The organism is Bradyrhizobium quebecense, from assembly GCF_013373795.3.
Taxonomy (GTDB): Bacteria; Pseudomonadota; Alphaproteobacteria; order Rhizobiales; family Xanthobacteraceae; genus Bradyrhizobium; species Bradyrhizobium quebecense.
Genome location: NZ_CP088022.1, coordinates 3,790,861 through 3,846,568, shown reverse-complemented (window position 1 = coordinate 3,846,568; position 55,708 = coordinate 3,790,861). Strand labels below are relative to the sequence as shown.

The following is a 55,708-nucleotide window of genomic DNA, read 5'->3' as shown; positions in this document are numbered from 1 at the left end:
CGGCAGGCCGTTCCCGGTCTCGTGGGATCAATTCCATCGGGATTGCCGGGCGCTGACCTGGCGGCTCAACGAAGTCGGCCCGTTCCACGCGGTGATCGCGATCACCCGCGGCGGGCTGGTGCCGGCGGCGATCGTGGCACGCGAGCTCGGCTTGCGGGTGATCGATACCGTCTGCGTCGCCAGCTACGACCATGACAAGCAAGGCGACCTGAAAGTGCTCAAGGGCATTTCGGAGCAGACCGCCAAGCTCGGCGGCGGCACCGGCAAGGGGCTGCTGATCGTCGACGACCTCGTCGATACCGGCAAGACCGGCAAGCTGGTGCGCGAGATGCTGCCCGATGCGCATTTCGCAACGGTGTACGCAAAGCCCAAGGGCCGCCCGCTGGTCGACACCTACATCACCGAGGTGTCGCAGGACACCTGGATCTTCTTTCCCTGGGACACCGCGCTGTCGTTCCAGCCGCCGATCCGCGACGGGGCGGCCTAAAGAGTCACCTCGCCCCGCCTGCTGGGAGAGGTCGGATCGCATGCAGCGCAGCGCAATGCGATCCGGGTGAGGGGGACTCACCGCGAGTTCATCTCTCACTATCTTTGCGGACACAGCCCCTCACCCCGACCCTCTCCCCGCAAGAGCGGGGCGAGGGGGAAGTCAGAAGCATGCCCCTGCAAAACCGCGTCACGCCCACCGGCGACATCGTTGCGACCGAACACCGCGGCACCTTCACCGGCAATCGCGGCATCATCCACGATCCGGCGACCCGCACACTGCTGAACAAGCGCTGGTCGAGCCCGGCCTGGCTCACCTGCGTCTGCGAGTTCAGGGGACGGCGACGCAAGGTGATGAGCCGGCAGAGCTGGACCGAGCTGTTCTTCCTCGATGAAGCGACCGCATTCGCCGCCGGCCACCGGCCCTGCTTCTACTGTCGCCGCGACGACGCCAAGCGGTTTCGTGCCGCGTGGGAGCAGGGCAACGGCGTCAGCGATCTCAGCGCCAAGGCGATGGATGCAGGGCTGCATGCCGAGCGGCTCGACCGCGGCAAGAAGCGGCTGCATCCGCTGCCGATGCCGCTCGCCGCGCTACCTGACGGCGCGATGGTGCAGGCGAACGGCGAGAGCTACCTCGTTGCCGGTGGCGAGACCTTGCGCTGGTCGTTCGCGGGTTACGAGCGGTCCGATGCGACCGCTCCCGCCATGTTGCTGACGCCGCCATCGACCGTCCGTGCGTTTCAGGCCGGCTACCGGCCGGTGTTGCATCCGAGCGCGATGGCCGTTTTGGGGTGATTTGTGGGCGTAGTCCCTACGCCAGCCGCTGCCTTGCCAGTTTCGCGCCGTCGCCGAGCGCGATCAGCTTGGCTTCGGCGATGTCCCGCCGCATCGGGGCCATGCCGCAATTGGTGGTCGCAATGATGTTGCCCTTCGGCACGTGTTTCGCGACGGCCTCGATTACCTTGACGACATCTTCCGCGGTCTCGACCTCGTCGCTGGCGACGTCGATCACGCCGGCCTGCACGATCTTGCCGGGGAGCGCGGCGAGCAGCTCGATCGGCACCTTCGAGTTGCGGCATTCGATCGCGACCTGCTGGATCGTGCTCTTGTCGATCACCGGGAAGGTCTCCTCATATTGCCGCCATTCGCCGCCGAGCGTCTGCTTCCAGTCGGTGTTGGCCTTGATGCCGTAGCCGTAGCAGATATGCACGGCGGTGGCGCAGGTCAGGCCTTCGGCGGCGCACTCCAAAGCCTTGATGCCCCAGTCGCGGACCTCGTCCATGTAGACGTTGAAGGCAGGCTCGTCGAACTGGATCATGTCGACGCCGTCGGCCTGCAAAGCCTTGGCTTCCTGGTTCAACAGCTCGGCGAAGGCGAACGCCATCTTCACGCGGTCGCCATAATATTTGTCGGCGATGGTGTCGATGATCGTCATCGGGCCGGGCAGGGTGAATTTCAGCCTGTTCCTGGTGTGGGCGCGCGCCGCGCGCGCCTCGCTTTCATGGACGCGGCCCTTGAGCTGCAGCGGCGCGACCACCTGCGGGACCATGGCCTTATAGCGGTCCTTGCGGATGCCCATCTCGACCTTGTGGGCGAAATCGATGCCCTCGATCCGCTCCAGAAAACCGTGCACGAAGTGCTGGCGCGCCTGCTCGCCCTCGGTGACGATGTCGACGCCGGCATCTTCCTGCAGTTTCACCGCAAGCACCGTGGCATCGCGCTTGGCGCGGGCGAGTTCGGCGCCTTCCGATTTCCAGGGCGCCCACAGCATGTTCGGCTCGGCGAGCCATTCCGGCTTCGGCAGGGAGCCTGCGATCGTCGTTGGAAACAGCATGGGTGCCTCCCGGTGGGTTCTGATTGAGCGCCTGTGTGCCATGTCCTAAGGTGGACGTACAGAACAACAAAAGTCTTTGTGACGGGGAAGTGGACGCCGATGATCGACCTGCACCACGCGCCGACGCCGAACGGCTGGAAGATCTCGATCATGCTGGAGGAACTGGGGCTGCCCTACACGGTGATCCCGGTGAACATCCGCGCCGGCGAGCAGTTCCGGCCCGAATTCCTGGCGATCAGCCCAAACAATCGTATCCCTGCGATCGTCGACCATGCGCCCGCCGACGGCGGCGGTCCGTTCTCGGTGTTCGAGACCGGCGCGATCCTGATCTATCTCGCCGACAAGACCGGCCGTTTCCTGTCGCGGGAGCTGCGTGCGCGGTCGAACGTCATCCAATGGGTGATGTGGCAGATGGGCGGCCTCGGGCCGATGCTCGGCCAGCACGGCCATTTCGCGCTCTATGCCGCTGAGAAGATTCCCTACGCGATCGAGCGCTACCGCGACGAGACCGCGCGGCTCTATGGCGTGCTCGACCGCCAGCTCGGCAAGACCGGCGCCTATATCGCCGGAGATGATTATTCGATCGCGGACATCGCCTGCTTCCCCTGGACCATGACCCACAAGGCGCAGGGCTTTACCCTCGACGATTACCCGAACATCAAGCGCTGGTACGCTACCGTGCGCGCCCGCCCGCAGGTGCAGGCGGGCCTTGCGATCGGAAAATTCGTCAAGGAGCCGTTTGACGAGGAATCACGCAAGAACATGTTCGGCCAGCGTGCGAAGGAGTTGGTCGAGAAGAAGTAGGTATCGTCATCCTGAGGTGCGAGCTCTTGCGAGCCTCGAAGGATGCGGAGCCGGAGGCCCTCCATCCTTCGAGGGCCGCTGAAGAAGCGGCCACCTCAGGATGACGGGAAAATACAGCGCTGCAAACACGATAACAAAAGGAAACGCCAATGATCGAATTCTTCTTCGACTGTTCCAGCCCGTGGACCTATCTGGCCTGGCACAACATCCAGCCGATCGCGAAGGAGTTCGGTGCGCCGATCACCTGGCGGCCGATCCTGGTCGGCGGCATCTTCAACACCGTCAATCCGTCGGTCTACGCGCAGCGCGAGAAGCCGGTGCCGCTGAAGGCGCGCTACATGAAAAAGGATCTCGCCGACTGGGCGCGCTCGGCCGGCCTTGCGATCAAGATGCCGCCGACCGTGTTCCCGGTGAACAGCGTCAAGGCGATGCGCGGCTGCATCTGGCTCGGCAACGAGAAGATGGTGCCATTCGTCCGCGCCGTGTTCGAGGCCTATTGGGGTGACGACAAGGACATCTCGCAGGATGCGGTGCTGACCGGGATCTGCAGCAAGGTCGGGATCGATCCGGCGCAATTCCTGGCCGGCATCGGCGACCAGGCGATCAAGGACGAGCTAAAGGCCAACACCGAGGAGGTGATGGCGCGCGGCGGCTTCGGCTCGCCCACGATCTATCTCGACAAGACCGACATGTATTTCGGCAACGATCGCCTGCCGCTGATCCGCGAGGCGCTGGGCCGCCTCAAGGCACGAGCCGCCTGATGCCGAAAGCCGTCGTTTGCCGTGAGCTCGGCCCGCCGGAGCGCCTTCAGCTCGAGAATTTTGCCTCGGTGCCTTTGCAGCCGGGGCAGGTGCGCGTCGCGATCCGTGCCGCCGGGATCAATTTTCCCGACATCCTGATGGCCGCCGGCGAGTACCAGCTCAAGCCGCCGCTGCCGTTCACGCCGGGCTCGGAGGCTGCCGGCGATGTCGTTGAGGTCAATGAAGCTGCCGGCGTCGCCGTCGGCGCCAAGGTAATCGTCAAGATGCGCTTTGGCGCCTATTGCGATGAGACCGTCGCGACGCCATCGCAGCTCGTGCCGGTGCCGTCGACCTTCGACTATGCGGAAGGCGCGACCTTCCTTGCCGCGCACGGCACGGCGTATCATGCGCTGATCGACCGTGGGCAGATCAAGCCGGGCGAGGTGCTGCTGGTGCATGGCGCCGGCGGCGGCGTCGGGCTTGCCGCGGTCGAGATCGGCAAGCTGCTCGGCGCCACCGTGATCGCTGCGGCCTCTTCCGAGGAGAAGCTTGCGATTGCTAAAGAACGTGGCGCGGAACATCTTGTGCTCTACGCGCGTGAGCCGTTCCGCGATGCGGTCAAGCGTCTCACCGACGGCCGCGGCGCCGATGTCGTGTTCGATCCCGTCGGCGGCGAGGTGTTCGAGAACTCGATGCGCTGCATCAACTGGGGCGCGCGGATTCTCGTCGTCGGCTTCACCGGCGGCATCGGCCTTGCCCGCACCAACCTCCTGATGATCAAGGGGGCGAGCGTGCTCGGCGTTCGCGCCGGCGAGGCAGTGCGGAAGGACCCCGCGCTCGGCGAGGTCAGGGTCAAGGCGCTGAGCGAATGGGCCGAGGCCGGCCGGGTGCGGCCAAATATCTCGCACCGGCTGCCGCTGGAGGACTACGCGAAGGCGATGCGGCTCCTGATTGAGCGCAAGGCGATCGGCCGTGTGGCGTTGATGATGTAGTAGTTCGTCATTGCAAGCCAACGGGTCGCGCGAACGCGCGCCCGATGACAGGCTCCACGAAGCAATCCATGCTCACCGTGTGGAAGGCATGGATTGCTTCGTCGCGGAGTTTATCATCGGGCCGGCCGAAGGCCGGACCCGTTGGCTCCTCGCAATGACGGTTACGCCTTTGCGAACTTCCCATTCCGCAAAAACACAAGCGTCTGCGCGATCGCCTCGCGGTTGCGTACCAGCCAGGGATGCGAGGTGCGGATCACGATGTGATCGGCCATGCCGTCGAGCCGGGTGTTGGCAATCGACACGCGGCCGTCATGCGGCCGCGGCAGTCCCATCGACGTGATAGGATAGACCGAGCGGTTGCCGGCGATGATGCCGGCGCAATAATCGATCGTCGGCAGCAGCGCGCTGGTCGCGGCATCGCGGCGGGTGACGAGCTGCTGGCCGGCCGGGCCGAAGAAGGCGCGATAGGCCGCGAGGTGCTTCAGGCGGTCGGCGATCTCGCTGCCGCCGTTCGGCGTGCCCAGCATTACGACGCGGCCGAGCCGCGCCGGGCGATGTCGTGCGAGGTAGACGCGTGCGAGCAGGCCGCCCATCGAATGGCAGACGAAGTGCACGGAGCCGTCGAGGCTCTGCGCGAAGCGATCGAGCGGAGGATGGATATCTTCGGCCAGCGCATCGAGTCCTTTGCGCCGGCTGTCATAGTCGAGATTGAGGGTGGCAAAACCGGCATCCCTGAGCGCCAGCTCCATCCTGCGAAACGAGCGCGCCGTCCTGCTGATGCCGTGCAGCAGGACGACGCCGTCAGGAGTGGACGCCGCGGGACGCCGTTCGCTCACTTATAGTCGCGCTCTTGCCACCACGGGAAATAGTCGGGCATGTCCGACGACACCTTGTTCTTGAACTGCGCCGGGCGCTTTTCCAGGAACGACACCACGCCTTCCTTGACGTCCTCGGAGCGGCCGCGGGCATAGATGCCGCGGCTGTCGACCTTGTGCGCCTCCATCGGATCGTCGGCGCCCATCATGCGCCACATCATCTGGCGGATCAGCGCCACCGACACCGGCGCGGTCTTGGCCGCGAACTCCTTGGCGAGCGAGCGCGCGGTCGGCAGCAGATCCTCCGGCGGCACCACCTTGCTGACGAGCCGACCGGCAAGCGCTTCCTGCGCCGGGAAGACGCGGCCTGAGTAGCACCACTCCAGCGCCTGCGAGATGCCGACGATGCGCGGCAGGAACCAGCTCGAGGCGGCTTCCGGCACGATGCCGCGCTGGGAGAACACGAAGCCGAAGCGCGCGGCCTCCGACGCGATGCGGATATCCATCGCAAGCTGCATGGTGACGCCGATGCCGACCGCGGGACCGTTCACCGCGGCGATCACAGGCTTCAGGCACTTGAATATGCGCAGCGTCACCTGGCCGCCACCGTCGCGCACCTGCGGATCGCTGTAGTCGACGCTGCCGTCGGCATTACGCTTGACCGGACCGCGCCGCGCATCGCGGTCGAAGGTGTTGGCGCCGGGCGACAGATCCGCGCCGGCGCAGAAACCGCGGCCTTCACCGGTCACGATGATGGCCCTGACGTCGTCGTCCTTGTCGGCCTTGTCGAACGCGTCGATCAGCTCCTGCTGCATCGTGGCGTTGAAGGCGTTGAGCTTGTCGGGCCGGTTCAGCGTGATGGTCAGGATCTGCTCGGCGACCTCGTACTTGATCGTCTCATACGCCATGGGGATGATTTCCTCTCGGTTTTCTTAAATGAACGGCGCTGGCGCGCGTCTCCATCCAGTTAACCCGGCAATCATCCCTTGTGAAGAAGTCGGATGCGCAGGCTTGGCTCCGCGCATCCTGACTTGCGTTGAGGCGCTACTTCTTCGGCGGCGTGGGCCACGGTCTCTGCGGGCCGCGCAGGCCCTCGAACGCCTTGCCGATGCCGAGCACGCCGATGTCGTCGAAGCGGCGGCCGATGATCTGGACGCCGATCGGAAAGCCCTTCTTGTCGTAGCCGCCGTTGATCGACAGCGCCGGGTTCTCCGACATATTCCACGGCACGGTAAAGCAGATGTGCTCGAACGGCTTTGCGGGGTCGTTGAGGGGTGCTGCGAATTCAGCCGGGAAGTTCACGACCGGCGACACCGGCGAGATCACGTAGTCGACCTCGCAGAACAGTTTTGCAGTGGCCGCGCGGATCGCCATCGTCTGGTTGAAGCCGCGCACCACATCGACGCCGGAGAGCTTGGCGCCGGCCTCGGCCCAGTTGAGGATGTAGGGCAGGGTCTTGCCGCGGTCGGCCTGCGACAGTTTCGACAGTTCGTCCCAGGTCCGCGCACGCCAGAAATTGTCGAGCCCCTCGAGCATCTCAGGCGTCAGGATGCCGTCGATCTCGGTGATGACGGCACCGGCGGATTCGAACGCCTTCGCTGCCTCGACGGCGACCTCGCGAACCTCCTTCTCGACCTTCTGGCCGGATCCGGCATCGAGCATCAGCCCGATGCGCAGCTTGCGCGGCGACTTCTCCAGCGCCTTCCAGTTCACCTCGAGTGCCGGCAGGCTCATGCCGTCGCGGCGATCAGGGCGCGACAGCACGCTCATCATCAGCGCAGCGTCGTCGACGGTGCGGGTCATCGGCCCCGCCACGCGGCCGACATAGGGCGGATCGATCGGCACGCGGCCGAGACTTGGCTTCAGGGCGACGAGGCCGCACCAGGAGGCCGGCAGCCGCACCGAGCCGCCGATGTCGGTGCCGAGATGCAGCGGGCCGTAGCCGGCCGCACCGGCCGCGCCGGCGCCTGCGCTCGAGCCGCCAGGGTTCTTGCTGACATCCCAGGGATTGCGGGTGAGCGGATGGAACGACGACAGCCCCGACGACAGCATGCCGTAATCCGGCATCGTGGTCTTGGAGAAGATCACGCAGCCGGCTTCGCGCAGCCGCGCGGCAGGCGGCGCATCCTTTTCCGCAGGCGCGAGCTTGACGCTGGCCGCGCCCAGCGGCACCGGCTGGCCCTTGGTCGCGACGTTGTCCTTGATGGTGACGGGCACGCCGTCGAGCGTGCCGACCGGCTCGCTCTGCTGCCAACGCTCGGTCGCAGCTCTCGCGACCTTCCGCGCGCCTTCGGGGTCGTGCAGATACAGCGCCTTGATGTGCGGCTCCCAGGTCGCGACCTGGGAGATGATGTCCTCGAGCACCTCGGACGGCGAGAACTGCTTTCCACGGTAGCCGGCGAGCAGGTCGACGGCCGAGAGATCGTGCAGCGACGTGATGGCGTCCCCTTTCGGCTTATGCATGCGCACCTGCCGGCATACGTTTCTCGATGATGCGGGCGAACATGCTGGCGCCGATCGGCAGGATCTTGTCGTCGAGAACGTAACCGGGATTGTGCACGGGCACCGAACCGTCATGGCCGACCCAGAAATAGGCGCCGGGAATGGCCTGCATCATGTCGGCGAAATCCTCGCTGCCCATCTTCGGCGTCGAGCGGGTGATGACCTTGGCAGGATCGACGACGGTGCGCGCGACTTCCTCGACGACGCGGGACTGCTCTTCCTGATTCACCAGTACGCTGAAGCCGTCGCGGATCTCGACCGAGATTTCGGCGTCATATGCCGCCGCAAAGCCGGCGGCGATTTCGCGCATCCGCTTGCGGATCAGCTCACGGATCTCGTCGGAGAAGCAGCGCACCGTGCCGCACATCCAGGCTTCGCCGGGAATGACGTTGTACGCCGACCCGGAATGGATCTGCGTGATCGACAGCACCGCAGCCTGCAGCGGATCGACGTTGCGGCTGACGATCGACTGCAACGCTTGTCCGAGCGTCATTGCGATCACGACCGCGTCCTTGGAGCGCTCCGGCATCGCGCCATGCGCGCCGTAGCCCTGGATCCTGATGTCGAAGAAGTCGGCTGCGGCCATTGCCGGGCCCGGCAGGATCGCGATCTCGCCATGGTTGAGGTCGGGCGCGTTGTGCAGGCCGTAGACCTCGTCGCAGGGGAACTGCTTGAACAGGCCGTCCTTGATCATGGCGCGCGCGCCGCCGAGGCCTTCCTCGGCCGGCTGGAAGATGAAGTGCACGGTGCCGTCGAAATTGCGGGTCTCGGCGAGATAGCGCGCCGAGCCGAGCAGCATCGTGGTGTGGCCGTCATGGCCGCAGCCGTGGAAGCGGCCGGGGATCGTCGAGCGCCACTTCAGATTGGTGTTCTCTTCCATCGGCAGCGCATCCATATCGGCGCGCAAGCCGATCTTCCTTGAGCTACTGCCCTTGCCCTTGAGCACACCGACCACGCCGGTGCCGCCGAGGCCGCGATGCACCTCGATGCCCCAGCTCGTGAGCTTGTCGGCGACGATGCCGGAGGTGCGGACCTCCTCGAAGCCGATCTCGGGATGCGCATGCAGATCCCGTCTGATGGCGGTGAGTTCGTCGGCAAAACTGTCGATGCGCTCAATGGTCGGCATGATCTCTCTATCCGTTTGTGCGTGATGGGGAGGAGGGGGTGAAAGTGGGGCCGTTAGGCTTGATACGAATGCCAGGACGCAAATGTTTCCACGGCAGTGTGGCGGTATCGGCCGGCATTGCGCCGGGCGCGGCGCAGATCAGCAGTTTCTCGGCGATCGGCTCGAAATCGGCGCGGAAATGCACCGAGCTCTTGTTGACCAGGATTTTCTGCGCGGTCGGCTCGATGCCGACATAGCGGTACATCGACTGGTCGGCAAGCTGGGCCTTGTAGGAGCCGACGACGACGCGGACGTCGCCGACCCGCAGGCAGGCCGAGGGCCCCATATCCATGTCGCGGCCGCCGAAATACGGGCCCGGTGCAACGAACTTGCCGTCCGAGAGCTGCTCGACGACGAAAGTCTCCCGGTACGGCGCGTCGCCGGGAATGCCGGACTTGCCGCCGAGCTCGAGCGTGACGGTGGCGCCGACGCCGGCCGTGTGCGCAGCCTTCGCCGATTGCGGGTCGTAGATCACGCCGGTTGCGGCGCTCGCTCTGTTGCGCACCAGCGCGCGCAGCATGCCCGTGGTATCGGAATCGCCGCCGGCGCCGGGATTGTCCTGGGTGTCGGCGATGATGATCGGCTTGCTGGCCGACTTCGCCAGCTCCATCGCCAGCTGCACGCCTTCGTCCGGCGAATAGATCCGGCCGTCGAAATCGTCCTCATGGCTCTCGACCAGGGCGACGACCTTGTCGGCGGCCGCATCTGCGTCGGCTTGCGTCCGGCCATAGGCGAACACGCTCGGCCCGCAATCCCTGAAATCGGCGGCCGGGAAGCCCGGCGCAAACGACAGCGTCGGCACGGCATCGCTCTCGAGGGCCGCGAGCTTCTGATAGATGCCCTTGGTGGGCTGGTCGTTGGTGCATTGCCAGCTGATCGGGATCAGGAACGGCAATTGCCGGAATGCCTTGGCAAAGCGCTGTCCGGACTTGAGCATCAGCGCCAGATGCCGGGCGCAGGCGCGGCCGGTGTCGGCCATGTCGATATGCGGATAGGTGCGGTAGGCGATCAGTGCATCGGCATGTTCGATCATCTTGGGCGAGACGTTCGCATGCAGATCGAGGCTCACCACCAGCGGCAGGTCGTTGCCGATGGCCTTGCGCACGCGAGCGAGGGTTTCGCCTTCGCCGTCGTCATAATGCTCGGTGACCATGGCGCCGTGCAGGTCGAGATAGACGGCATCGATCGGGCCGGCCGCGACAATGCCGTCGACCATTTCCGTCACGATCCGCTCGAACGCGTCCCTGCTCACATGCGCCGATGGGCTCGCCGCCGCGAAAATCGTCGGCACCAGCTCCCAGCCATTGGCTTCCGCGGCCTCGACAAAGCCGGCGAGGCCGACATTGATCTTGCGCATGACCTTGAGCACCTCGGTGCCATGGGTCATCGACGGCCAGCCGCCGCCGTGCACGAAGTCGTCATAGGTTGCCTTCGTCGGTGCGAAGGTGTTGGTCTCGTGCAGGAAGCCGCCAACGGCAATGCGGGTCATCAAGTTGGTCTCGATACGTTTCTTCGATCATGGTGCGAACGGAACGGTTCGCGCCACGATCTCGTTGGTTTGAGCGTGTTCTTTCGGGAAGACCGGCGTCCACCTTCCAGGCCATGCCCTAGCGCGCGACGTTAAGCGTGTCGTCGCGCCAAGCGCAAGCCAGGGAGCACCTCCGGATTTGCATGCCCTATGGGCGTATTGAAAGACCCAAAGGTACGTCGCGAGGTTAAGTCTAAAGACCTAGGCCGTTGCCACGAGGCCTTCCGAAACGGGGCGGAAATTTGCAAAATCCCAGCCACGCCCGGGCGCAGCCTCGAGCAGCGCACGGGTGTAGGCCTGCTGCGGATTGGTCAGCACCTCCGCCGCCGGTCCCTGTTCCACGACGCGGCCACGTTGCATCACGGCGACGTCGTCGCAGATCTGTGCAGCGACGCGCAAATCATGCGTGATGAACAACAGCGCGATGCCGAGCCGTCGCTGGATTTCGTCAAGCAGATTCAGAACCTGCGCCTGCACCGAGACGTCGAGCGCGGACACGGCCTCATCTGCCACCAGCACGTCAGGATCGAGTGCCAGCGCGCGCGCGATCGCGATGCGCTGGCGCTGGCCGCCGGAGAACTGGTGCGGATAGCGCGAGATCGCGTCGGGCGGCAGATGGACGAGCTCGAGCAGCTCGCGGGCCCGCGCCAGCGCATCCTTGCGCGGCATGCCGTAATTGACTGGGCCTTCCGCGATGCTCTCGCCGACGGTGACGCGTGGATTGAGCGAGCGGTAGGGGTCCTGGAAGATGATCTGGATCTTCTGGCGATGCGGCTGCAACAGCCGGCGCGACAGGTCGGAGATCTCGCGGCCGACGAGGCGCACCCCGCCCGAGGTCGGATCGATCAGGCGGACGATGCAGCGCGCCACCGTCGATTTGCCGGAGCCGCTTTCGCCGACGATACCGAGTGTGCGGCCCTTGCGCAGAGTGAGCGTGACGTTGCTGGCGGCGGCGACCTCCCGGGCTTTGCCGTACAGCGACCGCTCCCGGTAGACCTTGCTGAGCTCGTTGGCTTCCAGCACCACCGGCTCGTTCGTCTCCGGGCGTGGCGCGCGCGGCACGAGGCTCGGCACCGCGGACAGCAGGTTGCGGGTGTATTCCATCGTCGGGTTGCGCAGCACATCTTGCAGCTGGCCGGTCTCGACCAGCCGGCCGTGCCGCATCACCGCGACGCGGTCGGCGATCTCGGCCACCACGCCCATGTCGTGGGTGATGAACAGGACGGCTGTGCCGTGGTCGCGTTGCAGGTCGCGGATCAACGTGAGGATCTGCTTCTGGGTGGTGACGTCGAGCGCGGTGGTCGGCTCGTCCGCGATCAGGAGCTTCGGTTCCAGCACGAGCGCCATCGCGATCATGATGCGCTGGCGCTGTCCGCCCGACAGGCGGTGCGGGTAGGACGAGAAGATGCGCTCCACATCGGGCAGCCGCACATGCTCCATCATCGCCAGGATCTTCTGACGCCGCGCGCGGGAGTCGAGATCGGTATGGGCGCGCAGCACCTCGTCGATCTGGCGGCCGACCGGCACCACCGGATTGAGCGCGGTCATCGGCTCCTGAAAGATCATCGCCATCCGCGTCGCGCGCAGCTGGCGCAGCCGCCGGTCGGTCGCGGTGAGCAGTTCCTCGCCGACCAGCTTGACGCTGCCGCCGGACGGCACCAGCGTGCCCTTCTGCAGCAGGCCCATCGTGGTCAAAGAGGTCACCGACTTGCCCGAGCCGCTTTCGCCGACAAGGCAGAGCGTCTCGCCCTCACGCACCTGCAGCGACAGGTCGTCGATGATGCGGTGGGCGTCAGCCTTGCGGCCGAGACCGACGACGAGATTGTTGATGTCGAGGACGACGTTGGTCATGTCAGGGTCTCGTGTTGCGAGGGGGCACGATGGGTCCGTCACCGTCATTCCGGGATGGTGCGCAAGCACCAGACCCGGAATCTCGAGATCCCGGGTTCGGTGCTTCGCACCGCCCCGGGGTGATGGCTTCAATTGGCATTGGAGCCATCACTTGCCCTCACGCTGTTTCATGCGGGGATCGAGCGCGTCGCGCGCGGCGTCGCCGATCAGGTTGACGCTGAGAATGGCGATCGAGAGCAGCAGCCCCGGCCAGAAGATCAGCGACGGCTTGACCTGGAAATAGGCACGGCCCTCGGCCATGATGTTGCCCCAGGTCGGCGTTTCCGGCGAGATGCCGGCGCCGAGGAACGACAGGATCGCCTCGGTCAGGATCGCGGATGCGCAGACGTAAGTGCCTTGCACGATCAGCGGCGCGATCGTGTTCGGCATCAAATGCCGCCACATGATCTTCGGCAGGCTCGAGCCGAGCGAGATCGCGGCCTCGACATAGGGCTCCTCGCGCGCGGTCAGCACCACCGAGCGCACCAGCCGCGCCACGCGCGGGATCTCGGGGATGGTGATCGCGACCATCACGGTCCAGATGCTGGCGCCGGACAGCGACACCACGGCGATCGCGAGCAGGATGGCGGGGATCGCCATCAAGCCGTCCATCACGCGCATCATCACGGCATCGACCCAGCGGAAGAATCCGGCGACGAGGCCGATCAGGAGCCCGATGGCGATCGAGCAGACGGCGGCGCCGAGCCCGATCAACAGCGAGATCCGTGCGCCATAGATGACGCGCGACAGCAGGTCGCGTCCATACGCATCGGTGCCGAGCAGGTATTGCGCGCTCGACGGCTTCAGCCGCTGCGACGGCGTCAGCAACAACGGATCGTGCGGCGCGAGCAGCGGCGCGAAGATCGCCATCAGGATGATCAGGACGAGGCAGATCGTCGCAACCGCGATGATCGGCGTCGACGCCAGGAAGCCGAACTTGACGCGGAACGGCCGGGTGACGGGGATGGAGGATTCGGGAAGGGTTTCGATCGCCATTGCTCAGTACCGGATACGAGGATCGAGCAGGGTGTAAGCGAGGTCGATCAAGAGATTGACCGCGACATAGATACCCGACGTCAGGAGGATCATGGCCTGGATCACCGGATAGTCGCGCGCCAGCACCGCGTCGACGGTGAGACGGCCGATGCCGGGCAGGTTGAACACGCTCTCGGTAACGACCACGCCCGAGATCAGCAGCGCGAAACCGGAACCGATCACGGTGATGACCGGGACCGCAGCGTTGCGCAGCGCATGGCGCAGCAGCACGCCGGTCTCGCCGATGCCCTTGGCGCGCGCGGTGCGCACGTAGTCCTCACCCAGCACGTCGAGCATCGAGGCCCGTGTCATGCGCGCGATCAACGCGACATAGATGAAGGAGAGGGTGCAGGTCGGCAGGATGATGCGCTCGAAGAACGGACCGAAGCCGGCCGAGATGCTCTTGAAGCCCTGCACCGGAACCCAGCGCAGATCGATCGCAAACACCTGGATCAGCACATAGCCGATCACGAACACCGGCACCGAGAAGCCGAGCACCGAAAGCCCCATCACGCACCGGTCGATCCAGGTGCCGTGCTTCCACGCCGCGATCACGCCGAGCGGCACCGCCACCAGGATCGAGAGGACGATGGTGGCCAGCGCGACCGAGATCGAGGGCTCGAGGCGCGGACCGATCATCTCGAGGATCGGCTTGTTCGAGATCAGGGAGACGCCGAGGTCGCCGTGCAGGAGCTTGGCGACCCAGGTGTAGAACTGGATGTAGATCGGCTCGTTGAGACCAAGCGAGGTGCGGATGCGGTCGAGCTGTTCGGGTGTCGCATTGTCGCCGGCGAGAATGGCGGCCGGGTCGCCCGGCGTCAGCCGTAGCAACAGGAACACGAACAGAGCCACCACGCCCATTACGGGAATGGCGGCGAGGATGCGGCGGAGGAGATAGCCGAGCATCGTTGCTATCTCCTGCCGCCAGATAGTGCGAAGCGAAGGCTGGGCCGCATCATACTCATGGTGTCCCCGTGATGTGTCTCATGCGCTTCTGCGTCTTGTCTCAAGGCTAGCGCGAACGTGATGAATTTGCAGGCAAATACTGTGCCAATGGCGGCGTTATATCAAGGCGCGGTTCAGGCCGTTGGAAGCCTCCCTTGGTCTGAAGCTGCTATTTCGAATTGCACATGTCGTCATGCGCCACCGACCTGAAACGACAAGTCCATTCACGCTCGCATCACGCCGCACCAGTTGGCAACGAACAGTGCGATGCTCTGCGTCGTCTTGCGAAGGCTGTCGAGCTCGACACGTTCGTTGAACGCATGCGGGCCGATACCGTAAGGACCATAGCAAAGTGCGGGGATGCCGTAGTCGACGCAATAGTAGCGGGTGTCGTTGACGGCGGTAGACAGGCGCTCCTGCATTGGAGCCTGGAAGACGGAGTGATGGGCGGCAGACAGAGCTGCTTCCGCTTCGCTGCCGGGCTCGCACACCGCCGGGTCTGCCTGAAAACCACTCCACACCAGCTCGGCCGGATTGTCGGACAGGAAGTCGTCGGCCTTGTGCGCCTCAGTCAGGCATTCCTCGATGCCACGCATCGCCTGCTGCGGTGTTTCGCCCGGCAAGAGGCCGAGCCGGCAATCCAGCTCGCACCAGGCCGCGGTCGAACTGGCCCAATCGCCGCCTTTGATGATCCCGACGTTGAACTTGATCGGATTCTTGACGCTGCGGAACCAGCTGTTGTCGAGCGCCCGGGCATTGAGTGCCTTGGTGTAATCCTGAAACGCGCGCACCAGATGCATCGCCGACAGGATCGCGCTCGTACCGGCCTCGGAATAGGCGACATGCACCGGCGTGCCGCGGACGCGCAGGCGAAACCAGACGGCGCCGACCTGGGCGCGCGTGAGCGTGTGTCCGGTCGGCTCTGGAATGAGGCAGGCGTCGGCGCGATAGCCGCGCATCAACGTCGACAGTGCGCCGTTGCCGGTGCTCTCTTCCTCGGTCACGGTCTGCAGATGGACGCGCCCGGCCGGGGCATAGCCGGCATCGCTGAAAGCATCGAGCGCGAAGATCATGGCCGAGACACCGGCCTTCATGTCTTGCGCGCCACGCCCGAACATCCAGCCGTCATGCACGGCACCCGCGAACGGCGGCCGGTCCCAAAGGTCAGCGGGCCCCTCCGGCACCACGTCGATATGACCTTGCAGGATCAGGCTGCGTCCGCTGCCTTTGCTGTTGAGCGTCGCAACGACCTGCTGCGATCCGGCAAGATCGATGCCGTCCATTGGCGCAGCCTTCGGATGGCTCATCAGGTTGACGTCGGCAAGGCTGAACGCATCGACGTCGTAGCGGCGCTTTGCGAATTGCTCGGCCAACCAGCGTTGTTGCGGCGCTTCCTGTCCGCGCAAGCTGCGGAACTGCACCATGCGCGACAGGAACGCGATCTGATCGTCGAAGTTTCGATCGACGGCCGCGCACAGCTCCGCGGCAATCTGATCCGGCCTGGTCAACGTCTCGGTTGTCATGTCGCGCCTTTCGTGGAGCCCAGTGCAGAGACCTGAGCGTTGACCGTTTCGGAAAGGCGGCGCACCGAGTTGGTGCGCGTGCCGGCGGCGAGGTTACGTATCGGTCCGCCGAAGAGATTGCCGCCGGCACACCTGCCGTCCGGAATCCCGCACCGGACCGCAATGCCATGCGTGTCCGCTACCCCAATGCGCATTGTCCCCTCCCGCGCTGAAGCGCTTTTCCCCAATATCACGCTAGTCGTTGTCATGCGGTGTTTCTCAGCGAATTCCGACTTGGCCACACGCAAATACGCTCATATTCTTCCTCGTCGGCTGGATAATTAGGGGAAAGCTGCGCGGGCGGTCTCGGTCGCATCGACCTGCGACGGCACCATCGAAGGCGTGTCGAGGTCGCGCCAGTCATCGATCGCGCCTGCCACCATCTGCGCCGTCGCAGCCGACAGCGTCCAGCCGAGATGACCGTGGCCGGTGTTGTAGAACACGCCCGGAAACCGTCCGGCGCGCACCACCGGCATCATGTTCGGCATCATCGGGCGCAGGCCGGCCCAAGGCACGATCCTCGACGTGTCGATGCCGGGAAAATGCTGCCGCACCCAATCCACCAGCGGCTGGATGCGGTCGGCGCGAATGTCGCGGTTGAAGCCGTTGAACTCGGCGGTGCCGGCGACGCGGAAGCGGTCGGCGCCGAGCCGGCTGGTGACGATCTTCGCGGCCTCATCGAGCAGGCTGACGGTTGGCGCAGCGTCCCGGCTTTGCGGCGCATCGAGCTGCACGGTGATCGAATAGCCCTTCACCGGATAGACGTTGACGCGGTCGTTGAGCAGGCCTGCGAAGTGCCGGCTCGCGACGCCGGCGCAAATGACGATGCCGTCCGCCTGCAACTCATGTCGCGTCGCGACGCCAGCATCGTGCGAAGCGGCTTCGTTCCAGCCGATGCGGAAACCGTCGTCGCCGCGCGCGATCGCATCGACGTCGGCCTCATGGACGAAGCTCGCGCCGCGACGGATGCAGGCGTCGGCGAGCCCGCGCGTAAACTTGTGGATATCGCCGGTCGCGTCCGACGGCGTGAAGAAGCCGCCATAGCAGGTCGTCTGCAGCGCGGGTTCGATGCTGCGGATTTCGTCCGCCGTCACCGGCCGGCGGTCGAGCCCGCCTTGTTGCAGCAGCGTGTTGACGCGCAGGCCCGCGTCGAAGCCGGCCTTGTCGTGATAGACGTGCAGGATGCCGCGGCGTTCGAGATCGAAGGCGATGTTCTCGCGCTGTGCGATCGAGAACAGATGCTTGCGCGCTTCGATCGCGAGTCGCGTGGTCTCGATGGTGTTGGTGCGATAGCGGCCGATGTGGCCGACGAACTCGCCGATCCAGGAATATTTGTGCCAGCTCGGCTTCGGATTCATCAGCAGCGGCGCGTCGCTTCGAAGCATCCAGCGCAACCCCTTGAGAATGGTCGCGGCGCTGTTCCACACTTCCGCGTTGCTAGCGGAAAGCTGTCCGCCATTGGCGAACGAGGTTTCCATCGCGGCGTATCGATGCCTGTCGAGGACAGTCACGCGATAGCCGCGTTCGAGCAGGGCATAGGCCGTCGTCACGCCGGTGATGCCGGCGCCAATGATTGCGATGTGAGGCATGGTGGTCTTCAGGCTCCCGTGGGTTAGAGTCGCCGAACCACCGGTGAAACCGGCGTCGGCGCCCCATCTGTCACGGTACCTGAGAGCTTGATCCGCATCGGGCCTGGGCCCGATGGCAGACTATCCCCTTCGGTGGACGTCACGGCCCTTGATGCGGTCGTGTCCGTCTCTCTCCAGATCGTCCTGACGATACAGTCCTTTTGCCTGAGAGTTTCCGGGGCGGTTGCTCCGTCGGCGCCGAAGCAACAACACGAATGTTGTGACTTCGATCTCTCCCGCATCGTCGCGTTGGACGGCTGGACCGTAGGCGAAGCCTCAAAATTGGACAAGGCTAAATTTCGGTCCGGCATTGCCAACGTGTTGTGCAGTGCAAATCGGTGTCAGTCCAGCGTCGCCAGCAGCGCCGCCATCAGGCGGCCGCGCTCGGCAAGGCTCTCGATCTCGATATGCTCGTTGAGCGTATGCGCATCGGCGCCGCGAACGCCGAGGCCGTCGAGGGTCGGGATGCCCATCGCACCGGTGAAGTTGCCGTCCGATCCGCCGCCGGCGCTGCCGTGCGGCAGATCGAGGCCCATCGCCGCCGCGAGGCCCTTGGCCTTTTCATAGAGCGCCATGGTGCCGGCATCCGGCTCCCATACCGGGCGGGTGACGCCGCGCGTCACCTTGAAGGTCACGTCGTTGGCGGTGCCCGACAGCGCCAGCATGCGCTCGACGCCGCGGTCGAGATCGGCCTGGCGCTTGGCCATGCTGAGCGCTTCGCCGGTGCAGGTCGTTGCGACGCAATTGACCCATTGCCCGCCATGCACGATGCCGACCGAGAAGGTGCAGTCTTCGGTGGTCATGCCGTCGATGGCAATGATTTGCCGGGCCATTTCGCGGATCGCGGAACGGCCCGAGGAGAGTGTCGCGCCGGCATGGCTCGGCTTGCCGACAGCTTCCAGATTGAAGCGCGCGATCGCGTAGCGGCCGGTGACGACGCCGTTGTTCGGCCGGCCGGGCTCCGGCACCAGCACGTATTTGTTGCGCGCGGCTTCGGCCTCGATGATGTCGCGCGTCGACGGCGTGCCGACCTCTTCATCGGGCGTGAACAGCACGGTGATCGGCAGCGGCGTCGTAAAGGACGCGCGTGCCAACTGCCGGATCGCCTCGATCGACAGATAGTTGCCGCCCTTCATGTCGAAGATACCGGGCCCGAAGCACTTGTTGCCTTCGCGCCGCCACGCCAGCTTTTCGATGGTGCCGACCGGGTGCACGGTGTCCAGATGGCCGGCGATGAGGATGCCCGGCTGGCCTTGTTTCGGATGGGGAAAACGGGCGCGGACGCAGCCGGCGAAGCCCTGGCGTCCTGCGATGCGTTCGATCGTCGCACCCATGACCGCCATCTCGCGCGCGGCGAGGTCGAGCATGCGCTCGACTGCGGCCGCATCCCATGTCGGGCTCTCGCATTCCACCCAGCTGCGCAGCCCCTGCAGCATCGCTTCGGAATCAAAAGGAAGATTGGCGGGGTTCATGTCTTTTCTCTCTTGTTGTTTGTGCGCGCCGATACGCGTTCGCGTGCCGTACGAAAAGCTCGGAAGATGAGTTTGTAAAGTCAAATGCGCTGCACCAGCGGTTCATTCGTTCGTATACATTCGATCCTGCCGGAAACCGATTGACGCGCATTGCGCTTGATGCAAGTCTCGATTTCACAAGCCATACAGCATGTTAGTTCGCCTAAATAACGAACCGCATGCATAACGAATAAGCCGGCTTTGACCAGTTACACGTCAGGAGAAATTGCATGTTCCCTATCTCGCGTTGGAAGCACCGCACGCTAGCGGCTGCGTTGACGGCGCTCGCGCTGTCGTTCGCGCCGCAGGAATTGTCCTTTGCGCCGCAGGCCATGGCCGCGGGCAAGACCATCACCGCGGTGATGCATTCGGATCTGCGCGTCATCGATCCGATCCTGACCACCGCCTATATCACGCGAGACCATGGCTACATGGTCTACGACACGCTGGTCGCAACCGACTCCAACTTCAAGATCCAGCCGCAGATGGCCGACTGGAAGGTGTCCGACGACAAGCTCACTTACACATTCACGCTGCGCGACGGCCTCAAGTGGCACGATGGAACGCCGGTGACCGCGGAAGACTGCGTTGCTTCGCTGAAGCGCTGGGCCAAGGTCGACGGCATGGGCCAGAAGCTGATGGACTTTACGGCGAGCTTAGAGGCCACCGACGCGAAGACGATCACGCTGAAGCTGAAGGAGCCCTACGGCCTGGTGCTGGATTCGATCGGCAAGCCGTCGTCGCGCGTCGCCTTCATGATGCCGAAGCGGCTGGCCGAAACGCCGCCGGACAAGCCGATCCCGGAGCAGATCGGCTCGGGTCCGTTCAAGTTCGTCCAGGCCGAATTCCAGCCGGGCGTGAAGGCGGTCTATGTCAAGAACAACGACTACGTGCCGCGCAAGGAGCCGGCGAGCTGGACCGCGGGCGGCAAGGTCGTGAAGGTTGACCGCGTCGAGTGGGTCACGATGGCCGACGCGCAGACTGCGATGAACGCGCTGCAGTCCGGCGACATCGATTTTCTGGAGAACCCGTCGTTCGACACGTTGTCGATCCTGGAAGGCGACAAGGACCTGAAGGTCGAGACGCTGAACAAGTTCGGCTTCCAGACGCTCGGCCGCATGAACTTCCTCTATCCGCCGTTCGACAACATCAAGGTTCGCCAGGCGGCGCTGATGGCGATCAACCAGAAGCAGGTGCTCGACGCGCTGGTCGGCAATCCCAAGTATTACAAGACCTGCGTCTCCTTCTTCATCTGCGACACACCGTTCGCGTCCGAGGTCGGCGGCGAGACCTTGTTGAAGGGCGGCGACATGGCGGCGGCCAAGAAGGCGCTTGCCGAGTCGGGCTATGATGGCACGCCGGTCGTCATCATGGCGCCGGGCGACGTCACCACGCTCAAGGCGCAGCCGGTTGTTGTCGCCCAGCAGCTGCGCGACGCCGGCTTCAAGGTCGACCTGCAGGCCACCGACTGGCAGACCGTGGTGACTCGCCGCGCCAGCCAGAAGGCGCCGAAGGATGGCGGCTGGAACATGTTCTTCACGAACTGGGTCAGTGCCGACGTCTCCAACCCGATCGCCAACCTCTCGATCGGCGGCCAGGGCAAGAATGGCGGATGGTTCGGCTGGGCCGACGATCCGAAGATCGAACAGCTGAAGGACGCCTTCGTTCGCGCGCCGTCGCTCGACGAGCAGAAGAAGATCGCGGCCGATATCCAGAAGGAAGCCTACGAGCAGGTCATCTACATTCCGCTCGGTCAGTATCAGGGTCCAAGCGCCTGGCGGAAGTCGCTGTCCGGTGTGCTCGATGGTCCGGCAACGCCGATCTTCTGGAATATCGACAAATCCGAGTAGGCTTCAGGCTGCACGCAACACAAATGGCCGGGACCTGTCCCGGCCATTTTCGTTTCGCGCCGTCGCTCCGCGACGGCGGCTAATCTAGTGACCTGATTTCGCGTTGCTCGTGCTCGACAGGCTCGTGAGCTCTGTCTGTCCGACGCCGGCGCCGTTCATCCAGACCATCGCTCCCGCGGCAAACGCCAACAATCCGTAGAGCACGATCGCGCTGCGAATCCAGCGCCGGTAGATCGCGCGCTCGTCGGGGGGCGCATCAAGGAATTTCTGTGCGTTGAGCCCGTTGCTGCAATGGGCTGCGTCGTCGCCGTGCTCGAGGACGGAAGCGCCATGATCGGGCGCGGTATTGCCGACAATCCGATTGCAACCGGCAATCCGATTGCGATCCGCAATCGTCATCGCCTATCTCCAACTCATTGATCTCGAAATCTGAGGGCCGCGAAATGTGCGGCCGGAATTTCCAATGCGACGACCTTACACCACGTGACGATCTCGGCATGTGAACCCTGCCACACCCGCAAAACACGATGCGGTGATGCAAGCATCGTGACGCCTCGGCTGCCTGCTCAAGCCGTGGGCGGGCGCGTGGCATACCAATTTGGATAGCGGCGGCTTTAAGGTTCCCGTCAGTATTGCATCGTAGTCTGACCGCCGACTTGAGTACCTTCCGCGACGGGCCCATGGCCGACGACCATAGCAGGCCCGCACCGGCCAGCGCGCAACAGCCAATGCCGACCGAGAAGCGCCGTGCCGGCGCACGCCGCCGCGTCCTCAAGTCGGGAGCGATCGAATTCGGCAATGAAGCGATCGCCTGCACGGTCCGGAATCTCTCGCCTCAGGGCGCCTGCATCGAAGTCAATTCTCCGCTGTGGTTTCCCGACCGCTTCACTCTCGCCGTCGACGGCCAGCGGTGGCCGTGCCGCATCGTATGGAAGAAGCAGAAGCGGCTGGGACTGGCGTTCGATTAGGGCTCGATGCCCGGCGCGCCGCGTCGCGCCGATTTGCACGAACAGTTGTCGTCTATTTCACAAACTACCCAAGGTTACCGGCGTATTGTCCGACGGGCCGATATCGGTGCCGCTCCAGGATGCACGTTCTCACCGTGCAAGGGTGGCGTCCATTGTTTCGCTCCTGCGGATTCACCCAGCCTCGGGGAAATTGTGATGACCATCAATGTCAAGGCCTACGCCAACGCCGATGATGTTCTGATCGCCTGGCAGCCGGACACCTGGTCGAACGACTGGGTCGGATTCCAGCTCGAGCGGCGCAACAACATCACGCAGCAGACGACCGTGCTCTCCAACCGCATTCCGCCGAAGCCCGGCGAGAAACCGGTCGCGGACGCGGGCATTTCCTCGACGCAATCGCCGTTCCGGCGCTGCATCTGGACCGATCACAGCGTCGTCGACACCGACAACATCTCGTATCGCGTCACCGCGATGAAGAGCGGTGCGAACGGGACATTCACGCCCGATTCAGCCTCGGTGTCGGCCTGGACGACGCCGGCGGTCGCTTCGGGCGATGCGGGCGGCGGCTTGTCGGCCTATTTCAACCGCGGCACCCTGATGTCGCAGATCGTCAGCCGTTTCGTGCAGGGCGATACCTCCGACGACTCGCTGCGCAATTTCGTCAAGAGCCTGTCCGACCCGGCCAATCAGGCGCGCCGCTACCTGTCAGGCGATGCTCTGCACGAGATCCTGGCCTTCTTGCACGATGCCGATCTCCGCGGCAGCCAGATCCATGCCGCCATCTACGAGATGAATGACGAGGAGCTGGTCGGCGCGCTGAAACCGTTCGGCAGCCGCGGCAACGTCCTGCTCGGCAATGGCAGTGCGACCAAGCCGAACATCGCGGGCGAGCTCGGTGGCGCCGGCCTGACGGTCAAGCATCGCGATCTGTCGAATGCAGGCAGGTCGTCGCCCAGCGTCCACAACAAGTTCGTGGTCGAGAGCGACGCGCATGGCAACGCGATCCGCGTGCTGACCGGCAGCACGAACTGGACTACGACCGGGCTGTGCACGCAGCTCAACAACGTGCTGATCATCGAGAATGCGGTGATCGCCAAGCGCTATCTCGATCAGTGGGGCAAGCTGGTCGCCGCGGGCAATGCCATGCCGCCCGCGCTGAAGACGTCGAATTCCAGTCCGACCAGCGACAGCAACATTTCGGTGTTCTTCGCCGCGACCAACGGCGAAGCCGAGTTCAAGCCGGTGCTGGACCTGATCAAGAACGCCAAGGACGGCGCGCTCTTCCTGATGTTCATGCCGGGTCAATCGCCGCTGCTGGATGCCCTGTTGGTCCGCGCACAGCAGAACGACATCTATGTCCGCGGCGTGGTGTCGACCATGATGGCCAGCAAGAACGGCAACATCGTTTCGGTCGGCGGGGAGGTCGTCAAATCGGGCGCACCGAAGCAATCCTTCCATGACGACGTCCAGCTGCCGCATGGCGTGAGCGCGACCAACGAACCCTCATGGGCCGACGTCGAATTCAGCGTCCAGCAGATCCGCAACGCGGGGATGATTGCGATCGTTCACTCCAAGACCATCGTGATCGATCCGTTCTCCGACAATTGCGCCGTCATCACCGGATCGCACAATTTCTCGGTTGCCGCCTCGGAGAAGAATGACGAGAATCTCGTGATCATCCGCGGCAACAAGCAGCTTGCCCAGGCCTATGCGCTGCATATCAACGGCGTCTACGACCACTACTCCTGGCGCGGTTATCTCGGCAGCGGCGGCAATCCGGATCAGATCTATTCGCTCGACGGCTGGAAGCCGGGCGGCGGCAAGGAGCAGGAGCTGGATTTCTGGATGGAGGAGCCGGTGCCGCCGCGCCCGACGCGTAGTGGCGGCAGCGCGGCGCAACAGCCAAGTGTGGCTAGCGGGGCGTCGGCGAGGACAGCCGTCAAGAAGACCCCCAAGAAGGCCCCGAAGAAATCGGCCAAGAAAGTCGCCAAGACGTCAGCCAAGAAATCGGCGAAGAAGGCGAGGAAGCCGGCTAAGGCCGCAAAGGCCAAGAAAACAAAGGCCGGGTCGACGAAGAAGGCTAAGGCAAAGAAGGCGAAGGCCAAGAAGTAAGAGTGGTGCGCAACAGACTGGTGCGGGCGGTGGGACTCGAACCCACATGACGTTGCCGTCGAGGGATTTTAAGTCCCTTGCGTCTACCAGTTCCGCCACGTCCGCATCTTGAATTTATTGAGTTTTCGCAATTTAGACCGAGAGGCTTTCCAAGATCCCTCGGCGGTTTTCCAAATCTGGTTTCGTTCCGTTCCGGACAAAACCCCGGCGGGCGCATCTTCTAGCTCTTCGTCGTCAGCCGGGCAAACGCCGGGATAACGTATCGCAGGTGTGAACGGCGCGGTTTGTCCGTTAGTCCGTTCCCGATTTCGTCAATGCGTTGCGAAGCGCCTGGACGCGCTTGTTGAGTGAGACGAGTTCGTCGATGGTCAGGCCGGACCGCTCCAGCAAGGTATCGGTCAGGCAGCCGGTGCGCGATTGCATCGCCTTGCCGCTGTCGGTCAGGTGGACGCCGACCTGCCGTTCGTCCTCCACACTGCGCCGGCGCACCACGAAGCCGGCATTTTCGAGCCGCTTGACCAGCGGCGTGATGGTGCTGGGCTCGAGGGCGAGCCGGTCGGCGATTGCGGAAATCATCTGCCCGTCCTTTTCCCAGAGCACGCTGAGAACGAGGTATTGCGGATAGGTGATGCCGAGGCCGTCGAGCAGGGGCTTGTAGGCACGGTTGATCGCAATGGTGGTCCCGTAAAGAGAGAAGCAAAGCTGGCTATCCAGCGGAATCGGTCCCGGATTTGGCATGAGAGGAGCCCTTTCGATGTGTTTTGCCCAGCGTACCACGAAAATCATTATCGCGATAAAAAATATCTGGACAAGCAAATTGAAGACAGTTATACGATGATTATCGCGATAAAGATTATCGCGAAATAAACATCCAGGAGAACTTCAATGTCTGTTGCCACCAAATTGTTCGCCGCCGCAGCATCGCTGGGCCTCGCCACCGCGACGATCCCCGCGGCCCAGGCCCAGTCCGCCCCGATCAAATCAATCGTCCTCGTCCACGGCGGTTTCGTCGACGGTTCGGGATGGGAAGGCGTCTACAAGATCCTGAAGAAGGACGGCTACAAGGTCAGCATCGTCCAGAACCCGACCACCACGCTGGCGGACGACGTCGCCGTCACCAAGCGCGCCATCGCCGCCGCCGACGGCAATGTCATTCTGGTCGGTCATTCCTATGGTGGCGTCGTCGTCACCGAGGCGGGCACCGATCCGAAGGTCGCGGGGCTGGTCTACATCACGGCGTTCGCGCCCGACCAGGGCGAATCCGTCGGCAAGCTGATCGCCAATCCTCCTCCCGGCGCGCCTGTGCCGCCGATCCTGCCGCCGAAGGACGGCTTCCTGTCGCTCGATCACGCGAAGTTCGCCGCCGCGTTCGCAGCCGATGTGAAGCCCGAAGTCGCGGCATTCATGGCTGACTCGCAGGTGCCCTGGGGTGTCGCCGCCTTGAATGGCGAGGTGAGCGCGCCGGCCTGGAAGAGCAAGCCGAGCTGGTACCTGGTGGCGACCAACGACAAGATGATCCCGGTCGATGCGCAGCGGATGATGGCCAAGCGCGCCGGTGCCAAGACCGTCGATCAGGCCGGCAGCCACGCCGTGTATGTCTCGAAGCCGGAGGCAGTGGCAAAGGTCATCGAGCAAGCCGCCAAGGGCGTCGGCGACAAGCAGAAGTAACGCAGCCGTCCGCGACCGAGCTTCCCGATCGGGCTCAAGCGATGCCCGATCAGGCTCCCGGTCGCAGTACGACGCGGTTGCGCGATGATCCGATCACGGCGGTGTAGGCCGCCTTCGTCTCAGCAAGCGGGTAGATCGAGGACGGGATGATCGGATAGGGGCGCAGGAAGCCGCCGGCGAACCCAGATAGCACGCTGCGCAGCAGCTCTGCGCTTTCGATCGTAGAAAACGCAAGCGTGTCGACGCCGAGATAAGTGTGCCGTCCGCGATAGAATTCCAGGATGTTGAATTTGACCGTCTGGTCGGTCGTGGCGATCAGGATCTGCCGCCCGGCCTTGGCAAGCGAATGGTGCGCATCGTCGAAGTAGGGGTCACCGACCGTGTTGAAGACGATATCGGCTCCGTGGCCGTCGGTCAGTTCGCGCACGCGTCCCGCGACGTCGGTCGCCGAGGAATTGATGATCTGGATCGGGGCGTTGGCGTGGCCTTCGTAGGGTTCGTCCTTGCGCACCACGCCGATCACCCTGGCGCCTTGCCAGGTCGCAAGCTGGACCGCAGCCTGCCCGACCTTGCCGTTGACGCCCATGACGAGGACATGTTCGCCGGGTCTCGGCGCGCCGGCTCGTCGAAAGCCTTCGATGGCTGTCACGAACGGTACGCCGATCCCTGCAGCCTCATCCATTGAAATTCCGTCCGGCTTTTCGACCAGGGCCGCGGCCTCGACGACGACATGGCTGGCGTGCGTACCGTCACGGCGGATTCCGAGGTCGCCGGACGAACCGAACACAGCTTTTCCGATCAATGCGTCCGGCCCTTCGACCACCCGCCCGGAAAAATCACGGCCCGGGGTTCTTGGGAACACCGCATACGGCATCAATCCCGTGGCGGCCTTGACGTCCGACGGGTTGACGCCCGCGGCTTCGACCGCAACCACGACTTCGTGCGGTTGCCGCGTGAGCGAATGTTTCTCGATGGACGGCGCGATCGCCGCCGCATTGGCAGCTTTGGCATTGAGCCGCACGCAGGTCGCCTCGACGACGACATCGGTCCCCGATCTGGTGATGGCATTCATAGCTCGCTCCTAAGCCTTGATTGTCTTTGTGGGCGAGGGCAGGCCGACGATCCGCCTGCTGTCCTCGATCGTCGCGACGGCGCCTCCGAGATCCTCGACGATGCGGCGTGCCTTCGTGACCATCTCCGCGTTTGAGGTCGCGAGCTGGCCGCGTGTGAGATAGACTGCATCTTCCAGGCCGATCCGTACGTGACCGCCCGCAAGATAAGATTGTGCAACCGTCGTGAATGCGGCCTTGCCGATGCCGACCGCGGTGAATTCCGCGTCCGACGGCAGCAGGCCGCGCGCGTACAATACGGTTTCCGGGGAAGGCTGAAAGCCGTAACGAACGCCCATCACGAAGGAACACAGGACTGGCCCTTGCAGGGAGCCGTCGGCCAAGAGATCGCGCATCAAGGCGATATCGCCGGAATCGAACAGTTCGATCTCCGGTTTGACGCCGGCGTCCGCGATCACTTTCGCCATCCGGCGAACGTTTGCCGGCGTATTGATCACGACCTCGCCTCCGGAGTTCATGGTGTTGAGATCGAGCGTGCAGATGTCCGGTCGCAGCGCGGCGATGTGCTCGACCCGCTTCTCCGGCGCCATCAGGGTCGTGCCTTCGGCGGCCACCTTCGGATCGTCCCTCGATGGAACAAAGCGTCCGCCCGGTCCGGTCGTGATGTTGAGGATCAACGCGGGGTTGCGCGCGCGAATGCGCTCGACGATGTCGACATAGTGGTCGAGCAGCATCGAGGGACGGCCGGTAAGCGGGTCTCGAACGTGGATGTGGACGATGGCGGCGCCGGCATCGGCGGCGTAGAGACAGGCGTCAGCGATCTGTGCGGGCGTGATGGGAAGATGGGGGGTCTGCTCGGGCGTCGTCAGGTTGCCGGTCACGGCGCAGGTGATGATGACCTTTTCGCGGGGAGATCGCATAGACTTGTTCCTTCAAAGCGAGCGGCCGCCGTCGACCACGAAAGTCGTTCCGGTCGCGAAGCCGAGTTGGGTTGCACAGGCGAGAATGGCCGAGGCGATGTCCTCTGCGGTCGCGATCCGCTTCAGCGGTGTCGTCGTCGCGGTCTTGGCGTTGAAGTCCGCGCCGCGGCCCGGAACGAAGCCGGTGTCGACCACGCCGGGGGCGACCGCGAGCACCCGCACCTCGGGGGCGAGCACGCGGGCGAGCGATTTCGTCATGACGTCGATGCCGGCCTTGACGGCACAATAGGCAATCGAGGACCCGATCCCGTTGGTGCCCGCGATCGATGATATCGAAACGATGAGGCCGTCACCGGATGCCTTCAGGAGCGGAGCGAAGGTGCGGATCGCCGCAAACTGTCCACGCCAGTTGACCGCGAACATCCGGTCAATCAGGTCGTCGTCCAGCGCGTCGAGATCGGCGTGAGGCACCGGCTTGGTAAAGCCGGCGGCGTTGACGAGGATATCGAGCCGGCCGAAGCGCCGCTCGATCTCGGCGCGCAGCGCTTTCAGGGTTGCGGTCTGGGCGACGTCGGCGATCAACGCGACGTGGCCGTCCCCAGGCAGGGATTGCACCACGGTTGCCGCGGCGGCGGTCTCGTCCGGAACGTCGCGGTGGCTGATGGCGATGCGGGCACCGAGTTCGGCGAAGCGCTTGGCGGACACGGCCCCGATGCTGCCGGCGCCGCCGACGACGAGCACGACCTTGTCCTTCATGGATTGGTTCATCGTCAGCTTCACCTGATCGGTGGCTTGGGGAGGATCGCTTCACCGTTTTCCATGGTGAAGCGATAGTTCAGCGTGTACCAGGGAGCGCGGACCCCGGGCGCCGGTGGATCGCCGTCGTCATGCCGGCGATAATCGCCGACCAGCGCGCGCGTCACCCCGAACACCACGTCGCTGTCCAGGTGCTTGTCGTGGTCGACGAAGACCTGCGTGATCAGCGTCTTGTAGCCGGGCTTGAAGCCCAGGAAGTGCATGTGAGCCGGCCGGTAGGGATGCCTGTTCTGGGCGCGCAGCATGTCGCCGACCGGGCCATCCGTCGGCACGGGATAGCCGGCGGGCTTGACCGACCTGAATGAGAATCGACCCGAGGCGTCGGTGGTGAACTTGCCGCGCAGGTTCATGTCGGCCTGCGTTTCGTCCTGGTTCTCGTAGAGGCCGACAGGCGAGGATTGCCAGACGTCGACCTCGACATTGGCGAGGGGCTTGCCCGCGATGTCGACGACCTCGCACGCGACGAAGAGTTCGGGGCCGGGTGTCGCAGAACGGACGATCGATGCTCCGTTCTCCGTTCGGGGAGAATTGGCCCGCCAGAACGGGCCCAGCAATGCCGCCGCGGTTTCGGTCGCACCGGCGTTGCCGTTATTCAGCAGGCAGACCAGCGTCGAGAAGCCGGTCGCATCCGCGAAGAGGATGCCCTCGTTGTGGCTGTCGTGGGTGGCCTGTCCGATCCGGTTCAGAAAATCGATGCCGAGATCGTATTCCGCCTCGCTGAGTTTCACCTCGCGGGCGAAGGCATGGAGGTGCCTGACGAAGGCTTCCATCACCGTTCGAAGCCGCGCGTTGTCGGTCGACGCCATCGCCCGCAACACGGTCGGCGTCACGTCCTCGAGCTTTTCGATAATGCCGTGAGACATCGGTGGGCTCTCAATTGGTTGAGTGCAATCGTTTGCATGAAATATTGCAATCGATTGCAATGAGTCAAGGGAACCGCTATGCTCATTTCGCAAACGAGCTAAGCAGCAGGAATCGCTGGGTGAATCGAGCCGTCACGACAATCAAGCAGATCGCGGACGCCGTTGGCGTTCACCCTTCGACGGTGTCGCGGGCCCTCGATCCCAAGAAACGGCATTTGGTCGCGGACGACGTCGCCAGGAGGATCTCCGCCCAGGCGGCGGCGCTGGGCTACCAACCGAACCGGCTGGCCGCCAACCTGCGACTGGGGCGATCCGATCTCGTCGGTGTGCTGCTGCCCGACATCACCAATCCGGTGTTCGCTCCGATCCTTGGCGGCATTACGGAGGTTCTCTCTGCGGAAGGCTACGCACCGATCGTCGCGGACGCCGGGAATATATCGTCGCAGCAGATCTCCTTTGTCGAGCGACTGCTCAGCCAGCGGGTCGACGGTCTGATCCTGGCGACGGTTTCGCAGGATGACGAACTCGTCGGTTTCTGTATCCGTCGCGGCGTTCCCGTGATCCTGGTCAACCGATCGGAAGCGCGCGATCGCGTCTCTTCAGTCGTCTCGGACGACGAAATGGGAATGCGCCTCGCCGTCGATCATCTCGTCGATATCGGACACCGCCGCATTGCGCATATCGCAGGGCCGCTGTCGACTTCAACCGGCGCGCTGCGGCGTGACGGCTTCGAGCGCGCGATGGCGCGGCACGGATTGACCGGGGTCGTACGTGAAGCCGCGGGATACACGCGCGAAGGCGGTGCGTTGGCGGCGGCGTATCTCGTCGGTGGGCCGCATCAGGTGACTGCGATCGTTGCCGCGAACGACCTGCTGGCGATCGGTGCCCTTGACGCTCTGAAGGAGCGGCACCTGCGGTGCCCGGAGGATCTCTCGCTCGTCGGTCACAACGACATGCCATTCATGGATGTCGTCTCGCCGCCTCTCACCACCGTGCGCATCGAGCACCGCGAGATGGGGCGGATCGCTGCCAGGATGCTGATCGAAATGCTCCAGAGCAGGTCGGCCGAGATCCGGCACGTCGTACTTCCTCCCGAGTTGGTCGTCAGGAAATCCACGCAACCGGCGGCCTAGACATGCGCACGTCTTCAACGCGGTCGTACGCTTGTGTCCGGTCCGCGACCTCAGGCCTAACCTGCGGCTTGCAATTCCATTTGCTTCAGCGGCCGAGCATTGGGATAAGCAGCGCGCCGCCGCGATTGAGCCTCAATCCGGACACCGGCGGCTGCTTTAGGCAATCTCAACACTGTCGGACTAAGAAAGCTGAATGTCTGTTCGTCTCCCACGCCGCCCAAATCTGTCGCGCGCGGCAGCCATCGTTGCGCTGTTCGCCTCGGCCGCGGGCGTTTCCGGCTGCGCGCAGATCGGCGACAGCGTGCCGTCGGCATTCGCCGATCCCGCCAAATACGATCTGTATGATTGCAAGCAGCTCGAGACCGAGCGCAAGAATCTCACGTCTCGCGCGACGGATCAGGAAAAGTTGATGGCCAAGGCGGAGACCGGCGTCGGCGGTACCGTGGTCTCCGAGATGGTCTATCGCAACGAGCTGATCTCGATCCACGCCCAGCAGAGGCTTGCGGATCAGGCCTGGCGCGCCAACAAGTGCCATGAGAGCCCGCCGGATACGCCGGCGGCGGCCGCACCCGCGGCGCCTGCGCCGGGGGCAACGGGCCCGCGCGCGCCGCGAGGCCTCGTTCACTGAACAAGCGCTTCGCGATGAGCCGATTGCTGGTCGCGCACGCAAGCCGAGTTCACCTGATCTCTCAGGCGCGCCAGTCGTAGATCCAGTCCTGCCGCGCCAGCATGCGCTGCGGACCGATGGCGCGGATCGCGAGATCGCGGGCGATCGCCAGGGGTCCGCTCAAGTGATAGATGCGGCCCTGCTGCCTCGCCATGCGCTGCACCTTCAGCACGCGCCCGCGCCGCATCTCGGCGTAGCGCTTCAACGCGGCGGGAATGCCTGCAGTGTTTTCGCCGGTGCAGTCGGCCAGGGCCTTGGCGAGCACGGCCGCATCCTCGATCGCCATGCCGGCGCCTTGCGCGGCAAACGGCAGCATCGCATGCGCGGCGTCGCCGAGCAGCGTCACCGCGCCTTCGCTCCAGCGGCCGATGTCGGGCAGGGTGAACAGCGCCCATTTGCGCCAGCCATCGACCGCGCCGATCAGCATCCGCGCCGTGGCGGGCCAGCGCGCGGTAGCGAACGCACCCTTGATCTCGTTGATGTCGCCGGGCGCGCTCCAGCCCGGCCGGTTCCAGGTGCCGGACACGATCGCAACCACGTTGAGCTGGCGGCCGGCCGAGATCGGATAGGCCACGAGATGCGCGTCCGGCCCCATCCACAGCTGCACGCGCGGCGCGGTGTATTCACGCGGCAGGGCGGTCGCGTCGAGCGTGCCGCGCCAGGCGATCAGGCCGGAGAATTGCGGTTGTACATCCGGAAACAAATGTCCGCGGACCGACGACCAGATGCCATCCGCGCCGATCAGCGCAACCGCCAATTCCTCTTGCCGTGCGTTGCCGCGGCGCTGCACCACCGTCAGCCCCTTGGCGTGCTTGGTCACATCCTCGAACTGGCAGCCGAGCCGCAGATCGATATCGGGATGGTCGTTGACGGCGGCCTGCAACGCGGCCTGCAGATCGGCGCGGTGGATCACCCAATAGGGGGCACCGGCGCGGAACTCGGCGGCCCGGCCGAGCGGCATCCGCGCGATCTCGCCACCGGCCCGCGTGCTCAGGATGTTGACGGATTCCGGCGTGACCGCACGCCGCGCAAGCGGTTCCTTGAGCCCGAGCTCGACCAGGATGCGGCTGGCATTGGGAGAGAGCTGGATGCCGGCCCCGGCTTCCTCGAGCCGCTCGGCCTTTTCCAGCACGACGACGCGAAAGCCCTGTGACGCCAAGGTCAGCGACGCCGTCAGTCCTCCGATCCCGGCGCCGGCAACGATGACGGTTCGCGTCAGCGCCACGGAGCGGTCAGGCGACCTTGTCTTTCAGCACGCATTCCGGCGGCCGCGCTTCGCCGGCCGCGAGGTCGGACGCGAAGCGATAGAGCGTCGAGCAATACGGGCAGATGATCTCGCTGTCGTTGCCGAGGTCGAGGAACACGTGCGGATGATCGAACGGAGGGTTGGCGCCCACGCACATGAACTCCTGCGACCCGATCTCGATCACCGAGACACCGGCATCGTTATGGAAGTGCGGGACGACGTGGTCGGACATAATCTCACCTTGGTGGCAACGATGGGCAGACGCAATCAACAGCATGCGGCATCGCGAAATGCCGCGCACCATACTGGCGGGAACAGTTGATTCCTAGAGCCCCGATGGCTCATGTGCTCATGCAAATTCGACACAATCTTGTCGTCCCAGAGAAGCCCTTCTTTGGTCGGAGCCGTTGTGTCGCAAAAACGGCACACTATTTCCAAGGCCAACTGAACAAGGCGAATAAAACTAGAGGTTTTCAGCGGAATGAACGGGGTGCGCCTCAGTTTTGCGGTGGCCGGCCTGGCAGCGAGCGCTGCCGTGGGCGCGGCCATTTGGCCGCACGCCCGGAACGCCGGCACGGTGCTGTCAGCGCGGAACGATCCGGCTGCGCTCGCCGACCTCAGGCTCAATTCCGTCCTGCGCAACAACCCGGCGTTGATATCGGACAATATCGAGGCGGCGCTCGCCTCCGGAGATGCCGATCTTGCGACCAGCTTTGTCGCGCTCGCAAGCGAGAAGAACATCGCCCTCAATGATGAACTTACAAGGCGCGTCGATGACGCGCAGGCCGAGCAGTCGTCCACCACGCATTTCGCCAAGGGATTTGCCGCCGGTCTCGTGACCGGCAATGCCGACGATGTCGCAAGCCTGTCCGGCATTGTCGCCGGCGACCTGTTCGTGTTCGGTGACGTCAGGGACGTCGTGCGTGAGGGCAAGCACCTCGTGATGGGCGAGGACACTGACCGACTGGTGCTTGGCCTTGCGGCTGCCGGGCTCGCCGTGACTGCGGCCACCTATGTGTCGGTCGGCGGCGCCGCGCCGCTGCGCGCCGGACTGACGCTGGTCAAGGATACGCGCAAGGCCGGACGGCTGAGCGAGGGGATGATCGAATGGGCCGGGCGCTCGACCCGCGAGGTGGTCGATCAGCCGGCGCTGCGTGAAGCGGTCGCGTCCGGCTCGGTGCTGCGGCCGGCGGAAACTGCAACCGCGATCCGCGCGGCATTCCGCGCCGAGAAAGCCGGCGCGCTGGTGCGCGTCGCCAAGGACGTCGGGCGTATCGGCGAGGCGGCCGGGGTTCGTGCCGCGCGAGACACGCTGAAGGTCGCGGAGAACCCGCAGGAGATCGCGCGCGCGGCCCGCATCGCGGACGTGAAGGGCGGCCAGACCCGCGCGATCATCAAGCTGCTCGGCCGCGGCGCGCTGCTGCTCGTGGCCGGCACATTCAATCTCACCATGTGGCTGTTCGGCGCGCTGCTTGCGCTGTTCGGCTTCCTGTCGTCGATCAAGGCCGCCACCGAGCGAACCACGGCGTGGTGGCTCAGACGAAGCAAGGCGCTGCGCCTGAAGCGGCAGATGACCGCGCAGGCCGCGCTGGCGAGTATGCCCGCCCAGGGCTAAGGTTGCGGTCGCCGGTCGATCGCCAATCCAAAATCCCAAGTCGCAAGAAAAAACGGAATCGATGATGCCGAGTTTCCATCACGGCGATGTTGAAATTGCCTATATCGACGAAGGCGCGGGCGAGCCGATCGTGCTCGTGCACGGCTTTGCGTCGAGCAAGAACGTCAACTGGATCTATCCAACCTGGGTGTCGGAGCTCGTCAAGGCCGGCCGTCGCGTCATCGCGCTCGACAATCGCGGCCACGGTGAATCCGCCAAGCTCTACGACGCCGCGCAGTACGAGATCGCGACCATGGCAAGCGACGTGATCGCGCTGATGGATCATCTCGGAATCGCGCGCGCCGACATCATGGGCTATTCGCTGGGCTCGCGGATGACGGCGATCCTGGCGCGTGAGAATTCCGATCGGGTGCGTTCGGCGATCCTCGGCGGCATCGGCATCGGGCTGATCGAGGGCGGCGGTCCCGGCGAGGCCGTCGCGCTGGCGCTGGAGGTGCCGTCGCTCGACGACGTCACCGATCCGGTCGGCCGCACGTTCCGCGCCTTCGCCGATCAGACCCGCTCCGACCGCCGCGCGCTCGCCGCCTGCCTGCGTGGCTCGCGCCGCCTGATGACGCGCGAGGAGGCCGCCGGCATGCGCGTGCCGGTTCTGATCGCGGTCGGCAGCAAGGACGAGATCGCGGGCTCGGCGTCAGCGCTCGGCCGGATCATTCCGGGATCGCAGGTGCTCGACATTCCGAACCGCGACCACATGCGGGCGGTCGGTGACAAGGTCTACAAGACCGGCGTCATCGACTTCCTGTCGCGGCGAAAATAGCTCGTCGGCATCGTCCTCGGCATCGTCCCTGGCGAAGGCGCGCGCCGCCGCGATCAGCACCACGAAGGTCGCGACCCACACCATGCGCGCGCCGTAGCGGTCGTGGGGCCCCGAGATCACGCCACAGACGGCGGCATTGCCGAGCAGAGCGAGCGTCACCGTGCCGGCCAGCAGCGTCAAATCGTCGAGCCGCCGCTGCCACAGTCCGCGGCCGAACAGGATCACGACCAGGAGCATCGAGGCCAGCGCGACCGGCACGTGGATGCGATTGATCGCGGTGAAGTCGAGGGCCCATTGTTGTTGCCGCGCGGCGCGCATCGGCGCGACCTGCTTGGGAATATAGCGCTCGATGATGCCGTAGGTATGCGGGATCCAGCCCGAGGAGCCTTCTCCGGTCGCGACATCCAACAGCTGGTCGGCGGTTGCTTTCAGCGCCGCCCTGGCCTGCCATCCCGGATATTCGGCCAGCGAACGCACCACGATGTGGCCCATCTCGTCATTCAGTCCCTGAAAGCGGCCGAGCGTGTCGAACATGCTGTGACCCCACAGGAAGTCGTCGGCGGTCGGTGGCAACTCGTCGCGATAGGGGCAGAGCTTCAGGTTCTCCTTGGCGCAATGATCGCGCAGATATTGCGAGACGATGCCATCCTGCAGCATGCGGCCGAAGGCGACGCCATAGCCGCCGGGTGTCCAGGCAAGCTGTCCCGACAGCGCGAAGTTCGCCGCCAGTAGCATCACGGCGCCGGTGACGATGGTCAGGCTGCCTTGCACGAGCCCCGCGACCGGGACGCGACGGCCGAGCCACGGACGCAGCATCCAGCCGACGCAGCAGAGCCCAAGCAGCACCGCGAGCGTCGCGCTGTGCGTGGCAGCGGAAAACGCGATGAACCCGAACAGCACCGCCTTCTCCAGGGTCGAGATCCTGTCGCTATGCAGGATGAGGACGTAGAGCGCGAGCACCGCAAGGCCGGCAAAGATGTCGGTCAGCAGCATGCTGGCTAGCCAGGGCAGGGCGGTGGTTGCGATCAGCGCAAGGCTGATCGCGATCAGCCGGACCGGCCGGGCGAGCTCGAGCATGCGCAGGGTCAGTTGCAGGATCCACAGCGTCGCCAGGGTCTGGATGCCGAGGTTGAGCCAGAACCCCGATATCTCGCCGACATGCAGGTAGATGCCGAACACCGTGGACCGGCTCGGCACCAGATAGCCCTCGTACCAGCGCGCCAGATAGCCGCCGGTATCCCATTGGAGCAGCGGATAGCCGTTCCAGAAGGCAGGCGCGAGCAGGAGGAGGGGAATGGCAATGGTGACAATCCAGACCGACCGTGCATCGGTCAGGCGCCCACGTAACGTCTGGGTATTTATGATGTTTCCCCTTTTTATTGGGGCCGACCATGCCCAAAACCACACTCGGGACGAAATCCGCCAATAGTTGCAGAAGCACGGCTTGATTTCGGCAAAATCCCGACCAACTCCCCTAGACATCGGCCCGGAGGGCGTTCGGCTCGGGTTTACCGTACCGAGCCTTCCCGGGACGCGCTGGGGTCACCGTGCTATAACGCACATCAGAACAACCGAATTGCGAGAGCAGCTATGGCAGTTCATCAGGTCAATCCGCAGGGGGCAAAGCTGGCGGCGCTCGATCCGATCTGGGATCGAATTCGCGGTGAGGCGGAAGACATCCTGCGGCGCGAGCCGGAGCTCGCATCCTTCATCTATGCGACCGTGCTGCATCATGAGCGCCTGGAAGACTCCGTGGTCCATCGCATTGCCGAGCGGCTCGATCACGCCGCGCTGTCGGGCGACCTGATCCGCCAGACCTTTGGCGAGGCATTGCGCGATGAGCCCGATATCGGCAACGCCTTCCGCGCCGATCTCGTCGCCGTTTATGACCGCGATCCCGCGACCTCGCGCTTCATCGATCCCTTGCTCTACTTCAAGGGCTTCCACGCGCTGCAGACCCATCGTCTCGCGCACTGGCTCTATCAGAAGGGCCGCAAGGATTTTGCCTTCTACTTGCAGAGCCGCTCGTCGGCAGTGTTCCAGACCGACATCAATCCGGCGGCCAGGATCGGCCGCGGCATCTTCCTCGACCATGCCACCGGCTTCGTCTGCGGCGAGACGGCCGTCATCGACGACGATGTCTCGATCCTGCATGGCGTCACGCTCGGCGGCACCGGCAAGGAGAACGAGGATCGCCATCCGAAGATCCGCCACGGCGTGCTGATCGGCGCCGGCGCCAAGATCCTCGGCAATATCGAGATCGGTCATTGCGCGCGGATCGCGGCGGGCTCCGTCGTGGTCAAGCCCGTGCCGCACAACGTCACGGTCGCGGGCGTGCCGGCGAAAATCGTCGGCGAGGCCGGCTGTGCCGAGCCGTCGCGCACCATGGACCAGATGCTCAACGCGATCGGGCTTTGATTTCACTCGCTTTCTGATCGCGGCGCGCTTTAGCGTGTGCGCAACATCACGTCGCCAAAGCCTGAAAAGGCTCTGGCGATCTTTGCCGTCTCGTCCTAAAACTCCCCCGAAAATCATCGACCCGATTGGAGACGGCTGTGGACGTTCAGGAAGTCAGGAAGCTCGACGCGTATCTCAAACGCGTGTTCAGCAATCCCAAGATCCGCGTGGTGCCGCGGCCCAAGAAGGACGACTCGGCCGAGGTTTATATCGGCGAGGAGTTCATCGGCGTGCTGTTCGTCGACGACGAGGACGATGATCGCTCGTTCCAGTTCCAGATGGCCATCCTGGAAGAAGATCTGGGCGAGCAGGGCTGAACAGCCTGGTCTCGGCGCGTCATTGCGAGGAGCGAAGCGACGAAGCAATCCATATTTCCGCGTTAGCGGCTCGATGGATTGCTTCGCTTCGCTCGCAATGACGGCGTTACCCCTTCGCGCTATGCATCTGCGCGGAGAGGCGGTGCATTGCGGTGGCGATGTCGCGCCATTGCACAAGCCAGCTGCGTGGAAAGCGGAAGGTCAGGTCGGCGCCCTCGATGCGCTGCTCACTCAGGCACATGCCGGGCGTCGACGTATCGCGCGTGCAGCGCGCGATCAATTGCGGCTCGGTCGCAGTGAACAGGTCCTCACCGCCATAGGGCGTGCCGTCGCGGAACGCGCGTGCCGTCAGGCCGTCATCGGTGTTCGCGCGCTCGTCGAGATAGCGCGGATAGATCGTGCGCAGCCGCATGTCCGGTGCGAGTGAATCGTGATGTGCCGCGATCGACACGAAGATCCTGTCGATCGGCTGCACCTTGTCCTCGACCGTCTCGGCGCTGTAGTGCTTCGGCGCGGCCGGCGCCTCCAGCGACGGATAGAGGAAGCTCAGGTCGACGCGCTCCTGCGGCCCGGAGTGGCGCTGGATCTTCATGCGCACCGCCATGGTCGGCACGTTGAACAGCGTGCCGCCGACGCTCACCGGCAGTCGCGACGGATCGCTGGGCGGGACGGTCGTATAGGTCGGCCACAGCAGATAGGCGACGAGCGCAATCGCACCGGCCGCGATGACTGCCGAGGCGATGATCGGAACGAGATGCGCGCGCGGATTGCGGCGGGTGTCGCGGGCGAGATGCTGGGCGGTCGAGAGTAGCGTCATGGGCGAGGCAAAGTGCAGGTCGGGAGTGGCCGAATCACCTGCCGAATATGCCACGTGACGCGGAATTTCCGTACGATTCCAACGGAATCCCCGAGCGAATGGCCATGCGCAAACGCCGCGCCGGGCGCCCCCGGTTAACCCTTCCTTAAGGATGATGTGGCGGCTCGCCGCCAATTCTGCGAAGCAGGGTGAGTGGCCTGTTGCGTAGCGGAAGTTCCGATGTCGCCTGATACCTTGAATTCCCTGTTCTCGCTCTTCATCGGCTTCGCGCTCGCCGGCGCATTGGCCAGCGGTTATCAAGCGATGGCGGAGCGTCCGGCCGGCTTCGGCCTGCTGCAGGAGGGCGTGGCGCCGAGGACCTTTGCCGCGGTCCCGTTTCTCGTCTTCGCCGCACCGTTCATCATCATGCGCAACACGCTGCGTGGTGCGCGCATCGAGCGCCGCCGGTTCGAGTTCGTGATGATGGCAACCGTCATCTCCGGCTTCTGGAGCCTGATGTCGGGCACCTTCTTCGTGATGACGCTGCGCGCTGCCGGCGTGATCGGGTGATCCGCGCCGGCTCCTGATCCGTGTCCGGATCATGATCGCGCTTGCTTGAAACCATGTCGGCCGCTGTGCCAAGGTCGTCCTGACGAGAGCCTCAGTTCTGATCAATCAGAACCGAAAACGCTCCAGGGAGACCTCTATGGCGATCTACGAACTCGACGGGCAGGGGCCCGATCTTCCCGCCGACGGCAGCTACTTCATCGCCGACAATGCCGTCGTGATCGGCAAGGTGCGCCTCAAATCCGCGGCGAGCGTCTGGTTCGGCGCCGTGCTGCGCGGCGACAACGAGTGGATCGAGATCGGCGAAGGCTCCAACGTCCAGGACAATTCGACCCTGCATGTCGATCCCGGCTTTCCCCTGACCATCGGCAACAACGTTACGATCGGCCACAATGCGATCGTGCACGGCTGCACGCTGGAAGACGGTGTGCTGATCGGGATGGGATCGATCGTGATGAACGGCGCGCGCATCAGGCGCGGCAGTGTCGTCGGCGCCGGCTCCGTCATCACCGAGGGCAAGGAGTTTCCGGAAAATTCCCTGATCATCGGTGCGCCCGCGCGCGTGGTGCGCACACTTGATGCCGCGCAGGCGGAGGCGTTGTCGCGGCCGGCGAAGTCCTATGCGATCCGGGGACCGCAGTACAAGGCCGGACTGAAGAAGATCGGCTGAAAACTCAGCGCTTCCGGCCCTGCTTGCGTGCGCCCTTCGGTGTTGCGGGGCCTGGCTTTGCCGCCTCCTGGAGTCTTGCTGTCTCCTGAAGTCTCGCGCTCTTGCGCAGCGCGTCTTTCAGGTCGATCGGAATACCGTGCTTCTTGAGGAGGTCGGCGAAGGCCTCGTCCGCGAGCTCCTGCAGCGTCGCCATCCGGTCGCGCCCAAGCTGCTTCAGCTTGTCGAAAGTGTCGTCGTCAAACTCGATCAGCTTGCGCAAATTGCATTGCTCCCAAACTGTATTGCCCCAACGCCTGTGGGAACTGGCGTTTTGCGGACCTGTTGATGTCCGCAAGGGAGAATTGCCATGCGCAAATTATCCGTCACCGTCGCGTCAGCGACAATCGCCATTCTGCTGGCGCCCACGGTTACCGTCGCCCAAGGTACTGGAAGCGGTACTGGGAGCGGCAGCCCCTCGTCAGCCAGCTCGGCATCGCCGCAAGTCGCGTCACCGCCGCCCGGCACCAACAGCGCCGGCACGGCTCAGTCTTCCGGTCGGCTGAACACCGGTGAGGGCGTCACCACCGGCTCGGCGTCGAGCGAAAGCTTCGACAAGGCGATCGCCGACGAGAACAGGACGGTCGACCGCCGCGTCAATGGCATCTGCCGCGGCTGTTAACTTTTGACGGCTGCGCCTTGATGAACGCGGGTCGCGCAGAAGTGAGCGCGGCATAGGCGCGCGGTCGAAGCCGCGGTCCTACATTGGGTTAGCATGCGCGGGACGCGGCGGAGGAGGCTTGAAAAGCAAAGCCTTGGAAAGAGGAGTAACGGGTGATGTTGCGTAAAACGATGATTGCCTTGCTGGCGACGGCCTCGGTCGGCCTGTTCACGGTCGACGCCGCGTCGGCGCGCGGTGGCTTCGGCGGTGGCGGCTTCCACGGTGGCGGTGGCTTCCATGGTGGTGGCGGCTTCCACGGCGGCGGCGCTTTCCGCGCCATGGGCGCGGGCGGTGGCGTCCGGTCGGCTGCGATCGGCGGCGGTTGGCATGGCGGCGGCTGGCATGGTGGAGGCTGGCATCGGCGCGGCTGGGGCTATCCGTTCGCGGCGGCCGCGATCGGCTTCGGTCTGGGCTACGGCGCCTACGATTACTATGACGGCTACTACGGCAACCCGTACTACGCCGGCTACGGCTACGACGACGGGTATGGCTACGGCTATGGTTACGGTGACGGCGGTTGTTATGTCGTGCGCCGTCGCATGCTGACGCCGTATGGCTGGCAGGTGCGACCGGTACAGGTTTGCAACTGAGATATCTGCTGACGCATGGCCGGTCCATCGGATCGCCATGCTGATGGTCTTGGAATGATCGGCGCGGCCTCGGTGTCTTGATGCCGGGGCCGTCGCGCACTGGTACGCTGCTTGCAGCGCATGCAGCAGTCTGTGTGTGAACGTGTCGCGAAAACAAACGGTCCGGCTGCGATTGGAGCCGGGCCTCAGAGGATATCAGAGATGCTGACCATTCCTGATCTGACATTGCTGTTCATGGTTGTTGTTTCGGGCCTCGCCATCGCATTCGTCTACATGCTCCACGAGCTCGAGCCGAAGCTTGCACGGCTGCGGCAGCGAAGCGATCGCGTCCTGCGCGACCGCACCAAGTAGGCGGCAACGCGGATTGCTGCGGCTTCAGTTGCAGCGAAGTCGCGCGTGCAGGGCCGTCATCCGAGCACGCCGCGTTTTCGGGGTGGTCAGTCCAGAGACCGGGACTCACGGTCACAAAAAACAAGGCCGTCGACGTAGTATACCGTCAACGACCTTGCCAGCCCCGGATATTGAAATCGGCTCACGCCATCCGGTGATTAAGGATGACTCGGATTCGAAGTCGGATATGTGAACCAGTTCACAAAGTTCCGGATTAATTCACGCTAACGGGCACTCATACGGGGCTACCCGGCAGGCCTGGAGCCGGAAAATTCCACCTTAGGTCCTGATGTTGTTCGGGATTTGGCGCATTTTGAAGGCCGCGCTGGTGACGGCGCCCGGCGTCTTCGGTCGTCAGCCGCGCGATCTGTGGCGCTTCCGGTTGGCGCTGCGGGTGGCCTTCGACCGCTTGCGCGGCTCGGGCTCGGCGGCCGGCTCATTGGCCTGCGCGCTCGCGAGCGATTGGCGCAGGCCCTCGACCTGTTCAGTCAGTGCGGCGACCTGGTCGGAGAGCTTCTTGGCGTCGGCCTGCTGCGCGGCGAACTGTTTGCGCATCGCCAACAGCTGGTCCTGCACTTCCTGCAACTGGTCGATGGATTCCTGCTGGGTCACCTCCATCCCCTTGGTCTTTTCCACCAGGGCCTCGGAGACCTGTGCGGTCCGCGCCTGCAATTGGCGGGCGGCGACCATCCGGTCGGTCTCCGGCACGTTGCCGCTGAAGGCGCGCCACAGCGCGATCGAGCCGATCCCGAACAGCACGAGCACCAGCGCCACGGCGCCGATCGCGATCGGCTGCACGCCGATCAGGCTGCTGGCCTGTGCATTCCGGGGGGCAAGTTCGACCATGCGACCAGAACCGGACATCAATTGAAAGGTTTCGCATAGCACAACCGCGATGCGGGCAAAACCCCCGGGGATTCAAGCAGGTGGCGCGGGGAGTGCAAAACTCGCCGCAAATTCCGCGGCTCCTGCCTCAAAACGGGACTGTCCGGCGCGCGTCCGTGGCTCAGTCCGTCGGCGCGATCAGCCCGACCCTCATGTCCTTTGCCAGGTAGACGCAAGCGCCGTCGGCGAGCACACGGCCATCGGCGATGCCCAGCACCAGCCCGCCGCGCCTGATCTGACGCATGTCGACCTCGTAACGCACGAGCCTGACGTCCGGCGTGACGTGGCCCCTGAACTTGACCTCGCCGACCCCGAGCGCGCGGCCTTTGCCCGGCGAGCCCGACCAGCCGAGCCAGAAGCCGATGATCTGCCACATCGCGTCGAGCCCGAGGCAGCCGGGCATCACGGGGTCGCCGACGAAGTGACAGGCGAAGAACCAATGGTCCGGCGCAATGTCGAGTTCGGCGGCGACACGGCCCTTGCCGAAGGCGCCGCCGTCGATGCCGATGTCGGTGATGCGATCCATCATCAGCATCGGTGGCGCCGGCAGCTGTGCATTGCCCGGGCCGAAATAGCCGCCCTCGCTCGAGCGCAGCAGATCCTGCCTGGTGTAGGACGATTGCGGCGTGTGAAAATCGTGCGGGTTGAACAAGATGGTCACCGACCTTGGGGTTATGGTTGAACGTTAGGAGCGGCCGCGCCGCGTGGCTTTTGGCTTTACGGGCGGGGACTTGGCAGTCAGGCGCAGCGCCGCGGCCATGAAGGCCCAGATGTCGCTGGTCAGCCTTGCCGGATCCGGCCGCCGGTCGGCCATGAGCGCGCCGATCAGCGCCTGGCGGATGCCGCCGATCATCAGCGCGATGGTGAGGTGAGGGTCGAGGTTGCCGGGAACGATCCCGTCGCGCTGCGCGGCCTCCAGCATGCGCGCGCCGGCTGCAAGCTGACGGCTGGTGAAGGCGGTCTCGACATCAAGCACTTCGGGCGCCCGGCTCAGCGGTCCGATCACCAGCGGTGCAAACGGGTGCTCGTAGTGAAAGGCGACATAGGCGCCGATCCGCTCCTTCTCCCGGTCCGCCCAGTTGCTGGCGGACAACTCGGCACCGCTGAAGGCCGCCTCATCGAGATGTTCATAGAAGTCTTCGACCACGGCCGCGATCAGCCCGGCTTTCGATCCGAAATGGTGATAGGCGAGCCCGACCGAGACCTGGGCCCGTCTCGCGACGGCCTGCATCTCGAGATGCCCTTGGCCTTCGATCAGCTCCTCTTGGGCTGAGGAGAGCAGCCGCTCGCGTGTCCCCTGGCTCGTCGCGCCCATCGTTTGTCCATTAATTGAACTGAATTCAATTCAACGGGACGGATGCTAGGATGTCAAGCTGGGGCGTTGGGACGACGGCCGGCCCGAGACCGAGCTCAATTTCAAATTCTATCGCCAGGCCACCAACAAGATCGTCGGCATCTCGGACGAGACGGCGGCGTTCCTCGATCGGTTCTTCTGATCGGTCGCCGCCGTGCCCCTCAAAAGGTTGCGGCCAGGCTTTGGGGGAAGCCTGGCCGCGCGCGAACCGGTCTGGGACGGGGAGGGGTGGGGATGTGACCGGGTCGCGAACTCGATTCCTTGTTGCCGCTCAGCGCGAGCTTGCGGTTGAAACTGCCGGTCGGTTGTCGCCGAGCGAGACCCATACATTGGGATCGCTCTGCGATTGCCGCTTGACGAAGCGGTAGCCGGTCTCCGTCCAGGCGACGATGCTCTCGTTCTGATTGTCGAGCACGAATTCGCCCTTGTCGGTCTTCACCGTCAGCACCGCGTGGCCTTCGCCCTTCTTGTCGCGGACCACCGTGATCAACAGCGCCTCGCGCGGCCAGCCGGCGTCCATCAGCATCTTGCGCTTCAGGAGCACGTAGTCCTCGCAGTCGCCGTAGCCGTCTGATGGCAACGACCATTTCTCGATCACGCCCCAATGATCCATGTCGGTCATCGGCTTGATGGATTCGTTGACCCACTTGTTGACCCGCACGAGGTCGCGCCAAGCGGTCTGCGACAACACGATGTCGCGTGGTTGCGTCTTGCCGCCGCGGCACTCGGCGGGATTGTCGGCGCAGAATTCGACCCAGCCGATCGGCGAACGCGCAACGTCACCCAGGCTGGCGTAGACCACGTCGCCGGCCTTGGCCGACACGCACGTCGCAAACAGAATGGCGGCAACCGCCAAACCTTTCCCCTGTCCCCTGAACCCAAACATCGTGGCCCCCGTTCTTCTTGTTGGGACCACGTTTCGCACAAAGCTTTTGCGCCGCCGCTAAGTGCGCGAAGTAGATTTGACGCGAATACTGGTAAAAGCTGCGGCGAATTCGATCTTTACTTGAATCGAATTCGCGTAAAATTTGAAACATCTGCAATTGATTCAAATTTTATCTATTAACGCGGCAAACGCTGCGCCTGCACGGTTTGTTGCCTCAAACGTTCTGGCCGTTAACCGCCGATTTTACTGCGCCAAACGCGCCGAAGGCGGCCACCGGTGCACCGGAGGCCGCCTTCGCGGGCTGAAAACGGGGTCTTGAGCGGTTTTTCGCTTTACCTCGCGGTAACGCTCTCTTCGAGCGTTTCCGCCGACTGCTCGTGGACGAACTCGAGCGCGAAGCCTTCCTCGAGATTTCGCACCACGCGGGCCTGCACCCTGCCGAGCATCACCAGCGACTTCAGCGGCGGGCGGTTCTCCGCGGCGATCGCAGCACCAGACAGCGAAAGGTCGATGATGCGGCAGGTCATCCGCGAGCCGTCTTCCTGGGTGAGCAGGGCGATCGGGTTGCGCGGCACGATACGGTCGTGGCGGCGATCCTCGGGCAAATTGAGGATGTCGCGGTTGGCGAGCCAGGTGAGCTGGGCGGCGAGCTTGTCGCGCTTGCGCGCGGTGGCGCCGATCGTCATCGCAAAGCCGTTGTCGATGATGCGGGTGATGCGGCCCTCGACCCGGCCGATATGGTCGAGATAGGCGATCACGCGGTCGCCGACATTGCCGATGCCGGGCGCAAGCAGCGCGAGGCCGCCCGGGGACATGTTGATAATCTGGCAGGGAAACTCGCGCCGGTCGGGCAGCATGTAGCGGCCGAGCAGGTGCACCTTGACGCGCTGGAAGCGTCGCCGCTCCTCGGCAACGGGGACGGCGCTAGTTTTCTTCTGTGCAAACGACATCACGACAAACCCGGCCACCGTCCATTCGGAGCCCCGACGACCCTAAGGCTGATAGGGTTAACGGGGCGTTACGGTTGTGAAAGGGAACCCGGACACGGAACGAGAGCGACAAGCGAAGTTCACGTGCGCCGCACCCAGGGGCGTTAGGCTCATGCAGATGCCGCGTCAGATTCTCCGAACCATCGCGTTGCGGCTCGAGCAGTCTCCTCCAGATCCGGTTCGATGTCTGTGGCCCAACCCACAAACCCATCGGGACGCACCAGCACCGCGTTCAAACCCAGCCGATCCCCGGCATCGCTTGCGACATAGCCAATCCGCCCGCGCCAACGCTCGGCCAGCGCGCGCAGAGGAGAGCGCGGATCAAAGTCGAGTAGCAGGCCGCGCCCGTCTCTGAGCAGTTCGCCGAGCCTCTTCCCGCTGGCGAGCGCGAAGTCGGGCGCGCTGCGGCCCACCAGCGGATGGCCGCCGCCAAGATCGTAGCGCAGCGAAACGCCCCACACGCGCTCGGCAAAATATGTCGCGCCGTCGGGTGTCGCGATCAGATCGCGGATGATGGCTTCGAGCGCACGCGAACTCCGGCTCGGCCGCATCAGCGCGACCTGGGCGCGCGACCAGTCGAGGATCTGCGCGCCCACCGGATGCCGTTCGCTGCAATAGCTGTCGAGCAGATCGGCCGGCGCGTTGCCGCGGATCGTGGCGGCGAGCTTCCAGCCGAGATTCATCGCATCGCCAAGCCCGAGATTGAGCCCCTGGCCGCCCAGCGGAGAATGAATGTGTGCGGCGTCGCCGGCGAGCAGCACGCGTCCCCTCCGGTATGCCGTCGCCTGACAGGCGCGATCCGTCCAGGTGGTGGCAAGCTGGAGGGCCGTCAATGTCACGTCGGTGCCGGAGACACGGCGCAGCACCGCCTGCGCATGCTCGCGCGTGATTGCTTGGGTGCGGTGGAAGGCGCCGCCGTCGAAATCGACCATCGCGATGGTGCCGGGACGCGCGTAGGTATACATGCCGGTCGGCGTGTAGTGGCGGCCCGGGCAGAGCGTGTCCGGATCGGCAATCTCGACCTCGACCGAATAGCCGGTGAACTCGGGATCGGTGCCGACAAATTCGAAGCCGCCGGCCTTGCGCACCGTGCTGCGGCCGCCGTCGCAACCGACCAGCCAGCGTCCATGAAAGGTCTCGCCACCGGCGCGAATGGTGACGCCGTCATCCGACTGATCGAACGCCTCGACGCCCGCGCCGCGCCTGATCTCGACGCCCATCGCGATTGCGCGCGCGGCGAGCGCGGATTCGAGCGACTCCATGTCGACCGCCATGCGGGTGCCGGCCGGACCCGGCAGGCGATAGGACCATTTCGAACTGTCGATATCGTCGTGATAAAACTGGATGCCAGCGAAATGGCCCGCCGGGCGGCGCGGCTGCTGCATCCAGTGCGCGCCGTTCGATGCGTTGCGGTCCAAGCCATCTTTCGTACGCTGCGGCGCCGCGATGTCGTCCAGCATCCCGCGACGATAGAGGGCCTCGATGGTGGGCGCCGAGAGGCCGCGCATGCCGAACGGCAGCCGCTTCAACGGCGAGCGCGGGTCCGCGGTCTGCTCGAGCACCAGGACTGAGAGCTTTGCGAGCCGCAGCTCGCAAGCGAGCAGCAGGCCGACGGGGCCGGCGCCGGCGATTACGGCATCATGGGGAAGGGGGTGGTGGTTGTGCATGAACTGCTCCTTTGTCGATGTTCGACCGGAGCGGTTCGTCGGGTTGAGAACCACACGGACGAACAATGGACGCTTCGACGGCGTCCGGTGTTCGTCGTGGGGATCTCATGCACGCAGCAGGAGACCAGAGCTTTCGTTTTCGAAACGACTTCGATTTCGAAAGGACTTGGGCTTACCAAACCAAGTCTGCCTTTTCCGACAGGGGCGATATAGCGGCATCGCGACCGCTCGGCAATGGCGATCTGTGCGTGCAGGTTATGGGAACAACGCACGGCCGCGATGTTCCGGTGCGAGCGTCGGGCGCGGTTCGACCATCCACCTGTTCCAGAAGAAGATCTCGATCGGCGCGATCACGGCGCACTTCATCACCCATCTGCACTCCGACCACATCGTGGGCCTTCCCGACGATCTCCGCGCGCAGGCGACGCGGCGGGCTACTTGGCTTCGGCGTCCATGGCCGGTTCGGCCGGCACCGCCGGTGGCTCAACCGTCACGGCCTTTAGCACCTTGCGTTTCGCCGCGCGGATCTCGAGCTGCAAAGGCGGCTGATAGGAGCCGGCTGGCGGTTCGAGCATGAAGCCGTGGTGCCCATCGCCCTTGTTGAGCTTAAGAAGATCCTTGCGGAATTGATCGGCGACGACTTCGGCAACATGATCGCCGTTGAAATAGATATCGATCGTGACTCGTTTGTCGGGGTGCTGGTCGTACAAGGCCCAGCCGGCGATCCTGTTCTCGTTGAAGACGTCGACATGGCCGGTGACCTCGCCCGAGAGGCTCTCGATGCCGGCTTCGATCACCTCGAGGTCGCTCTTGTAGATCGATCGCGTGACGTCGAAGCTGAAATGCGCGGTGTCGACACATTGGTCGAGCAGGTTCTGCCGATGCTCTTTCATTCGTTGCAGCGTGTCCAGCTCGCCCAGCTTGACGTACATGCCGACGATGCCTTCGATACCAGGATTCATGGTGTCGTTCCCCGCAATGCTACCAGCCTATTGGCCCTCAGTTGCGTTCACAATCAACGGTTCTTTGCGATGCTTCCTTGCGGAAAAATACTCCCGTCAAGACTTGAAGCGCGTCGTCCCGCCAGGGTCTGTCATGAAGGCCTTCATGACAGGCGTTCATGACATCCCGATCGTCCTGACCTAAAGTCGGTGCGGCCGAATCCGGCCCAATGACAAGGACAGGGAGAGCGAACCGATGGAGCAGATCCGCGTCTGCACGCATGACGGACCTGGAGCCAAACCTGTAATCCGGACCGTGCCATGGCCGGATGTCGGCAAAAAGGCGGCCTTGATCAAGGTCGGCGCCTGCGGCGTTTGCGGAACCGACTTGCACATCCTGAAGGGACACTGGCCGAAGCCGCTGCCATGGCCGTTCACGCTCGGCCACGAACTCGGCGGCGTGATCGTCGAATGCGGCCCGGAATTCACCGAAGACTTCATGAGCAAGCCGCTGCAGGTGGGATCGAAGGTGATGATCCCGCCCTTGATGCCGTGCGGCCGCTGCTATTACTGCATCCATTATCCCGAGAGCGCCAACAAGTGCCTGACGCCGGTGTATTACGGCCGCTATCTCGGCTTCGACAAGGCGCCGCACATGTGGGGCGGCTGGGCCGAATATGTCTACGTCGATCTGGACATGCTGCCCGGCACCAAGATCTACAAATTGCCCGACGACATGTCGCTGCGGCTGGGCGCGCTGTCGGAGCCCCTGACGTCCTGCATTCGCGCCTTCAACCGCGCCACCCGCGCCGGCGGCTTCAGCTGGGGCGACACCGTGGTGATCCAGGGCTCCGGGCCGATCGGCATCCTCGCGGTCGCGGCCGCGCAGGAGATGGGAGCAGGGCGCGTGATCTGCGTCGGCGCGCCGGAAACGCCACGGCTGGCGCTGGCGCGCGAGTTCGGCGCCGAGGCGACCGTCGATATCGAGCAGCTGAAGACGCCGGAGGAGCGCATCAAGGCGGTGCGCGACATCGTCGGCGGCTTCGGTGCCGATCTCGTGATGGATTGCTCGGGCCACCCGACCGCCGGCCCCGAAGGCATCGAGATGCTGCGCGACGGCGGCACCTATGTCGAGATGGGCCAGTTCACCGACGCCGGCTCGATCAATACGTCGTGGCACCGCATCTGCACCAAGGACCTCAACGTGCTCGGCTCCTGGGGCTTTACCGGCAACGACCTGCCGCTCGGCGTCGACATGCTCTACCGCACGCGCAACAAATATCCGTGGCTCGACATGCAGACGATCTATCCGTTCACCGAGGACGGCGTCGCGCGCGCGGTGGCGGACGCGATGGCGATGAAGACGGTGAAGTCGACCATCGTGCCGTGGCCGGGTCTGGTCGGGTGATGCAGGCCAGTGGAAGCGTCGCTATTCCTGTTGCAGTGCTCCCAAGGAATGCGGGCCGGGGCGCCGTCAGGACCGGCCTGATATCGCTCGCCGGGACGACGGCCCGGCGCTAACATCCGCCCATGCAATCGAACCGTGTGCCGCCGAGCGCAACGTTTGCGTGGGGGAACCTGTCCGAGGACTTCGCGCTGTTCCGAACGCTCAGCACGGAGCAGCGGCTGATCGCCTTTGGCGCGATGACCAGGCGCGACCTGGTGCGTGGCGAGTTGCTGGTGGAGCAGGGGGGCGCCTCGGACGCATTGTTCCTGGTGCTGCACGGCGCGCTCGCAGTGCACCGGATCGATCATCCCGAGCCGATCGCGGAGCTTCGCGCCGGCGAGCTGGTCGGCGAGATCGGCTTCTTCGCCAACATCCCGCGCACGGCCAACGTGATCGCGATCCGCGATTCCAGCGTGCTGGTGTTGACGCGGGCGGCCTATGCGAGGCTGGTGCAGGAAGCGCCTGGCATCGTCGAGGCGCTGCTTGCCGCGCTTGCGCAGCGGTTTGCCATCCAGACCGCGCGCCTGTTGCCCGTCCGGGCGTCACCAAAGGCGCGCACCGTCGCGCTGATTGCAGGCGGACGGGAGCCGGTGCCGGCTGCCTTTGAACAAAGGCTGCGCCTGAGCCTTGCCGCAGCAGGCGCCGAGATTGTCGATCTCGCGCGCATTCAGGCGATGTTTCCCGGCCGCGCGCTGGACTCGTCCGAGGTCGCCGACTGGCTCAACCGGATCGAGTATGACGCGCCGCTGGTGGCTTATTTCGGTGGTGCGGAAGCATCTGAATGGGCGCGCAAGACCATTCGCCAGGCCGACCTCGTGGTGTTCGCCTGCCGCGGTGATGCTCCGCCGCCGGTTCTTACCGAGATCGAGAGCTTCGCCTGCGGAGTGCATCCGGCGTCGGCGCGGCGCCTGGTTCGTGTTCACGATATCAGGCAACACGAGGTCAGCGGCACCGCGGCCTGGCTGGCTCGGCTGCCTTGCTTCATGCATCACCATGTCGCGCTCGAGGACCAGATCGATATCGAGAGCCTGGTTCGTTTCCTGTGCGGCCGCGCCGTCGGGTTTGTCGCCGGCGGCGGCGGCAGCCTCGGCACCGCGCATGTCGGCATCTACAAGGCGTTTCGCGAGCGCGGCACCATGTTCGACATCTTTGTCGGCACCAGCGTCGGTTCGGCGATGGCGGCGGGCTTTGCCAAGAACTACGACGCCGAGCATCTCGAGCGCGGCACCCATGAGATCTTCGTCTCCAGCCGCAGCTTCCGCCGCCCCACCTGGCCGCGCTATGCGCTGCTGGACCACAAGGCCTTCGATCGGGCGCTTGCCGATCAGTACGGCCACAACTGCCGGATCGAGGATTGCTGGCGGCCGTTCGCGGCGGTCGCGACCAACCTGTCGACGCACAGTCTCGAATTGATCAGGACCGGCCTGCTCTGGCAAGCGGTGCGGGCATCGAGCGCCATCCCCGGCCTGCTGCCGCCGTTCTATACCAAAGACGGCTCGATGCTGGTCGACGGATGCCTCGTCGACAACGTTCCGCTGGCGCAAATGCATCAGATGAAGAGCGGACCGAACCTGGTGGTGCATTTCGGCGAGCCGGCGACCGAGATGTTCGACGTCGACTATGCCGCGCTGCCGGGAAGGTTCGAGCTGCTCGCATCCCTGCTGATGCCGTTCCGGCGAAAATCGCTCCCGGCCGCGCCGAGCGCCGTCAACGTGTTGTGGCGAAGCCTCGTCGCGCATCAGCGCTACGATACGCTGCCGACCACGCCGCTCGACCTGGTGATGCGCCCGCCGACGCCCGATGGCGTTGACGTCACCGATTTCGACCGCCATCAGGAAATCTTCGAATCCTCGTACCGCTGGGCGCAAGAGACCATTGCTGCCTCGGAGGCGGCGCATGATCCGGCCATTGCTGCCATCGTCGCGCCGGCCAAGGCTGCGGGCAGCGCTGCGGACAAGGGTGCGGACATGGCCGCGGCCCACAGCACGGATCAAACGACGACCGAGACCGCGCCGGTCTCCCATCAGGCCCGCGTCGGCTGAACGTCTTGCAGGCGGCGCCGAAGTCGACCATCGTGCCGGACTGAAATCCGGAGATGACGATGCCTTTCGATTTGATTCTGCGCGGCGGACGGGTGATCGACCCGTCGCAAAAGCTCGATGCGGTGACCGATGTCGCCTTTGCCGCCGGCAAGGTCGCGGCGGTCGGCCGGGAGCTGAAAGCCGATCCCGCGACCGAGGTCCGCGACGTCTCGGGGCTGATCGTCTCGCCCGGGATCATCGACCTGCACACCCATGTCTATTGGGGCGGCACCTCGCTCGGCATCGACGCGGAGGAATTTTGCCGCAACTCCGGCGTTACCACTTCGGTCGACACCGGCAGCGCCGGTCCCGGCAATTTCGCCGGCTTCCGCAAGCATGTGATCGAGCCGAGCCAGGTTCGCATCCTCGCTTATCTGCATGTCTCGCATGCCGGCATCTTCGGCTTCTCGGACCGCGTGATGGTCGGCGAGAGCGAGGAATTGCGGCTGATGAATCCGGTCGACGCGGCGCGCGTGGCGGACGAGAACCGCGATCTCATCGTCGGCATCAAGGTGCGGGTCGGCTTGCACGCCTCGGGTACCTCGGGGCTGGTGCCGCTCGAGATCGCGCTCGAGGTTGCCGAGCAGGTCGGCATGCCCTTGATGGCGCATATCGACCATCCGCCGCCGAGCTACGAGGAGGTGCTCGCGCGCTTGCGCCCGGGCGATGTGCTGACGCATGCGTTCCGACCGTTCCCCAACACGCCGGCGACCGCGCAGGGCACGGTGAAGAAGGTGGTGCTGGAGGCGCGCGAGCGCGGCGTGTTGTTCGACATCGGCCATGGCAAGGGCTCGTTCGCCTTCAAGACCGCACGCGCGATGCTCGCCAACGGCTTCTACCCTGACGCCATCTCCTCCGACATCCATCAGCTCTGCATCGACGGTCCAGCCTTCGACCAGGTGACGACGATGTCGAAATTCCTCTGCATGGGGATGTCGCTGCCGGACGTGATCGCGGCGTCCACCGTCAACGCCGAGATGGCGTTGCGGCGTCCCGAGCTAGGCAGCCTCAAGCCGGGCAGCGTCGGCGACGCCACGCTGCTCTCGATCAGGCAAGGGCAGTTCGACTATGTCGACGTGGTCGGCGAACACCTGACCGGCGATCGCAAGATCGCATCCGAAGGCGTCGTGATCGGCGGACGCTGGTGGCACCCGAGATAGCGCCGTTACTCACAAGACCCGCGAGCGCTTTGCCCTCAAGAAGGCGACATCGATGCCGGAATGAATGAATCTCGGCTTTGGGCCCAAAACCGGAAGCCCGGCGGACTTGTTCGACCACCTCATTGCCGCTGGATCTGACGGTCTCAGCACGGCGGATATGGATAGTAACCGCAGCGTCGGCCGTGATAGTACGCTCCAGTGGCCGCTGCTCCGACGGCAGCCGCACCTGCCGCAGCTCCGTAGTACGCGCGCCGATGCACTCGCCTATTGACCCCCGCGACGCTGCCAGGTGTGAGCGGGCGACCGACACGAGCGTCAGCTTTGTCCACGGAGATAACGACAGTTCCCGCAGGCGACAAGTGAAGCGAAACGGGAGATAAACACAATATTGCTGCCCCGAGGGCCGCGCCGACTACCGTTAGCGTTTTCATGCTCTTCTCCTGATCGGGTTCTTTGCCGCCTTCTGAGGCGGCTTTACTTTGGCTTGAGTGTTTCCACACTGACCCGGGTTCCTCGATGGTGCTCTTGATCCATGTCAAGCTATTCCGGTCTTCCCCCAACAGCGGGCACCACGTCTAGAGCCACCACTTCCAAAAAAGGGCCAGACTCCACTCAGTTACTCGCGCGATCCTGAGCGCCGCATCGCCATAATCAACAATACGGGGGCGCGAGATTGGCGCCATGGCCCGCGCACTCCAAGCCTTCATACGAATATCCGGCCTAATTAAGTGCAGCCGCTACGCCGGCGCTTGGAGTTGTCCCCGAAGCCATGCATTCGTTCTGAGGGAGTTCAGCGGGTCGATTTGTTCGACCGCAGTCTGATGGACGTGATCGCACGCAGAGCATTCGCACGTCCGGATGTCGAGGCCCATAGGGCCGGATGTAACCCGCGCCCACATGGTTCCTGTTTGGCACACGGCGCAAATTGGTCGACGGCTGATCATGGATGCTTCGCTTTCGTTCAGACGGGAGCGTCACAGAACTCTCAGTCACTGGTAGATACCGAGGGAGTGATGATGAAGCGCAGCATGGAACCTTCACAATACCGCCCGCTGTTCCGTTTTGCTCACATTCGGCAATAGTTCACGCACCGTTAGCGAACTACGACGCTCCCGGATTCAAATTGGGACAAATGCCTTGAAGCGAGAACCGCCGAGTGTGGCCGTAGCAACGGTCAGCCACGGATATCACTTCATCCAGATCGAACACACCAGCGACAACTTACGCTCTGGTTCTTCCGAATCTCGGGAGGAGCCTGTGCGATGCCCGGCGCGTCCGTGCAACTAGCTCTGAAGAGTTTAGTCGCCCCTAGCGACGCGGCGGTTGGCGTTGGCCCGTGACGCTTGAGGCGCGATTTTATCGTTTTACAGTTCGCGCTTGATCTCGGGCTTGTCGTACAAGACTGCGTTCAGCAATGAACTGTTGACCTCGATTTTTCCGTTGTAGCTGATGAAGCCGAGCTTGCGGAATCTGTTCATGAAGAAGCTGACGCGGGATCGCGTCGTTCCAATCATTTCGGCCAATGTCTCCTGGCTGATATTCGGACTGATCGGTTGAGGGTTGCCCTCCTTGCCGAAATTCGCCAGCAGGAGTAGCAGGCGCGCCAACCGTTTTTCACTGGAGTTGAAGAGCTGATCGATCAGGTCCTCTTCAATCCGGCTGTTGCGGGTCAGCAGATAGGCTATGAACAGCTCCGAAAACTTGGGTTCATCGTGCAATGCCGCGATCATGGCGGTCTTCGTTATCGCGGTCACCAGGCATTCCTCCATCGCTGTCGTCGTCGCGATACGCAGCGAATGGCCGTTCATGCAGCCTTCGCCAAAGAACTGGCCGGCCTCCAAAATGCCGACCACGGCTTCCTTGCCTTGCTCTGATATGACAACAACCTTGACCCGGCCTTTCTGGATATAGAAAACCGTATTTGCCACGTCGCCCTGCGCAAAGACGATCTCATCCTTGCGAAACTCAAGGATGGTCTTCCCTTCTCCTACCTTGGCGAGAAACTCCTTTGGATCAAATATTGCGTGGTTGGTCTTTTCTGGCATGTCGCGTTTCGTCCGAGCGTGGTGGGACGTCCAGCTTACCATTCAGTCGCCGACGTTCGAAGTGAAAGTGCCGCACAAAGAGGCTCTTCGCAGCCCGGATGAGCGAGGGAGTACCCGGCTGCCGATAAGCTAATCGAGCGGTCAGCAGACCAAGCCCGAGCCGGACCCAACAGGTCGCAGACACCGCCTAGAGTGGCGGCTAGATCGCAACTGCAAAGCTTCCAGTCGTCTTGCATTCCGGGCACTCGAAGGTACGGACTTCATGACCGGGTTGAACAGGCTCGATGCAAGCCAACCGCACAGGCTTGCCGCACCTGGAGCACGGAAGAATTCCGATCTCCGCGCGGCTGTATAGTGGATCTGGCTGGATAGATGACATCATGCATCCCCTGCATTGGGCGGGAGCATTACCGATCTCTCTGTCGCCGATGACTACCTATTGCGGACGGCGATGGAGCTAGCCTTGCCCGACGCAATAATCCGGAGATGGTCAATATTGACTATTATTGAAAATTTCGTTCAGCAAGACGGCCCCAATGTGGGGACACTGAGGCCGTCTAAGCAGGATGCCTTGGGCAGGAAGGCGA

The 55,708-nt window shown here is 64.2% G+C and carries 53 protein-coding genes, 1 tRNA gene, 1 pseudogene and 2 riboswitches (1 of these 57 cut by a window edge); of the genes and pseudogenes, 23 read left to right on the top strand and 32 right to left on the bottom strand.

Going from position 1 to position 55,708, the window contains the following annotated elements; translation table 11 throughout:
* Nucleotides 1–487, top strand: partial view of a xanthine phosphoribosyltransferase gene (gene gpt, locus HU230_RS18690; protein ID WP_092115219.1) — the 3' portion only. The gene continues 41 nt to the left of window position 1, outside the view; only the last 487 of its 528 coding nucleotides appear in the window; its start codon lies beyond the left edge, outside the window; its stop codon occupies nt 485–487.
* A 170-nt stretch (nt 488–657) separates the two neighbouring features.
* The gene (locus HU230_RS18685; protein ID WP_176530397.1) at nt 658–1,281 is read left to right on the top strand and encodes a hypothetical protein; all 624 of its coding nucleotides are present in this window, start codon (nt 658–660) and stop codon (nt 1,279–1,281) included.
* Between the two features lie 16 nt (nt 1,282–1,297).
* On the opposite strand, the gene HU230_RS18680 is transcribed toward HU230_RS18685, so the two are convergent.
* Nucleotides 1,298–2,320 carry a methionine synthase gene (locus HU230_RS18680; protein WP_176530398.1) on the bottom strand — a complete coding sequence of 341 codons (1,023 nt, stop codon included), beginning with the start codon at nt 2,318–2,320 and terminating at the stop codon, nt 1,298–1,300.
* Between the two features lie 99 nt (nt 2,321–2,419).
* On the opposite strand from HU230_RS18680, the gene HU230_RS18675 reads away from it, so the two are divergent.
* The 3 genes from HU230_RS18675 to HU230_RS18665 all read left to right on the top strand — a co-directional run bounded on the left by HU230_RS18675 (nt 2,420) and on the right by HU230_RS18665 (nt 4,856).
* On the top strand, nt 2,420–3,124 hold the full coding sequence (locus HU230_RS18675) for a glutathione binding-like protein (RefSeq protein ID WP_176530399.1): 705 nt from the start codon (nt 2,420–2,422) through the stop codon (nt 3,122–3,124).
* Between the two features lie 149 nt (nt 3,125–3,273).
* Complete coding sequence (locus HU230_RS18670; protein ID WP_176530400.1) at nt 3,274–3,885, top strand: 2-hydroxychromene-2-carboxylate isomerase; 612 nt, start codon at nt 3,274–3,276, stop codon at nt 3,883–3,885.
* The gene (locus HU230_RS18665; protein WP_176530401.1) at nt 3,885–4,856 is read left to right on the top strand and encodes an NADPH:quinone oxidoreductase family protein; all 972 of its coding nucleotides are present in this window, start codon (nt 3,885–3,887) and stop codon (nt 4,854–4,856) included. Before HU230_RS18670 ends, HU230_RS18665 begins: the two co-directional genes overlap by 1 nt.
* Before the next feature lie 161 nt (nt 4,857–5,017).
* Here the strand turns inward: HU230_RS18665 and HU230_RS18660 are convergent, their stop codons facing one another.
* The 11 genes from HU230_RS18660 to HU230_RS18610 all read right to left on the bottom strand — a co-directional run bounded on the left by HU230_RS18660 (nt 5,018) and on the right by HU230_RS18610 (nt 19,398).
* Nucleotides 5,018–5,692, bottom strand: coding sequence for an alpha/beta hydrolase (locus HU230_RS18660; protein ID WP_176530402.1), 675 nt, complete (start codon nt 5,690–5,692; stop codon nt 5,018–5,020).
* Nucleotides 5,689–6,579: a crotonase/enoyl-CoA hydratase family protein gene (locus HU230_RS18655; RefSeq protein ID WP_176530403.1), complete on the bottom strand. Its 891-nt coding sequence runs from the start codon at nt 6,577–6,579 to the stop codon at nt 5,689–5,691. Before HU230_RS18655 ends, HU230_RS18660 begins: the two co-directional genes overlap by 4 nt.
* Before the next feature lie 136 nt (nt 6,580–6,715).
* The gene (locus HU230_RS18650; RefSeq protein ID WP_176530404.1) at nt 6,716–8,134 is read right to left on the bottom strand and encodes an amidase; all 1,419 of its coding nucleotides are present in this window, start codon (nt 8,132–8,134) and stop codon (nt 6,716–6,718) included.
* Nucleotides 8,127–9,299: a M20 aminoacylase family protein gene (locus HU230_RS18645; protein WP_176530405.1), complete on the bottom strand. Its 1,173-nt coding sequence runs from the start codon at nt 9,297–9,299 to the stop codon at nt 8,127–8,129. Before HU230_RS18645 ends, HU230_RS18650 begins: the two co-directional genes overlap by 8 nt.
* 7 nt (nt 9,300–9,306) lie before the next feature.
* Nucleotides 9,307–10,827 (bottom strand): M81 family metallopeptidase, encoded by a 1,521-nt coding sequence (locus HU230_RS18640; protein ID WP_176530406.1) that lies wholly within the window; start codon nt 10,825–10,827, stop codon nt 9,307–9,309.
* A gap of 240 nt (nt 10,828–11,067) precedes the next feature.
* Nucleotides 11,068–12,717, bottom strand: coding sequence for an ABC transporter ATP-binding protein (locus tag HU230_RS18635; RefSeq protein ID WP_176530407.1), 1,650 nt, complete (start codon nt 12,715–12,717; stop codon nt 11,068–11,070).
* Nucleotides 12,718–12,864: 147 nt separating this feature from the next.
* Nucleotides 12,865–13,752 (bottom strand): ABC transporter permease, encoded by an 888-nt coding sequence (locus HU230_RS18630; protein WP_176530408.1) that lies wholly within the window; start codon nt 13,750–13,752, stop codon nt 12,865–12,867.
* Between the two features lie 3 nt (nt 13,753–13,755).
* A complete protein-coding gene (locus HU230_RS18625) occupies nt 13,756–14,697 on the bottom strand; it encodes an ABC transporter permease (protein WP_176530409.1) in 942 nt (313 codons plus the stop codon).
* A gap of 263 nt (nt 14,698–14,960) precedes the next feature.
* Nucleotides 14,961–16,259: an ArgE/DapE family deacylase gene (locus HU230_RS18620; protein WP_176530410.1), complete on the bottom strand. Its 1,299-nt coding sequence runs from the start codon at nt 16,257–16,259 to the stop codon at nt 14,961–14,963.
* Between the two features lie 320 nt (nt 16,260–16,579).
* Nucleotides 16,580–17,887 carry a D-amino acid dehydrogenase gene (locus HU230_RS18615; RefSeq protein WP_176530411.1) on the bottom strand — a complete coding sequence of 436 codons (1,308 nt, stop codon included), beginning with the start codon at nt 17,885–17,887 and terminating at the stop codon, nt 16,580–16,582.
* Between the two features lie 65 nt (nt 17,888–17,952).
* Nucleotides 17,953–18,066: riboswitch (glycine riboswitch) on the bottom strand.
* Between the two features lie 3 nt (nt 18,067–18,069).
* Nucleotides 18,070–18,175, bottom strand: a riboswitch (glycine riboswitch).
* A 92-nt stretch (nt 18,176–18,267) separates the two neighbouring features.
* Nucleotides 18,268–19,398 (bottom strand): M20/M25/M40 family metallo-hydrolase, encoded by a 1,131-nt coding sequence (locus tag HU230_RS18610; protein WP_176530412.1) that lies wholly within the window; start codon nt 19,396–19,398, stop codon nt 18,268–18,270.
* 269 nt (nt 19,399–19,667) lie between these two features.
* On the opposite strand from HU230_RS18610, the gene HU230_RS18605 reads away from it, so the two are divergent.
* Nucleotides 19,668–21,287, top strand: coding sequence for an ABC transporter substrate-binding protein (locus tag HU230_RS18605; protein WP_176530413.1), 1,620 nt, complete (start codon nt 19,668–19,670; stop codon nt 21,285–21,287).
* Nucleotides 21,288–21,371: 84 nt separating this feature from the next.
* Here the strand turns inward: HU230_RS18605 and HU230_RS18600 are convergent, their stop codons facing one another.
* Nucleotides 21,372–21,686 (bottom strand): hypothetical protein, encoded by a 315-nt coding sequence (locus tag HU230_RS18600; RefSeq protein WP_176530414.1) that lies wholly within the window; start codon nt 21,684–21,686, stop codon nt 21,372–21,374.
* Between the two features lie 281 nt (nt 21,687–21,967).
* On the opposite strand from HU230_RS18600, the gene HU230_RS18595 reads away from it, so the two are divergent.
* Together HU230_RS18595 and HU230_RS18590 are read left to right on the top strand one after the other, a co-directional pair.
* On the top strand, nt 21,968–22,255 hold the full coding sequence (locus HU230_RS18595; protein WP_224943357.1) for a PilZ domain-containing protein: 288 nt from the start codon (nt 21,968–21,970) through the stop codon (nt 22,253–22,255).
* Nucleotides 22,256–22,450: 195 nt separating this feature from the next.
* The gene (locus tag HU230_RS18590) at nt 22,451–24,367 is read left to right on the top strand and encodes a phospholipase D-like domain-containing protein (protein ID WP_210284212.1); all 1,917 of its coding nucleotides are present in this window, start codon (nt 22,451–22,453) and stop codon (nt 24,365–24,367) included.
* 18 nt (nt 24,368–24,385) lie between these two features.
* Here the strand turns inward: HU230_RS18590 and HU230_RS18585 are convergent.
* Both HU230_RS18585 and HU230_RS18580 read right to left on the bottom strand, forming a co-directional pair.
* Nucleotides 24,386–24,472 (bottom strand) — tRNA-Leu (locus tag HU230_RS18585).
* Nucleotides 24,473–24,658: 186 nt separating this feature from the next.
* Nucleotides 24,659–25,105: a MarR family winged helix-turn-helix transcriptional regulator gene (locus tag HU230_RS18580; protein WP_176534968.1), complete on the bottom strand. Its 447-nt coding sequence runs from the start codon at nt 25,103–25,105 to the stop codon at nt 24,659–24,661.
* 147 nt (nt 25,106–25,252) lie between these two features.
* Between HU230_RS18580 and HU230_RS18575 the strand changes: the two genes are divergently transcribed.
* Nucleotides 25,253–26,035: an alpha/beta hydrolase gene (locus HU230_RS18575; protein ID WP_176530415.1), complete on the top strand. Its 783-nt coding sequence runs from the start codon at nt 25,253–25,255 to the stop codon at nt 26,033–26,035.
* Nucleotides 26,036–26,084: 49 nt separating this feature from the next.
* On the opposite strand, the gene HU230_RS18570 is transcribed toward HU230_RS18575, so the two are convergent.
* From HU230_RS18570 to HU230_RS18555, 4 genes are read right to left on the bottom strand one after another with little or no spacing between them, the layout of a single operon-like run.
* Nucleotides 26,085–27,107 (bottom strand): quinone oxidoreductase family protein, encoded by a 1,023-nt coding sequence (locus HU230_RS18570; protein ID WP_176530416.1) that lies wholly within the window; start codon nt 27,105–27,107, stop codon nt 26,085–26,087.
* A gap of 9 nt (nt 27,108–27,116) precedes the next feature.
* On the bottom strand, nt 27,117–28,025 hold the full coding sequence (locus HU230_RS18565) for a beta-keto acid cleavage family enzyme (protein WP_176530417.1): 909 nt from the start codon (nt 28,023–28,025) through the stop codon (nt 27,117–27,119).
* Nucleotides 28,026–28,037: 12 nt separating this feature from the next.
* Nucleotides 28,038–28,793 carry an SDR family NAD(P)-dependent oxidoreductase gene (locus tag HU230_RS18560; RefSeq protein ID WP_176530418.1) on the bottom strand — a complete coding sequence of 252 codons (756 nt, stop codon included), beginning with the start codon at nt 28,791–28,793 and terminating at the stop codon, nt 28,038–28,040.
* Between the two features lie 8 nt (nt 28,794–28,801).
* Nucleotides 28,802–29,704 (bottom strand): dioxygenase family protein, encoded by a 903-nt coding sequence (locus HU230_RS18555; protein WP_176530419.1) that lies wholly within the window; start codon nt 29,702–29,704, stop codon nt 28,802–28,804.
* A gap of 2 nt (nt 29,705–29,706) precedes the next feature.
* On the opposite strand from HU230_RS18555, the gene HU230_RS18550 reads away from it, so the two are divergent.
* Nucleotides 29,707–30,837 (top strand): LacI family DNA-binding transcriptional regulator, encoded by a 1,131-nt coding sequence (locus HU230_RS18550; protein ID WP_224943356.1) that lies wholly within the window; start codon nt 29,707–29,709, stop codon nt 30,835–30,837.
* Between the two features lie 193 nt (nt 30,838–31,030).
* The gene (locus HU230_RS18545; protein ID WP_176530420.1) at nt 31,031–31,465 is read left to right on the top strand and encodes a twin-arginine translocation pathway signal; all 435 of its coding nucleotides are present in this window, start codon (nt 31,031–31,033) and stop codon (nt 31,463–31,465) included.
* 61 nt (nt 31,466–31,526) lie between these two features.
* Here the strand turns inward: HU230_RS18545 and HU230_RS18540 are convergent, their stop codons facing one another.
* Complete coding sequence (locus tag HU230_RS18540; RefSeq protein ID WP_176530421.1) at nt 31,527–32,729, bottom strand: FAD-dependent monooxygenase; 1,203 nt, start codon at nt 32,727–32,729, stop codon at nt 31,527–31,529.
* A gap of 7 nt (nt 32,730–32,736) precedes the next feature.
* Nucleotides 32,737–32,982 (bottom strand): zinc-finger domain-containing protein, encoded by a 246-nt coding sequence (locus tag HU230_RS18535; protein WP_092115185.1) that lies wholly within the window; start codon nt 32,980–32,982, stop codon nt 32,737–32,739.
* A 249-nt stretch (nt 32,983–33,231) separates the two neighbouring features.
* Here HU230_RS18535 and HU230_RS18530 point away from each other — a divergent pair, with 249 nt between their 5' ends.
* Nucleotides 33,232–34,365, top strand: a complete 1,134-nt coding sequence (locus tag HU230_RS18530) for a hypothetical protein (protein ID WP_176530422.1) — start codon at nt 33,232–33,234, stop codon at nt 34,363–34,365.
* A 64-nt stretch (nt 34,366–34,429) separates the two neighbouring features.
* Nucleotides 34,430–35,182 carry an alpha/beta fold hydrolase gene (locus HU230_RS18525; protein ID WP_176530423.1) on the top strand — a complete coding sequence of 251 codons (753 nt, stop codon included), beginning with the start codon at nt 34,430–34,432 and terminating at the stop codon, nt 35,180–35,182.
* Between the two features lie 12 nt (nt 35,183–35,194).
* Here HU230_RS18525 and HU230_RS18520 read toward each other — a convergent pair.
* Nucleotides 35,195–36,589: pseudogene (locus HU230_RS18520) on the bottom strand (hypothetical protein); the annotation flags it as partial.
* Between the two features lie 183 nt (nt 36,590–36,772).
* On the opposite strand from HU230_RS18520, the gene cysE reads away from it, so the two are divergent.
* The gene (gene cysE / locus HU230_RS18515; RefSeq protein WP_173637353.1) at nt 36,773–37,600 is read left to right on the top strand and encodes a serine O-acetyltransferase; all 828 of its coding nucleotides are present in this window, start codon (nt 36,773–36,775) and stop codon (nt 37,598–37,600) included.
* Nucleotides 37,601–37,737: 137 nt separating this feature from the next.
* Nucleotides 37,738–37,956, top strand: a complete 219-nt coding sequence (locus HU230_RS18510) for a DUF3126 family protein (RefSeq protein WP_050406403.1) — start codon at nt 37,738–37,740, stop codon at nt 37,954–37,956.
* 106 nt (nt 37,957–38,062) lie between these two features.
* Here HU230_RS18510 and HU230_RS18505 read toward each other — a convergent pair whose 3' ends face one another.
* Nucleotides 38,063–38,773 (bottom strand): hypothetical protein, encoded by a 711-nt coding sequence (locus HU230_RS18505; RefSeq protein ID WP_176530424.1) that lies wholly within the window; start codon nt 38,771–38,773, stop codon nt 38,063–38,065.
* Between the two features lie 219 nt (nt 38,774–38,992).
* On the opposite strand from HU230_RS18505, the gene HU230_RS18500 reads away from it, so the two are divergent.
* Nucleotides 38,993–39,322, top strand: a complete 330-nt coding sequence (locus HU230_RS18500; protein WP_092115175.1) for a DUF6949 family protein — start codon at nt 38,993–38,995, stop codon at nt 39,320–39,322.
* Nucleotides 39,323–39,458: 136 nt separating this feature from the next.
* Nucleotides 39,459–39,989, top strand: coding sequence for a gamma carbonic anhydrase family protein (locus HU230_RS18495; protein WP_092115174.1), 531 nt, complete (start codon nt 39,459–39,461; stop codon nt 39,987–39,989).
* Nucleotides 39,990–39,993: 4 nt separating this feature from the next.
* Here the strand turns inward: HU230_RS18495 and HU230_RS18490 are convergent, their stop codons facing one another.
* Nucleotides 39,994–40,248, bottom strand: coding sequence for a hypothetical protein (locus tag HU230_RS18490; protein WP_173637351.1), 255 nt, complete (start codon nt 40,246–40,248; stop codon nt 39,994–39,996).
* 87 nt (nt 40,249–40,335) lie between these two features.
* On the opposite strand from HU230_RS18490, the gene HU230_RS18485 reads away from it, so the two are divergent.
* The 3 genes from HU230_RS18485 to HU230_RS18475 all read left to right on the top strand — a co-directional run bounded on the left by HU230_RS18485 (nt 40,336) and on the right by HU230_RS18475 (nt 41,627).
* On the top strand, nt 40,336–40,647 hold the full coding sequence (locus tag HU230_RS18485; RefSeq protein ID WP_176528434.1) for a hypothetical protein: 312 nt from the start codon (nt 40,336–40,338) through the stop codon (nt 40,645–40,647).
* Between the two features lie 155 nt (nt 40,648–40,802).
* Complete coding sequence (locus tag HU230_RS18480) at nt 40,803–41,276, top strand: hypothetical protein (RefSeq protein ID WP_176530425.1); 474 nt, start codon at nt 40,803–40,805, stop codon at nt 41,274–41,276.
* A gap of 201 nt (nt 41,277–41,477) precedes the next feature.
* Entirely contained in the window at nt 41,478–41,627 is a 150-nt protein-coding gene (locus tag HU230_RS18475; protein ID WP_176530426.1) for a hypothetical protein, read from the top strand.
* A 393-nt stretch (nt 41,628–42,020) separates the two neighbouring features.
* Here the strand turns inward: HU230_RS18475 and HU230_RS18470 are convergent, their stop codons facing one another.
* The 7 genes from HU230_RS18470 to HU230_RS18440 form a co-directional block, all read right to left on the bottom strand.
* The gene (locus HU230_RS18470) at nt 42,021–42,512 is read right to left on the bottom strand and encodes a hypothetical protein (RefSeq protein ID WP_176534970.1); all 492 of its coding nucleotides are present in this window, start codon (nt 42,510–42,512) and stop codon (nt 42,021–42,023) included.
* A 160-nt stretch (nt 42,513–42,672) separates the two neighbouring features.
* The gene (gene fabA, locus HU230_RS18465; protein WP_420840875.1) at nt 42,673–43,212 is read right to left on the bottom strand and encodes a bifunctional 3-hydroxydecanoyl-ACP dehydratase/trans-2-decenoyl-ACP isomerase; all 540 of its coding nucleotides are present in this window, start codon (nt 43,210–43,212) and stop codon (nt 42,673–42,675) included.
* A 24-nt stretch (nt 43,213–43,236) separates the two neighbouring features.
* Nucleotides 43,237–43,866, bottom strand: coding sequence for a TetR/AcrR family transcriptional regulator (locus tag HU230_RS18460; RefSeq protein ID WP_176530428.1), 630 nt, complete (start codon nt 43,864–43,866; stop codon nt 43,237–43,239).
* Between the two features lie 310 nt (nt 43,867–44,176).
* Nucleotides 44,177–44,791 carry a transglutaminase-like cysteine peptidase gene (locus tag HU230_RS18455; RefSeq protein WP_092115167.1) on the bottom strand — a complete coding sequence of 205 codons (615 nt, stop codon included), beginning with the start codon at nt 44,789–44,791 and terminating at the stop codon, nt 44,177–44,179.
* A 332-nt stretch (nt 44,792–45,123) separates the two neighbouring features.
* Nucleotides 45,124–45,741: a PilZ domain-containing protein gene (locus HU230_RS18450; protein ID WP_176534971.1), complete on the bottom strand. Its 618-nt coding sequence runs from the start codon at nt 45,739–45,741 to the stop codon at nt 45,124–45,126.
* A 149-nt stretch (nt 45,742–45,890) separates the two neighbouring features.
* Nucleotides 45,891–47,447: an FAD-dependent monooxygenase gene (locus tag HU230_RS18445; RefSeq protein ID WP_176530429.1), complete on the bottom strand. Its 1,557-nt coding sequence runs from the start codon at nt 47,445–47,447 to the stop codon at nt 45,891–45,893.
* Nucleotides 47,448–47,881: 434 nt separating this feature from the next.
* Nucleotides 47,882–48,409, bottom strand: a complete 528-nt coding sequence (locus tag HU230_RS18440) for a hypothetical protein (RefSeq protein WP_176530430.1) — start codon at nt 48,407–48,409, stop codon at nt 47,882–47,884.
* A 235-nt stretch (nt 48,410–48,644) separates the two neighbouring features.
* On the opposite strand from HU230_RS18440, the gene HU230_RS18435 reads away from it, so the two are divergent.
* The 3 genes from HU230_RS18435 (at nt 48,645) to HU230_RS18425 (ending at nt 53,076) form a co-directional block, all read left to right on the top strand.
* The gene (locus HU230_RS18435) at nt 48,645–49,796 is read left to right on the top strand and encodes a zinc-binding dehydrogenase (protein ID WP_176530431.1); all 1,152 of its coding nucleotides are present in this window, start codon (nt 48,645–48,647) and stop codon (nt 49,794–49,796) included.
* Nucleotides 49,797–49,918: 122 nt separating this feature from the next.
* Nucleotides 49,919–51,877: a cyclic nucleotide-binding and patatin-like phospholipase domain-containing protein gene (locus HU230_RS18430; RefSeq protein WP_176530432.1), complete on the top strand. Its 1,959-nt coding sequence runs from the start codon at nt 49,919–49,921 to the stop codon at nt 51,875–51,877.
* A 59-nt stretch (nt 51,878–51,936) separates the two neighbouring features.
* Nucleotides 51,937–53,076 carry an amidohydrolase/deacetylase family metallohydrolase gene (locus HU230_RS18425; protein WP_176530433.1) on the top strand — a complete coding sequence of 380 codons (1,140 nt, stop codon included), beginning with the start codon at nt 51,937–51,939 and terminating at the stop codon, nt 53,074–53,076.
* Nucleotides 53,077–54,440: 1,364 nt separating this feature from the next.
* On the opposite strand, the gene HU230_RS18415 is transcribed toward HU230_RS18425, so the two are convergent.
* The gene (locus tag HU230_RS18415) at nt 54,441–55,121 is read right to left on the bottom strand and encodes a Crp/Fnr family transcriptional regulator (protein ID WP_092115160.1); all 681 of its coding nucleotides are present in this window, start codon (nt 55,119–55,121) and stop codon (nt 54,441–54,443) included.
* Between the last annotated feature and the right edge of the window lie 587 nt (nt 55,122–55,708).

What these genes read in the sequence shown, in the direction of transcription:
- HU230_RS18685 (WP_176530397.1), top strand. Translation starts at nt 658, where the DNA reads ATGCCCCTGCAAAACCGCGTCACGCCCACCGGCGACATCGTTGCGACC.
- HU230_RS18680 (WP_176530398.1), bottom strand. Translation starts at nt 2,320, where the DNA reads ATGCTGTTTCCAACGACGATCGCAGGCTCCCTGCCGAAGCCGGAATGG.
- HU230_RS18675 (WP_176530399.1), top strand. Translation starts at nt 2,420, where the DNA reads ATGATCGACCTGCACCACGCGCCGACGCCGAACGGCTGGAAGATCTCG.
- HU230_RS18670 (WP_176530400.1), top strand. Translation starts at nt 3,274, where the DNA reads ATGATCGAATTCTTCTTCGACTGTTCCAGCCCGTGGACCTATCTGGCC.
- HU230_RS18665 (WP_176530401.1), top strand. Translation starts at nt 3,885, where the DNA reads ATGCCGAAAGCCGTCGTTTGCCGTGAGCTCGGCCCGCCGGAGCGCCTT.
- HU230_RS18655 (WP_176530403.1), bottom strand. Translation starts at nt 6,579, where the DNA reads ATGGCGTATGAGACGATCAAGTACGAGGTCGCCGAGCAGATCCTGACC.
- HU230_RS18650 (WP_176530404.1), bottom strand. Translation starts at nt 8,134, where the DNA reads ATGCATAAGCCGAAAGGGGACGCCATCACGTCGCTGCACGATCTCTCG.
- HU230_RS18645 (WP_176530405.1), bottom strand. Translation starts at nt 9,299, where the DNA reads ATGCCGACCATTGAGCGCATCGACAGTTTTGCCGACGAACTCACCGCC.
- HU230_RS18640 (WP_176530406.1), bottom strand. Translation starts at nt 10,827, where the DNA reads ATGACCCGCATTGCCGTTGGCGGCTTCCTGCACGAGACCAACACCTTC.
- HU230_RS18635 (WP_176530407.1), bottom strand. Translation starts at nt 12,717, where the DNA reads ATGACCAACGTCGTCCTCGACATCAACAATCTCGTCGTCGGTCTCGGC.
- HU230_RS18630 (WP_176530408.1), bottom strand. Translation starts at nt 13,752, where the DNA reads ATGGCGATCGAAACCCTTCCCGAATCCTCCATCCCCGTCACCCGGCCG.
- HU230_RS18625 (WP_176530409.1), bottom strand. Translation starts at nt 14,697, where the DNA reads ATGCTCGGCTATCTCCTCCGCCGCATCCTCGCCGCCATTCCCGTAATG.
- HU230_RS18620 (WP_176530410.1), bottom strand. Translation starts at nt 16,259, where the DNA reads ATGACAACCGAGACGTTGACCAGGCCGGATCAGATTGCCGCGGAGCTG.
- HU230_RS18615 (WP_176530411.1), bottom strand. Translation starts at nt 17,887, where the DNA reads ATGCCTCACATCGCAATCATTGGCGCCGGCATCACCGGCGTGACGACG.
- HU230_RS18610 (WP_176530412.1), bottom strand. Translation starts at nt 19,398, where the DNA reads ATGAACCCCGCCAATCTTCCTTTTGATTCCGAAGCGATGCTGCAGGGG.
- HU230_RS18605 (WP_176530413.1), top strand. Translation starts at nt 19,668, where the DNA reads ATGTTCCCTATCTCGCGTTGGAAGCACCGCACGCTAGCGGCTGCGTTG.
- HU230_RS18600 (WP_176530414.1), bottom strand. Translation starts at nt 21,686, where the DNA reads ATGACGATTGCGGATCGCAATCGGATTGCCGGTTGCAATCGGATTGTC.
- HU230_RS18595 (WP_224943357.1), top strand. Translation starts at nt 21,968, where the DNA reads ATGGCCGACGACCATAGCAGGCCCGCACCGGCCAGCGCGCAACAGCCA.
- HU230_RS18590 (WP_210284212.1), top strand. Translation starts at nt 22,451, where the DNA reads ATGACCATCAATGTCAAGGCCTACGCCAACGCCGATGATGTTCTGATC.
- HU230_RS18580 (WP_176534968.1), bottom strand. Translation starts at nt 25,105, where the DNA reads ATGCCAAATCCGGGACCGATTCCGCTGGATAGCCAGCTTTGCTTCTCT.
- HU230_RS18575 (WP_176530415.1), top strand. Translation starts at nt 25,253, where the DNA reads ATGTCTGTTGCCACCAAATTGTTCGCCGCCGCAGCATCGCTGGGCCTC.
- HU230_RS18570 (WP_176530416.1), bottom strand. Translation starts at nt 27,107, where the DNA reads ATGAATGCCATCACCAGATCGGGGACCGATGTCGTCGTCGAGGCGACC.
- HU230_RS18565 (WP_176530417.1), bottom strand. Translation starts at nt 28,025, where the DNA reads ATGCGATCTCCCCGCGAAAAGGTCATCATCACCTGCGCCGTGACCGGC.
- HU230_RS18560 (WP_176530418.1), bottom strand. Translation starts at nt 28,793, where the DNA reads ATGAACCAATCCATGAAGGACAAGGTCGTGCTCGTCGTCGGCGGCGCC.
- HU230_RS18555 (WP_176530419.1), bottom strand. Translation starts at nt 29,704, where the DNA reads ATGTCTCACGGCATTATCGAAAAGCTCGAGGACGTGACGCCGACCGTG.
- HU230_RS18545 (WP_176530420.1), top strand. Translation starts at nt 31,031, where the DNA reads ATGTCTGTTCGTCTCCCACGCCGCCCAAATCTGTCGCGCGCGGCAGCC.
- HU230_RS18535 (WP_092115185.1), bottom strand. Translation starts at nt 32,982, where the DNA reads ATGTCCGACCACGTCGTCCCGCACTTCCATAACGATGCCGGTGTCTCG.
- HU230_RS18530 (WP_176530422.1), top strand. Translation starts at nt 33,232, where the DNA reads ATGAACGGGGTGCGCCTCAGTTTTGCGGTGGCCGGCCTGGCAGCGAGC.
- HU230_RS18525 (WP_176530423.1), top strand. Translation starts at nt 34,430, where the DNA reads ATGCCGAGTTTCCATCACGGCGATGTTGAAATTGCCTATATCGACGAA.
- cysE (WP_173637353.1), top strand. Translation starts at nt 36,773, where the DNA reads ATGGCAGTTCATCAGGTCAATCCGCAGGGGGCAAAGCTGGCGGCGCTC.
- HU230_RS18505 (WP_176530424.1), bottom strand. Translation starts at nt 38,773, where the DNA reads ATGACGCTACTCTCGACCGCCCAGCATCTCGCCCGCGACACCCGCCGC.
- HU230_RS18500 (WP_092115175.1), top strand. Translation starts at nt 38,993, where the DNA reads ATGTCGCCTGATACCTTGAATTCCCTGTTCTCGCTCTTCATCGGCTTC.
- HU230_RS18495 (WP_092115174.1), top strand. Translation starts at nt 39,459, where the DNA reads ATGGCGATCTACGAACTCGACGGGCAGGGGCCCGATCTTCCCGCCGAC.
- HU230_RS18485 (WP_176528434.1), top strand. Translation starts at nt 40,336, where the DNA reads ATGCGCAAATTATCCGTCACCGTCGCGTCAGCGACAATCGCCATTCTG.
- HU230_RS18480 (WP_176530425.1), top strand. Translation starts at nt 40,803, where the DNA reads ATGTTGCGTAAAACGATGATTGCCTTGCTGGCGACGGCCTCGGTCGGC.
- HU230_RS18475 (WP_176530426.1), top strand. Translation starts at nt 41,478, where the DNA reads ATGCTGACCATTCCTGATCTGACATTGCTGTTCATGGTTGTTGTTTCG.
- HU230_RS18470 (WP_176534970.1), bottom strand. Translation starts at nt 42,512, where the DNA reads ATGGTCGAACTTGCCCCCCGGAATGCACAGGCCAGCAGCCTGATCGGC.
- HU230_RS18460 (WP_176530428.1), bottom strand. Translation starts at nt 43,866, where the DNA reads ATGGGCGCGACGAGCCAGGGGACACGCGAGCGGCTGCTCTCCTCAGCC.
- HU230_RS18455 (WP_092115167.1), bottom strand. Translation starts at nt 44,791, where the DNA reads ATGTTTGGGTTCAGGGGACAGGGGAAAGGTTTGGCGGTTGCCGCCATT.
- HU230_RS18450 (WP_176534971.1), bottom strand. Translation starts at nt 45,741, where the DNA reads ATGTCGTTTGCACAGAAGAAAACTAGCGCCGTCCCCGTTGCCGAGGAG.
- HU230_RS18445 (WP_176530429.1), bottom strand. Translation starts at nt 47,447, where the DNA reads ATGCACAACCACCACCCCCTTCCCCATGATGCCGTAATCGCCGGCGCC.
- HU230_RS18440 (WP_176530430.1), bottom strand. Translation starts at nt 48,409, where the DNA reads ATGAATCCTGGTATCGAAGGCATCGTCGGCATGTACGTCAAGCTGGGC.
- HU230_RS18435 (WP_176530431.1), top strand. Translation starts at nt 48,645, where the DNA reads ATGGAGCAGATCCGCGTCTGCACGCATGACGGACCTGGAGCCAAACCT.
- HU230_RS18430 (WP_176530432.1), top strand. Translation starts at nt 49,919, where the DNA reads ATGCAATCGAACCGTGTGCCGCCGAGCGCAACGTTTGCGTGGGGGAAC.
- HU230_RS18425 (WP_176530433.1), top strand. Translation starts at nt 51,937, where the DNA reads ATGCCTTTCGATTTGATTCTGCGCGGCGGACGGGTGATCGACCCGTCG.
- HU230_RS18415 (WP_092115160.1), bottom strand. Translation starts at nt 55,121, where the DNA reads ATGCCAGAAAAGACCAACCACGCAATATTTGATCCAAAGGAGTTTCTC.